Annotated in this window: 35 protein-coding genes and 1 tRNA gene (1 of these 36 running past the window's edge); 15 read left to right on the plus strand and 21 right to left on the minus strand. The window is 68.5% G+C overall.

The genetic code is table 11. The features are described from left to right. Positions 1 to 491 (minus strand): photosynthetic reaction center family protein (locus H6G99_RS10385; RefSeq protein WP_502707681.1); only part of this gene is annotated, 491 nt, incomplete at its 3' end. A gap of 263 nt (positions 492 to 754) precedes the next feature. On the opposite strand from H6G99_RS10385, the gene H6G99_RS10390 reads away from it, so the two are divergent. Continuing rightward, positions 755 to 2,326, plus strand: coding sequence for a photosystem II high light acclimation radical SAM protein (locus tag H6G99_RS10390; protein ID WP_190611477.1), 1,572 nt, complete (start codon positions 755 to 757; stop codon positions 2,324 to 2,326). A gap of 164 nt (positions 2,327 to 2,490) precedes the next feature. After that, positions 2,491 to 4,452: a beta strand repeat-containing protein gene (locus H6G99_RS10395; RefSeq protein WP_190611478.1), complete on the plus strand. Its 1,962-nt coding sequence runs from the start codon at positions 2,491 to 2,493 to the stop codon at positions 4,450 to 4,452. A gap of 44 nt (positions 4,453 to 4,496) precedes the next feature. Here the strand turns inward: H6G99_RS10395 and H6G99_RS10400 are convergent, their stop codons facing one another. Genes H6G99_RS10400 through H6G99_RS10410 form a run of 3 tightly spaced genes read right to left on the minus strand, consistent with a single transcriptional unit; the run spans position 4,497 to position 6,952 of the window. Next, on the minus strand, positions 4,497 to 5,336 hold the full coding sequence (locus H6G99_RS10400; RefSeq protein ID WP_190611480.1) for a CPBP family intramembrane glutamic endopeptidase: 840 nt from the start codon (positions 5,334 to 5,336) through the stop codon (positions 4,497 to 4,499). Beyond that, a complete protein-coding gene (gene clpS / locus H6G99_RS10405; RefSeq protein WP_190611481.1) occupies positions 5,337 to 5,696 on the minus strand; it encodes an ATP-dependent Clp protease adapter ClpS in 360 nt (119 codons plus the stop codon). Positions 5,697 to 5,725: 29 nt separating this feature from the next. Then, positions 5,726 to 6,952, minus strand: a complete 1,227-nt coding sequence (locus H6G99_RS10410; RefSeq protein WP_190611483.1) for an LL-diaminopimelate aminotransferase — start codon at positions 6,950 to 6,952, stop codon at positions 5,726 to 5,728. Positions 6,953 to 7,051: 99 nt separating this feature from the next. Here H6G99_RS10410 and H6G99_RS10415 point away from each other — a divergent pair, with 99 nt between their 5' ends. The 3 genes from H6G99_RS10415 (at position 7,052) to H6G99_RS10425 (ending at position 12,880) form a co-directional block, all read left to right on the plus strand. Continuing rightward, positions 7,052 to 9,739, plus strand: a complete 2,688-nt coding sequence (locus H6G99_RS10415) for a TIGR03960 family B12-binding radical SAM protein (RefSeq protein ID WP_190611484.1) — start codon at positions 7,052 to 7,054, stop codon at positions 9,737 to 9,739. Between the two features lie 377 nt (positions 9,740 to 10,116). Further along, positions 10,117 to 12,183 (plus strand): Rne/Rng family ribonuclease, encoded by a 2,067-nt coding sequence (locus H6G99_RS10420; protein ID WP_190611486.1) that lies wholly within the window; start codon positions 10,117 to 10,119, stop codon positions 12,181 to 12,183. Then, complete coding sequence (locus tag H6G99_RS10425) at positions 12,119 to 12,880, plus strand: ribonuclease HII (RefSeq protein ID WP_199297134.1); 762 nt, start codon at positions 12,119 to 12,121, stop codon at positions 12,878 to 12,880. Before H6G99_RS10420 ends, H6G99_RS10425 begins: the two co-directional genes overlap by 65 nt. On the opposite strand, the gene H6G99_RS10430 is transcribed toward H6G99_RS10425, so the two are convergent. Beyond that, complete coding sequence (locus H6G99_RS10430; protein WP_094585981.1) at positions 12,819 to 13,331, minus strand: DUF1997 domain-containing protein; 513 nt, start codon at positions 13,329 to 13,331, stop codon at positions 12,819 to 12,821. The genes H6G99_RS10425 and H6G99_RS10430 overlap by 62 nt on opposite strands. A gap of 56 nt (positions 13,332 to 13,387) precedes the next feature. Here H6G99_RS10430 and pheA point away from each other — a divergent pair, with 56 nt between their 5' ends. Beyond that, positions 13,388 to 14,233 (plus strand): prephenate dehydratase, encoded by an 846-nt coding sequence (gene pheA / locus H6G99_RS10435; RefSeq protein WP_094585982.1) that lies wholly within the window; start codon positions 13,388 to 13,390, stop codon positions 14,231 to 14,233. Between the two features lies 1 nt (position 14,234). On the opposite strand, the gene H6G99_RS10440 is transcribed toward pheA, so the two are convergent. From H6G99_RS10440 to H6G99_RS10480, 9 genes are all read right to left on the minus strand, one after another. Continuing rightward, the gene (locus H6G99_RS10440) at positions 14,235 to 15,221 is read right to left on the minus strand and encodes a methyltransferase domain-containing protein (protein WP_190611487.1); all 987 of its coding nucleotides are present in this window, start codon (positions 15,219 to 15,221) and stop codon (positions 14,235 to 14,237) included. A 3-nt stretch (positions 15,222 to 15,224) separates the two neighbouring features. Then, positions 15,225 to 15,893, minus strand: a complete 669-nt coding sequence (locus H6G99_RS10445) for an LON peptidase substrate-binding domain-containing protein (protein WP_094585984.1) — start codon at positions 15,891 to 15,893, stop codon at positions 15,225 to 15,227. 140 nt (positions 15,894 to 16,033) lie between these two features. Beyond that, a complete protein-coding gene (rpsJ, locus tag H6G99_RS10450; RefSeq protein WP_015109452.1) occupies positions 16,034 to 16,354 on the minus strand; it encodes a 30S ribosomal protein S10 in 321 nt (106 codons plus the stop codon). Positions 16,355 to 16,484: 130 nt separating this feature from the next. Beyond that, the gene (gene tuf / locus H6G99_RS10455) at positions 16,485 to 17,714 is read right to left on the minus strand and encodes an elongation factor Tu (RefSeq protein ID WP_094585985.1); all 1,230 of its coding nucleotides are present in this window, start codon (positions 17,712 to 17,714) and stop codon (positions 16,485 to 16,487) included. Between the two features lie 42 nt (positions 17,715 to 17,756). After that, entirely contained in the window at positions 17,757 to 19,832 is a 2,076-nt protein-coding gene (gene fusA / locus H6G99_RS10460) for an elongation factor G (protein WP_094585986.1), read from the minus strand. A gap of 112 nt (positions 19,833 to 19,944) precedes the next feature. After that, on the minus strand, positions 19,945 to 20,415 hold the full coding sequence (rpsG, locus tag H6G99_RS10465; RefSeq protein ID WP_015109449.1) for a 30S ribosomal protein S7: 471 nt from the start codon (positions 20,413 to 20,415) through the stop codon (positions 19,945 to 19,947). Positions 20,416 to 20,477: 62 nt separating this feature from the next. Further along, on the minus strand, positions 20,478 to 20,852 hold the full coding sequence (rpsL, locus tag H6G99_RS10470; protein ID WP_015109448.1) for a 30S ribosomal protein S12: 375 nt from the start codon (positions 20,850 to 20,852) through the stop codon (positions 20,478 to 20,480). Positions 20,853 to 20,948: 96 nt separating this feature from the next. Continuing rightward, positions 20,949 to 21,284 (minus strand): AIR synthase, encoded by a 336-nt coding sequence (locus tag H6G99_RS10475; protein ID WP_094585987.1) that lies wholly within the window; start codon positions 21,282 to 21,284, stop codon positions 20,949 to 20,951. A 70-nt stretch (positions 21,285 to 21,354) separates the two neighbouring features. Then, positions 21,355 to 23,211, minus strand: a complete 1,857-nt coding sequence (locus H6G99_RS10480) for a phosphodiester glycosidase family protein (RefSeq protein ID WP_190611488.1) — start codon at positions 23,209 to 23,211, stop codon at positions 21,355 to 21,357. Between the two features lie 231 nt (positions 23,212 to 23,442). Here H6G99_RS10480 and gltB point away from each other — a divergent pair, with 231 nt between their 5' ends. Continuing rightward, the gene (gltB, locus tag H6G99_RS10485) at positions 23,443 to 28,047 is read left to right on the plus strand and encodes a glutamate synthase large subunit (protein WP_190611489.1); all 4,605 of its coding nucleotides are present in this window, start codon (positions 23,443 to 23,445) and stop codon (positions 28,045 to 28,047) included. A gap of 19 nt (positions 28,048 to 28,066) precedes the next feature. Here gltB and H6G99_RS10490 read toward each other — a convergent pair whose 3' ends face one another. Both H6G99_RS10490 and lipA read right to left on the minus strand, forming a co-directional pair. Further along, positions 28,067 to 28,408 (minus strand): hypothetical protein, encoded by a 342-nt coding sequence (locus H6G99_RS10490; protein ID WP_094585989.1) that lies wholly within the window; start codon positions 28,406 to 28,408, stop codon positions 28,067 to 28,069. Positions 28,409 to 28,461: 53 nt separating this feature from the next. Further along, positions 28,462 to 29,358 carry a lipoyl synthase gene (lipA, locus tag H6G99_RS10495; RefSeq protein WP_353617222.1) on the minus strand — a complete coding sequence of 299 codons (897 nt, stop codon included), beginning with the start codon at positions 29,356 to 29,358 and terminating at the stop codon, positions 28,462 to 28,464. Between the two features lie 82 nt (positions 29,359 to 29,440). Here lipA and H6G99_RS10500 point away from each other — a divergent pair. Continuing rightward, a tRNA-Pro gene (locus tag H6G99_RS10500) sits at positions 29,441 to 29,514 on the plus strand. A gap of 17 nt (positions 29,515 to 29,531) precedes the next feature. Here the strand turns inward: H6G99_RS10500 and cobJ are convergent. Both cobJ and H6G99_RS10510 read right to left on the minus strand, forming a co-directional pair. Then, positions 29,532 to 31,319 (minus strand): precorrin-3B C(17)-methyltransferase, encoded by a 1,788-nt coding sequence (cobJ, locus tag H6G99_RS10505; RefSeq protein ID WP_502707685.1) that lies wholly within the window; start codon positions 31,317 to 31,319, stop codon positions 29,532 to 29,534. 53 nt (positions 31,320 to 31,372) lie between these two features. Then, the gene (locus H6G99_RS10510; protein ID WP_353617223.1) at positions 31,373 to 32,659 is read right to left on the minus strand and encodes a hypothetical protein; all 1,287 of its coding nucleotides are present in this window, start codon (positions 32,657 to 32,659) and stop codon (positions 31,373 to 31,375) included. Positions 32,660 to 33,083: 424 nt separating this feature from the next. Here H6G99_RS10510 and psaA point away from each other — a divergent pair, with 424 nt between their 5' ends. The 7 genes from psaA to H6G99_RS10545 all read left to right on the plus strand — a co-directional run bounded on the left by psaA (position 33,084) and on the right by H6G99_RS10545 (position 56,211). Beyond that, positions 33,084 to 35,387 (plus strand): photosystem I core protein PsaA, encoded by a 2,304-nt coding sequence (gene psaA / locus H6G99_RS10515; RefSeq protein WP_094585993.1) that lies wholly within the window; start codon positions 33,084 to 33,086, stop codon positions 35,385 to 35,387. Between the two features lie 20 nt (positions 35,388 to 35,407). After that, complete coding sequence (gene psaB, locus H6G99_RS10520; protein WP_190611494.1) at positions 35,408 to 37,630, plus strand: photosystem I core protein PsaB; 2,223 nt, start codon at positions 35,408 to 35,410, stop codon at positions 37,628 to 37,630. A gap of 249 nt (positions 37,631 to 37,879) precedes the next feature. Beyond that, positions 37,880 to 44,059 (plus strand): choice-of-anchor I domain-containing protein, encoded by a 6,180-nt coding sequence (locus H6G99_RS10525; protein WP_502707682.1) that lies wholly within the window; start codon positions 37,880 to 37,882, stop codon positions 44,057 to 44,059. 55 nt (positions 44,060 to 44,114) lie between these two features. Further along, on the plus strand, positions 44,115 to 44,360 hold the full coding sequence (locus tag H6G99_RS10530; RefSeq protein WP_190611497.1) for a hypothetical protein: 246 nt from the start codon (positions 44,115 to 44,117) through the stop codon (positions 44,358 to 44,360). Between the two features lie 138 nt (positions 44,361 to 44,498). After that, complete coding sequence (locus tag H6G99_RS10535; RefSeq protein ID WP_190611498.1) at positions 44,499 to 47,888, plus strand: alkaline phosphatase; 3,390 nt, start codon at positions 44,499 to 44,501, stop codon at positions 47,886 to 47,888. 75 nt (positions 47,889 to 47,963) lie between these two features. Further along, entirely contained in the window at positions 47,964 to 54,890 is a 6,927-nt protein-coding gene (locus tag H6G99_RS10540; RefSeq protein ID WP_190611499.1) for an ExeM/NucH family extracellular endonuclease, read from the plus strand. Positions 54,891 to 54,987: 97 nt separating this feature from the next. After that, complete coding sequence (locus tag H6G99_RS10545) at positions 54,988 to 56,211, plus strand: hypothetical protein (RefSeq protein ID WP_190611500.1); 1,224 nt, start codon at positions 54,988 to 54,990, stop codon at positions 56,209 to 56,211. Between the two features lie 158 nt (positions 56,212 to 56,369). Here H6G99_RS10545 and H6G99_RS10550 read toward each other — a convergent pair whose 3' ends face one another. The 3 genes from H6G99_RS10550 to H6G99_RS10560 form a co-directional block, all read right to left on the minus strand. Then, positions 56,370 to 56,861, minus strand: a complete 492-nt coding sequence (locus tag H6G99_RS10550) for a photosystem I reaction center subunit XI (RefSeq protein ID WP_094585999.1) — start codon at positions 56,859 to 56,861, stop codon at positions 56,370 to 56,372. Positions 56,862 to 56,937: 76 nt separating this feature from the next. Then, entirely contained in the window at positions 56,938 to 57,054 is a 117-nt protein-coding gene (locus H6G99_RS10555) for a photosystem I reaction center subunit VIII (RefSeq protein WP_015109434.1), read from the minus strand. 108 nt (positions 57,055 to 57,162) lie between these two features. After that, positions 57,163 to 57,671, minus strand: the 3' portion of a protein-coding gene (locus H6G99_RS10560; RefSeq protein WP_190611501.1) for a glycosyltransferase family 2 protein. 496 nt of this gene lie beyond the right edge of the window; the window shows 509 of its 1,005 coding nt (coding positions 497–1,005); its start codon lies off the right edge, out of view; its stop codon occupies positions 57,163 to 57,165.

Below are 57,671 nucleotides of genomic sequence, written 5' to 3' on the forward strand. Positions count from 1 at the left end.
CCGAAGGGGTAGATCAGGAACACGGCGCTGGCGGCCGCCACGGGGGCGGAGTAGGCGACGCAGATCCAGGGGCGCATGCCGAGGCGGTAGGAAAGTTCCCATTCGCGGCCCATGTAGGCGAAGACGCCGATCAGGAAGTGGAAGACCACCAGCTGGTAGGGGCCACCGTTGTACAGCCACTCGTCGAGGCTGGCGGCTTCCCAGATGGGGTAGAGGTGCAGACCGATGGCGTTGCTGGAGGGAACAACGGCGCCGGAGATGATGTTGTTGCCCTGGATCAGGGAGCCGGCGACGGGCTCACGGATGCCATCGATGTCGACGGGGGGCGCCGCGATGAAGGCGACGATGAAACAGATGGTGGCGGCCAGCAGGGTGGGGATCATCAGCACACCGAACCAACCGACGTAGAGACGGTTGTTGGTGGAGGTGACCCACTCGCAGAACTGGTTCCACACCGAAGCGCCGGAGCGCTGCTGGAGAGTGGCGGTCATGAGTGCGTTGAAGGAGAACACCGAGCACTGGCGTGGAAACGCCCGGGCCGGTGGAAGGAGATGGGGGCGGTATCCCGTCCCCGCAGCACTGTAACAGTGTGTTGCGGAGTGTGAGGGCCGCCTTCATGAAGAAAAGCTTTGCTTCCCGGCGCGCCTCCCCCGGCCCCCTCCCCTGGGACCTCCCGGGCCCGGTAAGCCCGGCGCCCACCGGCGGCCCGGGCGCGCTTGTTAGCGTCCAGACACCCCCTCGAGCTGCGTCAGCCGTGAGCGATCAACGGGTGCTGCTCGTGCGGCTGCCCTGCAATCCGATCTTCCCGATCGGCCCGATCTACCTGGCCGATCACCTGCACAAGTGCTTTCCAGGCTTGCCCCAGCGGATCCTGGATCTGGCGGCGGTGCCCCTGCTCGATGTCCAGCGCGTGCTCCTGGAAGCGGTCGACCAGTTCCGGCCCACCCTGCTGGTGTTCTCCTGGCGGGACATCCAGATCTACGCCCCGGTCGATGGCCGGGGCGGCAATCCGCTGCAGAACTCCTTCGAGGTGTTCTATTCCGCCAGCCCCCTCAAGCGCCTGCGGGGGGCGATCGGCGGGCTGCGGCTGATGGGCTCCTATTACGGCGAGCTGTGGCGCAACCTGCGGCTGGTGCGCCGGGGCCTGCGGCGCGCCCGCCGCCACAACCCCGGGGCCCGGGTGGTCATCGGCGGCGGGGCGGTGAGCGTCTTTTACGAGCAGCTGGGTCGCGGCCTGCCTACGGGTTCGGTGGTGTCGGTGGGGGAGGGGGAAGGGCTGCTGGAGAAGCTGATCCGTGGCCAGTCGCTCACTGGCGAGCGCTGCTATGTGGTGGGCGAGGCGCCCCGTCCGGGCCTGATCCATGAGCAGCCGGCGGGCCTGGAGAAGACGGCCTGCAACTACGCCTACATCGAAGCGATCTGGCCCCAGCTGAACTGGTACCTCGACGGCGGTGACTTCTACGTCGGGGTCCAGACCAAGCGCGGCTGCCCCCACAACTGCTGCTACTGCGTCTACACGGTGGTGGAGGGCAAGGCCGTGCGCGTCAACCCCATCGCCGAGGTGGTGCGCGAGATGCGCCAGCTCTACGACCGTGGCGTGCGGGGCTTCTGGTTCACCGATGCCCAGTTCATCCCGGCCAGGCGCTACATCGACGACGCCAAGGACCTGCTGCGGGCCATTCAGGCGGAGGGCCTCACGGACATCCGCTGGGCGGCCTACATCCGCGCCGACAACCTCGATGCCGAGCTGGCTGAGCTGATGGTGGCCACGGGGATGAGCTACTTCGAGATCGGCATCACCTCGGGGTCCCAGGAGCTCGTGCGCAAGATGCGCATGGGCTACAACCTGCGCACGGTGCTGGAGAACTGCCGGATGCTGGCGGCGGCCGGTTTCCGTGAGCATGTCTCCGTGAACTACTCGTTCAACGTGATCGATGAACGGCCGGAGACCATCCGCCAGACGATCGCCTATCACCGGGAACTGGAGAGCATCTTCGGCGCCGGGTCGGTGGAGCCGGCGATCTTCTTCATCGGCCTCCAGCCCCACACCCACCTTGAGCAGTACGCCTTCGACCAGGGGATGCTCAAGCCTGGCTACGACCCGATGAGCCTGATGCCCTGGACGGCCCGCAAGCTGCTGTGGAACCCGGAACCGATGGGTCGGGTGTTCGGCCGGATCTGCCTGGAGGCCTTCGAGCGCAACCCTGCCGACTTCGGCCGCACCGTGATGGACCTGCTGGAGAGGGAGTACGGCGTGGCTCCCCTGGATCAGGCGTTGCGGGCGCCGGTGGAGGGGCGCCGGGCCCTGGCCACGGCGACGCTCTGAGCAGCGAGCAGCCCGAAACCTGTCATGATTGCCGCAAATAGGCGGCTATTAGAGAATTTTAAGGTATTTAAGGTAAACTCATCACTCAAGCGGCATGGCCGCGGTCGCAGGCGCCTGCCCTGCAGGCCTCTTCCACCCAAGGCTCCCCCAAGCGCTTCCCCAGCATGGCCACCATCAACGTCACCCCCTCCGGAATCCCCACCCTCCGTGAGGTGATCAATGCGGCGGCCGCAGGGGACACCATCCTTCTGGCGGATGGCACCTACGCCTCCGTCCGGTCCCTAGCCAAGCAGACCTCTGCCCCTGGGGTCGTCCAGGCCTCCGGCTACGCCGTGACCGGCACCTCCGAGGCGGGCACCATCGTCAGGGACACCCGCATTTTTCAGCGAAACACGGATGGCCCCAACGGGCCCGGCACGGTCGCGAACCTGACCCTGGACTACAGCGCCGGTGGCCTCGCCGATGGCAACGCCCTGCTGCGGGCCACCTCCGGCGCGTTCGTGGTGCAGGATGTCACCTTCCGAGGCACCCACACCGGCTGGAACGGCAACGGCAACCTCTACATGTCGTTGACCTCGTTTTCGGCCACCTCGCCGATCACGACGAGTCTGACCCTGGACGATGTCACGGTCACGATCAAGGGGCAGGGTGGGTTCAACCCCTTGACCGGGGCTGGAGGTTCAGCCTTCCTTCACAGCTGGAACAACAGCGGCAGCCTTCTCATCCGCGACAGCCTCTTCGATGAAGCCGGCTTCCTGAGCAGCTTCAATATCCTCAACTTCACCGGTTCCGTTGCCACCGGTTCGGTTCAGATCTCCGGCAACACCTTCACCCGGTCAGAGAACCAGACCGTGGTGCGCCCCACGGGCAATATCCTCGGCAATGTCACCGCGACGCTGAGCGGAAATATCTTTGAGAACGGCTCCTATCTTGATCTCTATGACGTCAGCAAGCTCATCACGCTGACATCGAACACGTTTTCGACCATTGCCAATGGCTTCGGCCTTCGCATCAATGGCCCCACCGTCGGGGTGCTGCCAGTCCTTGCCGGCACGAACGTCTTCAGCGGACCGGGCCTTGCCCTGAAATACGTCGACCCTGGGACCAACAAGTCCATCAGCCTGACCGGGACCAGCATTGTCAACGGTGCGTCCTTCACCAAGCTCACCGCCGGTGGGCAGGGCAACGACACCCTCACCCTTGCCGCCGGCTTCACCGACTGGGTGAGCGGGGATGACGGCAATGATTCGATTTCCACCGGTGACCTGGCCGACGTCCTGCTCGGCGGCGCCGGGAACGACACCCTGACCGGTGGCACCGGTAACGACACCATCCGCGGTGGCGCTGGTAATGACACCATCAATCACACCGTCGATTCCGATGGTGTCGACGCGGTGGATGGCGGCGCTGACACCGATGCCCTTGTGCTCACCTCAGGTTCAGGTAATCAGACTCTCACAGTCGTTTTTGACGGGGTCTCCATTACAGGCTTTGAAGGTGGTTCCGTGACGAATGTGGAGTCGGTGACGGCCAACCTTGGCAGAGGCCCGGCTGACCTGCTGGCTTACGATTCAACAACGGCTGCTGTGACCGTCAATCTTGCCCTCGGAAGTGCAAGTGGGTTTACCTCAATCGCAGACATTGAGTATGTTCGCTCGGGCGCGGGCACTGATTCTCTAACGGGTAGCAATGCTGCCAATATTCTGGATGGTAGTACCAATAACGATACGATTGATGGTGGCGGTGGAGACGACACGTTGATTGGTGGCCTCGGGGTCGATCTCTTGACAGGTGGTTCGGGGAATGACTCTTTCCGTTACTTCTCGACCGATGAATCGGGCACAACGGCTGCAACCCGTGACGTCATCACGGCCTTTGAAGGAGCTGGAGTTGTCGGGGGCGATCTGATCAATGTCAATGACGTTGACGCGAACACCGGTGCGGGTGGCAACCAGAACTTCACCTTCATCGGCAATGCAGCTTTCACCGCTGTGGGCCAGTTGCGATTCTTCCAGGACGGCACCAACACCTTCGTTGAGGCCAACACCACTGGACCCAGCGGAGCGGAATTCACCATCCAGGTGAATGGGTTGCATACCTTCATCGCCACCGACTTCGTCCTCTAGGCCCACCGCGGCTTTGGTGGGCGGCAATCAGCGCTGAGGGGGCTTCAACCCTCGGATGTCGGCATCCCATCCCCTCGAGACCGCTGCTTGAGGTACCCCCGCAGCACCAGCAGACCCCCGAGGCCGATCCACCCCACCAGGCCCCCGATCGGGTTGGGCTGGCTGCCCCCCGGGCCCGCCAGCCATGGGGGGGCGCCGGGCAGCAGTTCCAGCAGGCCCGCCTGCAGGGCGAACCAGCCCCCCACCAGTCCGCCGTGCAGGCCGACCGCCCCCCAGAGCACCCCGCCATCGTCCCTGCGCACCAGGGCCAGGTTCAGTCCCAGCAGCAGCAGCCCGCCCAGCAGGCCCACAGCCCCCAGTCCGCCGGGCTGACTCCAGGGGTGGACGAGGGCGAAGACGGCCGCCTGCAGCAGCAGCGCCCCCCTGGGGGCCATCTGATGCTGCAGTTCACCCCACAGCCAGCCGCGGAACACCAGTTCCTCGGCGAAGCCCACGCCCACCATCAGGGCCAGGGCGTTCAGCACCTCGCCCCCGTCCAGGCCACCCGGCCCGATCCAGCGGGCGCCTCCCGAGGCCAGCAGGGCACCCACCACCAGGGCCAGCAGCGCCAGGGTCCGCAGCAGCCCCCGCCCGAAGGCCCCCAGCACCACGGGCAGCGGGGCCAGCACCCCGAGAGCGCGCCACGGCTGGGATTCGCCCCAGGCCCGGCGCAACCGCAGCGGCAGGGTCAGCAGCAGCAGCACCAGGGCCACCACCGCGCCGGCCAGATCCACCTGATCGGGGCGCAGGCCCGGGGCGAGGCCGGCCAGGGGGCGCACCAGCAGCCAGCCGAGGCCGTAGAGCAGCGGCACGTAGAGCAGGGTGCCGCTCCAGCGGGGGCCCACTCAGTTCTCCGGCTCGATCGTGCTCGTCAGGCCCTTGGCCTTGAGGGTTTCGCAGTAGAACTCCGCCGGCTCCAGATCGCAGACGATCACCAGTCCCACCCCCGTGTTGTGGGCCTCCAGCATCACGGCGATGGCATCCTGCTCACTCAGGGAGGGCACCACCTGGCGCAGGGTGTTCACCACGTACTCCATGCTGTTCACGGGGTCGTTGTGAAGCAGCACCTTGTAGCGGGGTGAGGTCTTGCGCACCCGCTCCGGCGCCTTCTCGATCACGGCAGCCCCCCCCGGCGAACGGGAGGGGGTTTCGGTGGCCGCCGGGGTGGTGGAGGCGGTGGCAAAGGGCGGGATGGTCATGGGCATGGCCGCTCCGGTCCTGACAGTGGCCAACTCTAAAGAGCCCGGATCCGGCGCATCGCCTCGTCCACGTTGGCGCGGGAGTTGAAGGCGGAGAGGCGGAAATAGCCCTCGCCCGCCGCGCCGAAGCCGCTGCCGGGGGTGCCCACCACATGGGCCTGGTTCAGCAGGTGGTCGAAGAAGCCCCAGGAATCCAGCCCGTCGGGGGTCTTGATCCACACGTAGGGGGCCTGCTGGCCCCCGTACACCTGCAGGCCGGCGGCCTCCAGTTCACGGCGGATGATGGCCGCGTTCTCCATGTAGAAGCCGATCAGGGCCCGCACCTGCTCCTGGCCTTCCGGCGAGTACACGGCCTCGGCGCCCCGCTGCACGATGTAGCTCACCCCGTTGAACTTGGTGCTCTGGCGCCGGTTCCAGAGGCCCCACAGCTCCACCGGCTCACCGGCGGCCGTGGTGCCGGTGAGTCCCCGGGGCACCACGGTGAGGGCGCAGCGGGTGCCGGTGAAGCCGGCGTTCTTGGAGAAGGAGCGGAACTCGATCGCGCAGCGCCGTGCCCCTTCGATCTCGTAGATGGAGTGGGGCAGCTCCGGATCGGAGATGAACGCCTCGTAGGCGGCGTCGAACAGGATCAGGGCGTCGTTGGCCAGGGCGTAGTCGACCCACTGCTTCAGCTGCTCCCGGGTGGCGACCGCGCCGGTGGGGTTGTTGGGGAAGCAGAGGTAGATGAGGTCGACCGGCTGCTCCGGCAGCGGGGCCACGAAGCCGTTGGCCGCCGTGATCGGCAGGTAGGTGAGGCCCCCGTAGCGGCCCCCCCCGTCGGCGTCGCCGGTGCGGCCCGCCATGACGTTGCTGTCGACGTACACCGGATAGACCGGATCGGTGACGGCGATGCGGTTGCCGGCCCCGAGGATGTCGAGGATGTTGCTGCTGTCGCACTTGGAGCCGTCGGAGATGAAGATCTCCTCGGCGCTCACCTCGCAGCCGCGGGCCTGGAAGTCGTGGCGGGCGATCGCCTCCCGCAGCCAGCCGTAACCCTGCTCGGGCCCGTAGCCGTGGAAGCCCTCCCGGGTGCCCATGGCCTCGATCGCCCGCTGCATCGCCTCCCGGCAGGCCGCCGGCAGGGGTTCGGTGACGTCGCCGATGCCCAGCCGGATCACGGCCGCCTCGGGATGGGCCTCCGTGAACGCCTTGACGCGTCGGGCGATCTCGGGGAACAGGTAGCCCGCCTTGAGCCGGAGGTAGCTGTCGTTGACCTGAACCATGGGTGGGAAGCGGAAGGCGGGGCGGCGGGGCCAGGCGGCATCTTCCTATGGCGCGGGCCGGCCTGCCTACGCTCGGGTCGCAGCCCGCCGGTCGCCGCCTTGTCCTTCGCCACCGTCGCCACCGCCACGCCCGCTGCGACGGCCGACGCCCCCGTCGCCTTCGCTGAGCTGGTCGACGGCGGCATCGCCCGGCCCGCCCGCTACCTCGGCAATGAGCGGGGGGTGGAGCCCCGCGACTGGTCGGCGGCCCGGGTGCGCTGGGCGCTCACCTACCCGGAGGTCTACGAGGTCGGCGCCAGCAACCTCGGCCACGTGCTGCTTTATTCCATCCTCAATGCCGTTCCAGGTCAGCTGTGCGACCGGGCCTACCTGCCGGCGCCCGATCTGGCGGCCCGGCTGCGGGAGCGGGGGGCGCCCCTTTTCGCGGTGGAAAGCCACCGGCCCCTGACGGCCTTCGACATCCTCGGCTTCAGCCTCAGCTACGAGCTCGGCGGCACCAACATCCTGGAGATGCTGGATCTGGCGGGCATCCCGATCCGCGCTGCCGACCGGGGCGACCTGCCCCTCGACGATCCGGCGGCGCCGCCGCTGATCTTCGCCGGTGGCCCCACCGCCACCGGCAATCCCGAGCCGTTCGCGCCCTTCTTCGATTTCCTTGCCCTAGGCGATGGGGAGGAGCTGCTGCCCGAGATCGGCCTGGTGGTGGCCGAGGGGCGGGCCGCCGGCCTGGGCCGCCGGGCCCTGCTGCGGGACCTGGCCGAGGTGCCCGGGGTCTATGTGCCCTCCCTGTACGCCCCCGGGCCCGACGGGGTGAGCCTGCTGCCGCTGGAGCCGGGCCTGGCGCCCCGCATCCAGCGGCGCACCGCCACCCCCATGCCCCACTACGCCATGGGCCTGGTGCCCCACATCGAGACGGTCCACGACCGGCTCACGGTGGAGATCCGCCGCGGCTGCACCCGCGGCTGCCGCTTCTGCCAGCCGGGGATGCTGACCCGCCCGGCCCGGGACGTGGAGCCGGAGGCGGTCATCGAGGCGGTGGAGGAGGGCATGCTGCGCACCGGCTACAGCGACTTCTCGCTGCTGTCGCTCAGCTGCAGCGATTACCTCTCCCTGCCGGCGGTGGGTGTGGAGCTGCGCAACCGGCTGGCGGAGCACAACGTCAGCCTCACCCTGCCCAGCCAGCGGGTCGACCGTTTCGACACTTCCATTGCCCACATCCTCGGCGGCACCCGCCGGGCCGGGCTCACCTTCGCCCCCGAGGCCGGCACCCAGCGCCTGCGGGACATCGTCAACAAGGGCCTCACGGACGCGGAGCTGCTGCGCGGCATCCGCACCGCCATGGAGAACGGCTACAACCGCGTGAAGCTCTATTTCATGATCGGTCTGCCGGGCGAGACCGACGCCGACGTGCTCGGGATCGTCGACACCTGCCGGGGGCTGCAGCAGCAGTGCCGTGATCTGGGTCGGTTGCAGCTCAACCTGACGATCAGCAATTTCACCCCCAAGCCCCACACGCCGTTCCAGTGGCACAGCGTGTCGACGGCGGAGTTCCGGCGCCGGCAGCAGCTGCTGCGCGACGCCCTGCGGCCCCTGCGGGGCATCAAGACCAATTACACCGACGTGCGGCTGTCGGCGGTGGAGGACTTTGTCGGCCGCGGCGACCGGAGGCTGGCGCCGGTGATCGAGGCGGCCTGGCGGGCCGGGGCGGGGCTGGATGCCTGGTTCGAATCGGCCGAGCGCACCCATGCCGCCTGGACCGGCGCCATCGAGGCGGCTGGCCTGGGGGGCTCCTACCGGGCCCTGGAGATGGGCGGCTGGAGTGCGGCGGAGGCCTTCGCCACCGGCGACCTGGAGGCCTTCTGCCGCCAGCCCCTGCCCTGGGACCACATCGATTCCGGGGTCGACAAGGCCTGGCTGGCGGAGGACCTGGGTCGGGCCCTGGCGGCCGCCGTGGTGCCTGACTGCTCCTTCGAGGGCTGCAGCAGCTGCGGCGTCTGCGGTCCGGAGCTGGGGCACAACGTGGTGATCCCGCCGCCCCCCGTGCCGTCGCCGCTGCCGCCGCGGGCGCCGGCCAGCGAGCGGGTCTGCCGGCTGCGCTTCGCCTTCGCCAAGACCGGCTCCCTGGCCCTGATCAGCCATCTCGACATCCTGCGGCTGATGGAGCGGGCACTGCGCCGCAGCGGCCTGCCGGTGAGCTTCACGGGCGGCTTCCATCCCCTGCCGCGGCTGCAGGTGGCGCTCCCTTTGCCCCTGGGGGTGGAGGGCCTGCACGAGTGGCTTGACCTGGACTTCGCCGCCCCGGTCGACCCCGAGACGGCCCGGGAGCGTCTGCAGGCGGAGCTCAGCCCTGAACTGCTCCTCCTGTCGGTGCAGGCTGTGCCCCTGGCGACCCCCGGTCTGGCCCAGCAGACCCGTTCCGCCGAGTGGCGGTTCACCCTGCGGCCCGCCCCCGATCCGGCGGCACCGGCTCCGGCTTCACTGACCCAGGAGCGCTGGGCGGCGGCGGTCGCGGCGCTGCTGGCGGCCACCAGCCTGCCCTGGCAGGACCAGGACAAGAAGGGGCGCCCAAGGGAGCGGGAGTGTCGCCCCTACCTGCTCGACCTCCGCCTGGTGCCCGCTGAGGGCCCGTCCGGGGCGGACCAGGTGCTGGATCTGGAGGCCGCCGTGGATCCCCAGGGCCGCAGCCTGCGGCCGGACCATCTGCGCCACTGGCTGAGCACCGGCCTCGGCCAGCCGCTGGTGCTCGGTCCGGTCCAGCGCCGTTGCCTCCGGCTGGACGCATGCTAAGTTCGCCCTAGACGGAGACAGGAATAGCGGGGTTCCCTCCCTTCTTCCTCCCCCGCCCAGACGCTTCTGCATCAGGGACGCTTTCTAGAAGCTCCTCGGCGAAAGCGCTATCAAAGTCAACATTGCTTGGTTCGGTCTTCGTTGCTTTGCATCGGGAAGGAACGTCATTCCTTCCGTCACGCTGCCGGCCCGACGACATCCCTGCTCCCCTCCGGGCCCCTTGGCTTCTGGGGGCCAGACCAGGCAGCCAGCCGATTCCCTTGTTTCCGGGGTCCGGCCTGATCCTCTCCAGTGGCTGAGCGACCGCCACGGTCGACGCCCGATTCCTTCCCCCACCTGCCCCCCGGCAGGGCTCCACTGAGCCCACCATCTCTTCCATGCCCCAGCAGATCGTCATCGCTGAGCAGTTGCGGATCGCCGCAGTGCTCAACGACGAACGCGTCGATGAACTGATCGTCGCCCAGGGTCGTTATCAGATCGGTGACGTCTACCTCGGAACCGTCGAGAACGTGTTGCCCGGGATCGATGCCGCCTTCGTCAACATCGGTGAAAGCGAGAAGAACGGCTTCATCCACATCACCGATCTCGGTCCCCTGCGCCTGAAGAAGGGGGGAGCCGGCATCACCGAGCTGCTCGAGCCCCGCCAGAAGGTGCTCGTCCAGGTGATGAAGGAGCCCACGGGCACCAAGGGGCCGCGCCTCACCGGCAACCTCTCCCTGCCGGGACGTTTCCTGGTGCTCCAGCCCCACGGCCAGGGGGTCAGCATCTCCCGGCGCATCAACGGCGAGAACGAGCGCAACCGGCTGCGGGCCCTCGGCGTGCTGATCAAGCCCCCCGGCGCCGGCCTGCTGATCCGCACCGAGGCCGAGGACGTCAGCGAGGAGATGCTGATCGACGACCTCGAGGCCCTGCTGCGCCAGTGGGAATCGATCCAGCAGGCGGCCGAGACGGCCTCGCCGCCGGTGCTCCTCAACCGCGATGAGGACTTCATCCATCGGGTGCTGCGCGACCTCTACAGCCCTGACGTGCTGCGGGTGGTGGTCGACAGCGCCGATGCGGTGGCCCGCGTCAACGCCTTCCTCGGTGCCGACCAGGCCAACCTCCTGGTGGAGCACCACGGTGAACCCATCGAAATCCTTGAGCACTACCGGGTCAACGCCGCCATCCGCGATGCCCTCAAGCCCCGGGTGGATCTCCCCTCCGGCGGCTACGTGATCATCGAGCCCACCGAGGCGCTCACGGTGATCGATGTCAACTCCGGCTCGTTCACCCGCTCGGCCAACGCCCGCGAGACGGTGCTCTGGACCAACTGCGAGGCGGCGGTGGAGATCGCCCGCCAGCTGAAGCTGCGCAACATCGGCGGCGTCGTGATCATCGACTTCATCGACATGGAGTCCCGGCGCGACCAGCTGCAGCTGCTGGAGCACTTCACCCAGGCCTCCCGGGACGACACGGCCCGCCCCCAGATCGCCCAGCTCACCGAGCTCGGTCTGGTGGAGCTGACCCGCAAACGTCAGGGCCAGAACATCTACGAACTGTTCGGCCGGGCCTGCCCCAGCTGTGGCGGCCTCGGCCACGTGGCCGTGCTGCCCGGCAAGGACACCCTCCAGCCCCTGGCCACGGTCTCCGGCCTGGTGCGCTCGGCGGCCTCGGCCCGGGCCGAAGTGGCCAGCCCCTCCACCGGCGCCGGCGACTCCGGCGGTGGCGGCCGGCGCCGCCGTGGCGGCCGCGGTGGCCGCGGCTCCGACGGGGCCGAGCCCCCCGTTCTGGGCGGCTACGGCGAGGGCGGCGGCAATGGCAGCGCCGTCGTCCTCCCGGCGGCGGCCCAGGAGAGCCCCGCCAGCGACGCCCCGCAGCGCCGCCAGGAGCCCGAGGTGCTGGCCGTGCCGATGGATCCCGAACAGGAGCTGGTCTTCGGCTGGATGGGGCTGAGTCCGTCCTTGCTGCTGGATCCGCTCCCCACCGGCGACAGCCTGATGGTGCGTGTGGTGCGCCCCGACGCCGACCCCGAGGCCGTCCTGGAGGAAGCCCGTCAGCAGCTGGCCGCCAGCGGCTCCCGTCGCCGGCGGCGCGGCCGCGGCGGTGAGGGCCGCAACGGCATGGCCGACGCGAATGGCATGGCCGACGCGCCCGAAGCGGCCGAATCCCCCGTGGTCTCCGGATCCTTCGACTCCCCGGTGCCGGAGGCGATCCCCATCTTCGAGATCACGCCGGCCCCGTTCGAACCCCTGCCCACCCCCGTCCCGTCCGAACTGGTGACGGTGGCCGTGCCCAGCCGCCGCTCCTCCAGCCGGTCCACACCGGCGGCGGTGGCGGCCCCGGTGGCGACGGCGGCTCCGGTCCCGGTGGCAGCCTCTGCCGCCGCAATTCCCGCGGCCGATGCCGCTGCCGCCGACGCGGGTGAACCCCGCCGCCGCCGCCGCCGCTCCTCCGCCGCTGGCTGATCGCCCCGGCCGCAACGCCCTCGGGCGCCCCGGCCCCGAGGTCCTCGCTCACCCCGACGCAGATGTCTGGGGGGGGCTTGAGCCCGCGGACTGTGCCGGAGTGGACGAGGTCGGCCGGGGCAGCCTGTTCGGACCGGTGTTCGCGGCGGCGGTGGTGTTGCCGGCCACGGCCCTGGCGACCCTGGCGGCGGCGGGCCTGAACGACAGCAAGAAGCTCAGCGCCCGGCGCCGCGAGGCCCTGGTTCCCCTGCTGCGCCACCATGCCCTGGCCTGGGCCCTGGGGCAGGCGAGCGCCGGCGAGATCGATCGCTGGGGGGTGCGCCAGGCCACCGAATGGGCGATGCTTCGGGCCCTGCAACGGCTGGCCCGCCCCCCCCGGCTGCTGCTGGTGGACGGGGTCCTTCCCCTGCGGGGCTGGCCCGGCCCCCAGTCCGCCCTGGTGGGCGGGGATGGACGCTGCGCTGCAATCGCCGCCGCCAGCGTGCTCGCCAAGCAGGAGCGGGATGCCCTGCTGCGGCGCCTGGCGTTGCGCCACCCCGGCTATGGCCTGGAGCGCCACGCCGGCTACGGCACCCGCCAGCACCGGGAGGCGATCCAGCGGCTGGGACCCACACCCCTGCACCGCCGCAGCTTTCTCAGGTCGATCGGCACCAGTGCTGGAAATCCCCCAGCAGCTGCTGACTCACCCGGGTCCTGATGCCCAGCAGGATGCCGCCGAGCACCGAGCGGCCCGTGGCCTCCAGCACCTTGGGCGGGATCAGCTTCAGCAGGGTGGGGCGGCTCACGGTCACCGAGAGGCTGGCCTCACCGGTGAGGCCGCCGTCGGCCGCGGCCAGCCAGGAGCAGAGCCCGAGGCGGAAGTCCTCCACCAGCCCGAGTCCTTCGAGCTGGCAGTCGAGGGCCTCCAGCTCCAGCCGGCCATGGCGACGCACCACCTGCAGCTCCACCACCGGCTGGATCTTCAGCTGGAACACCCGCACCTGGCTCACGGTGTAGCGGTAGCGGCCGGGGCCGAGGGGTTCGAGCTGGGTGGGGTCGAGCAGGGCCTGCACGACCCGCTGCTCATCGTCGAGGTAGGCGGGCAGGCGATCCGCCTCGCTGGCCACCGGAAGGTCGAGTTGCTGGCTGGCGCTGAAGGCCAGGGACATGGCCTGCGGGCCGGCAGGCCATGATCCTACCGATCACCCCAGAGCGTCCCACCGCCATGCGTCTTGCCTTTCTCGGTCCCGTCGGCACCTACGGTGAGCAGGCGGCGCAGCGACTGGCGGCCCTCGAGGGCCTCGAGGCGGTGGACTTCGTGCCCCAGCAGGGCATCCGCGCCGTGATCCGGGCCCTGGCCGACGGCGACTGCGATCTGGCGGTGGTGCCGGTGGAGAACTCCGTCGAGGGGGGCGTCACAAGCTGCCTCGATGCCCTCTGGGAGCACCCCGACCTGGCGGTGGCCCGGGCCCTGGTGCTGCCCATCCGCCACGCCCTGGTGGGCAGCGGCCCCCTCGACGCCATCAGTGAGGTGCTCTCCCATCCCCAGGCCCTGGCCCAGTGCAGCCTGTGGCTGGGGGAACACCTGCCCCAGGCCCTGCAACTGCCCACCAGCTCCACCGCCGAGGCGGCCCGGCTGGTGCGGGGCAGCCGTTTCCGGGGCGCCATCGCCTCGCTGGAGGCGGCCGCCGAGCACGGCCTCGAGGTGCTGGCCCACCCGATCAACGATGTGCCGGGCAACTGCACCCGCTTCCTGCTGCTGCGTCGCGGCGAGCGCTCCCACCAGGGCCCCTACGCCAGCCTGGCGTTCTCGCTCCATTCCAACCAGCCCGGTGCCCTGCTGGAGTCGCTCGGCTGCTTCGCCGGCCAGGGGCTGAACATGAGCCGGATCGAATCCCGTCCCTCCAAGCGGGAGATGGGCGAATACATCTTCTTCGTCGATCTCGAGCTTCCCGAGGGGGCCGCTCCCCTGGACGGGGCGATCGCCGACCTCACCCCCCTCTGCGAGCACCTGGCCCTGTTCGGGGCCTATCCCCTCACCAACCTCGCCGCCGAGGAGAAGGCCGACTGAGTCAGCCCGGCCCGGGCACCGGTCCGCGGAAGACGCCGAACTGCATCAGCCCGTTGCGGAAGGCCCAGTCCATCAGCAGCAGCGTCGGGGTCTCCCGCAGCCCCTGGATCACGGCCCGGGGGCCCAGCCCCAGCACCGCCCCGGGGCGACGCACGCCTTCGAGGATCGAATCCACCCAGGAGGGCAGGGTGGCCACCGTCCAGTCGCCGGTGCTGATCGGCAGGCCCCGGTTCCAGGGGCTGGTTTCCAGATTCCGCTTCAGGGAGGGGATGCTGGCGAACTCCGGGTGCGCCCACTGGTCGAGCAGCTGGCGCATCACCCAGCGCTCCAGCCGGTTCATCGGGGCGACGCCCGGGTCGCGGCGGTTCCAGTCGGCCACCGCCAGAGCGCCACCGGGCCGGAGCACGCGCAGCATCTCATCGGCGTAGCGCTGCTTGTCGGGCATGTGGGGGCCGGCTTCGACGCTCCAGACCGCATCGAAGCCCGTGTCGGTGCCCCCGTCGGGCAGCTCCAGGGCCAGGGCATCCATCACGGCGAAGCGGCAGTTCGGCAGGTCGGCCGGTGTGAGCTCCCGGGCCCGGGCGATCTGGGCCGGGCTGATGCTGATGCCCAGCACCTCGAAGCCGTAGTCGCGGGCCAGGATGCGGGCGCTGCCGCCGATGCCGCAGCCCACATCCAGCACCCGGCTGCCGGGGGGCAGACGGTCGAGGCCGCTCCAGCGCACCAGCTCGTGGACGAAGGCGGCCTTGGCGGCGCGGAAATCCCGGCTACCCGGCGGATCGCCGTAGTGGCCCAGGTGCACGTGCTCGCCCCAGAGCCGCTCCAGCAGACGGTCGTCCGTCCAGCGGTCGTAGGCGGCGGCGACGCTGGCCGGCGACAGGTAGGCCCGGGAGCGGCGCTGCCACAGCAGGGCAGCCAGGAGGGTCGCCAGGGCACCCCCCGTCAGGAGGAGGGGCAGCAGGGCGCCGCCCGGAAGAAGACTCGGCATGGCTCAGGTCTCGCTGCTGCCGTCGCCGAGGGTGGAGAAGGTGTCCTTCAGGACCGTGCGGGCCGCCAGCTGGCGCCGGGTCTGGTCGAGCAGTTCGAATTCCTGGCGCAGCCGCTCACCGGTGTCGGTGATCTCGAGCAGGGCCTGCTGGTGGTCGGCCACCGGCCCGCCGAGATGGGCACCGATCCAGAAGGAGAGCTCCCGCGGCAGATCGGGCAGATCGGCGGGCAGCGAGGAAGGCTTGCCGATCAGCTTGCCGGTGAGATCGACCACGTCGCGCAGGGCCCGGGTCACGTCGCTGGTGAGGGTCTCGAGCTCCTCGTGGCTTTCGCTCACCGTGTCCTCGATCCAGCTGACCATGCCGACCCGGAACGGGGTGTCGCGCACGATGTCGAGCACCCGGAAGCGCTGCTGGCCCATGGTGACGATGTTGCTGCGGTCGTCGTCCTGAACCTGGCAGTGCAGGATCTCGGCACAGCAGCCCACTTCCGCCATCTTCTTGCTCTGGGGATCCCAGCGCACCACTCCGAAGCGCCTGTCCTCCGACATCGCCGTGCGCAGCATCATGCGGTAGCGCGGCTCGAAGATGTGGAGCGGCAGCACTTCCTGGGGGAAGAGCACCACATCGGGGAGGGGGAACAGGGGCAGCTCCCTGACGGCCAGATCAGTCACGGGAGCAGGATGCCGCTGGCGGCAGGGGGGAAGGGGCGATCGGAGGTCGGCAGCGAAAGGATCAACCAGGGCAACTCGGGATGTGTCGCGATCCTAGAGAGAGCGACCAGCCCGGCGAAGCCCCGTTGAGCCCATCGGCATCAGAGCTTGACTTCGATGTCCACACCGCTCGGCAGGTCGAGCTTCATCAGGGCGTCGATGGTCTTGGAACTGGGGCTGTAGATATCGATGATGCGGCGATGGGTGCGGGTCTCGAAGTGCTCACGGGAATCCTTGTCGACGTGAGGCGAGCGCAGCACGCAGTAGATCTTGCGCTTGGTGGGCAGGGGGATGGGACCGATGGCCGTGGCAGCGGTGTGATCGGCGGTTTCGATGATCTTTTCGCAGGACAGATCCAGCATGCGGCGATCGAAGGCCTTCAGGCGGATGCGGATCTTCTGCTGGGGGATGGAGGCGGTCATCGGAGGGAAAACGCGGGCGAAGGGCGGCCGTAGGCCGTGGAAACGGGTTGTCGAGGTGCGGACGGAACCGACGGTTCCGGAAGGGGGAGTCCCACCGTGGTGAGACTCCCCCGAAAAGGCTAGATCAGCCTCACAGAACGATCTTGGACACCACGCCGGCACCGATGGTGCGGCCGCCTTCGCGGATGGCGAAGCGCATGCCCTGCTCGATGGCGACCGGGCAGATCAGCTCGGCGGACATCTTGATGCGGTCGCCGGGCATCACCATTTCCACGTTGGTGCCGTCGTCAGCGGTGAAGGCCGTGATCTGGCCGGTCACGTCGGTGGTGCGGATGTAGAACTGCGGGCGGTAGCCGGCGAAGAAGGGGGTGTGGCGGCCGCCTTCTTCCTTCTTGAGCACGTAGACCTCACCCTCGAACTTGGTGTGGGGCTTGATGGAGTTGGGCTTCACCAGCACCATGCCGCGCTCGATGTCCTCCTTCTGGATGCCGCGCAGCAGCAGGCCGACGTTGTCGCCCGCCATGCCCTCGTCGAGCAGCTTGCGGAACATCTCCACGCCGGTGACGGTGGTTTCCCGGGTGTCGCGGATGCCGACGATCTGGACGGTCTCGCCCACCTTCACCTTGCCGCGCTCGATACGACCGGTGGCGACAGTGCCCCGACCGGTGATCGAGAAGACGTCTTCGACGGCCATCAGGAAGGGCTTGTCGATCTCACGCTCGGGCTCGGGGATGGACTCGTCGACCGCATCCATGAGGTCGAGGATCTTGTCGACCCACTCATCCTCACCGCGCACGGCCTTCTTGCCACCCTGGATGTACTCGAGGGCCTTGAGGGCGGAGCCGGCGATCACGGGGATGTCGTCGCCGGGGAAGTCGTAGCTGCTCAGCAGCTCACGCATCTCCAGTTCGACGAGCTCGAGGATCTCCTCGTCGTCGACCATGTCCTTCTTGTTGAGGAACACCACCAGGGCGGGCACGCCCACCTGCTTGGCCAGCAGGATGTGCTCCTTGGTCTGGGCCATGGGGCCGTCGGTGGCGGCCACCACCAGGATGGCGCCGTCCATCTGGGCGGCACCGGTGATCATGTTCTTGACGTAGTCCGCGTGGCCGGGGCAGTCCACGTGGGCGTAGTGACGGTTCTCGGTCTCGTACTCGACGTGGGCCGTGTTGATGGTGATCCCCCGCTCCTTCTCTTCAGGGGCGCCATCGATCTCGTCGTAGGCCTGGGCCTTGGCCATGCCCTGGGACGCCAGCACGTTGGTGATGGCGGCGGTGAGGGTGGTCTTGCCGTGGTCAACGTGACCGATGGTGCCGATGTTGACGTGAGGCTTGTTCCTCTCAAACTTCTCGCGTGCCATGGAAGGAAAGAATCGGGGGGGTGGGTTGGATGGAAAGAAAGATCAGGAATTGCCCTGATTCTTGGAAATGATGGCTTCCGCCACATTGCGAGGAACTTCCTCGTAATGGCTGAACTCCATCGAGAAAATACCCCGACCCTGGGTCATGGATCGGAGCTGGGTGGCGTAGCCGAACATCTCGGCCAGAGGCACCTTGGACTGGACTTTGGACTGTCCGTTGTCGACGGACTGTCCTTCGACCTGGCCGCGGCGAGAGGAAAGGTCGCCGATGACCGAACCGAGGTAATCCTCGGGGACCTCGACCTCAACCTTCATCATCGGCTCAAGAAGTACGGGATTGCACTTCTTGACGCCGTCCTTGAAGGCCAAGGAACCGGCGATCTTGAACGCCATCTCCGAAGAGTCGACGTCGTGATAGGAGCCGTCCACCATGGTGACCCGGACATCGATCATGGGGAAACCGGCAATCACACCGGACTGGCAGGTTTCCTTCATGCCGGCTTCCGCCGGACCGATGTACTCCTTGGGAACGATGCCGCCAACAATCTTGTTGACGAACTCGAACCCTGAACCCGGCTCGCCGGGCTGCATTTCGATCACCACGTGGCCGTACTGGCCCTTGCCTCCCGTCTGGCGGGCGAACTTGCCCTCACCCTTGGCGCTGCCGCGGATGGTTTCCCGGTAGGACACCTGGGGGGCACCGATGTTGGCCTCGACCTTGAACTCCCGCAGCATGCGGTCGACCAGGATCTCCAGGTGCAGTTCGCCCATGCCGGCGATCACGGTCTGGTTGGTTTCCGGATCGGTGGAGACCCGGAAGGTGGGGTCTTCCTCGGAGAGGGACTGCAGCGCCTTGCCGAGTTTCTCCATGTCGCCCTTGGTCTTGGGCTCCACGGCCACGGAGATCACCGGTTCGGGGATGAACAGGGATTCCAGAATGATCGGATCGGAGTCGACGCAGAGGGTGTCGCCCGTGGTGGTGTCCTTGAGGCCAAGAACGGCGCCCAGGTCACCGGCCCGGAGCTCGTCGACTTCTTCGCGCTCGTCGGCCTTGAGCAGGATCAGGCGGGAGATGCGCTCTTTCTTGTCCTTGGTGGAGTTGAGCACGTAGCTGCCCTTCTGCAGCACGCCGCTGTACATGCGGACGAAGGTGAGCTTGCCGTAGGGGTCGGCCATCACCTTGAAGGCCAGGGCACTGAAGGGAGCGCTGTCGTCGCAGGCACGGGTGGCTTCGCTGCCGTCGGCCAGCAGGCCATGGATCGGCGGCACATCGACGGGGGCGGGCAGGTAGTCGACAACCGCATCGAGCACCAGCTGGACGCCCTTGTTCTTGAAGGCGGAGCCGCAGAGGATCGGGACCATGCCGTGATGCAGCACCCCGAGGCGGATGCCACGCATCAGCTGCTCCTGGGTGAGCTCTCCGTTCTCAAGGAAGGATTCGATCAGCTCTTCGTCGGTTTCGGCCACCGACTCCATCAGCTTCTGGCGCCACTCCGCAGCCTCGTCCTGCATGTCGGCGGGGATCTCCTCTTCGAGGATGTCGGTGCCGAGGTCATTGGTGTAGATGATCGCCTTGTTGCGCACCAGGTCGATGATGCCCTTGAGGTCGCCCTCGGCACCGATCGGCAGCTGGATCGGCACGGCGTTGGCCTTGAGGCGATCCTTGATCTGGTCGTAGACCTTCAGGAAGTTGGCGCCGGTCCGGTCCATCTTGTTGACGAACACGATCCGGGGCACGTTGTAGCGATCGGCCTGGCGCCAGACGGTCTCCGACTGGGGCTGGACGCCGCCCACGGCACAGAACACGGCGACCACACCATCGAGGACGCGCATCGAGCGCTCCACCTCGATCGTGAAATCGACGTGGCCAGGGGTGTCGATGATGTTGATCCGGTTGTCCTTCCAGCTGGTGGAGATGGCGGCGGCGGTGATGGTGATCCCCCGCTCGCGTTCCTGCTCCATCCAGTCGGTGACGGCGGCGCCATCGTGCACCTCGCCCATCTTGTGGACCACGCCGGAATAAAACAGAATCCGTTCGGTCGTGGTGGTCTTGCCCGCGTCAATGTGAGCGGCGATACCGATATTTCTGACGCGTTCCAGGGGGTAGGCGCGGGCCACGGGAAAGTTCTCCGGGGGTGGGTCGACGAAAAGCGGGCGTAACTCTACAGACCGGTGATGGCTCAGGTCTGGGGGAACCGGATCAGCCCAGGCATCCGGTTCCCGGGGTCGCTCAGTAGCGGTAGTGGGCGAAAGCCTTGTTGGCCTCGGCCATCTTGTGGGTTTCCTCCCGCTTGCGGACGGCACTGCCGGCCTCGTTGGCCGCGTCCATCAGCTCGCCGGCCAGTTTCTGGGCCATGCTCCGGCCGTTGCGGGCGCGGGAGAAGTTGACCAGCCAGCGCAGCGCCATGGCGGTGCCCCGCTCCTGACGCACTTCCATCGGCACCTGATAGGTGGCGCCGCCGACCCGACGGGCCCGGACCTCCACCAGGGGGGTGGCATTGCGGACCGCCGTCTCGAAAAGGTCGAGGGGATCGGCGCCGGTGCGCTCGTTGATCAGGGTGAAGGCATCGGAAAGGATGCGCTGGGCCGTGGACTTCTTGCCGTGCTTCATCAGCCGGGCCACGATCATCGAGGCCAGACGGCTGTTGAACTGGGGATCCGGGAGAACCGGGCGCTTCTCGGCGGCGTTGCGGCGGGACATGGAACGGAGGGAGAAAAAGCAGGAGGAGGGAGTCGGCCGCGGAGAGCCGGTGGCGCGAAGGCTCAGGCCTTCGGTGTCTTGGCGCCGTACTTGGAGCGGGACTGACGCCGGTCCTTGACCCCGGAGGTGTCGAGGGTGCCGCGGATGATGTGATACCGGACACCGGGCAGATCCTTGACGCGGCCGCCGCGGATCAGAACCACCGAGTGCTCCTGAAGGTTGTGGCCGATGCCGGGGATGTAGGCCGTCACCTCGAAGCCGGAGGTGAGGCGCACGCGGGCCACCTTCCTCAGCGCCGAGTTGGGCTTCTTCGGGGTGGAGGTGTACACCCGGGTGCAGACGCCACGCCGTTCGGGGCAGGCGCGCAGGGCGGGCGACTTCGTCTTGCGGGTGAGACGCTGCCGCTCGGTGCGGATCAGCTGCTGAATAGTGGGCATCGAGGGCCGGGTGCTGCTCGGTGGGGACTTCTGGGTGGACAGGTCGGACGTCCGACCGTATCGACAATCCGACACCTTACTTCGTCGTCGTCCCGCTCAGTTCTCACGGCTGAAGGCGGCGCCGCAGGCGCAGCTGCGCACCCCCGGTCCGGAGCGCACCAGGAACCCGCCGCCGCTGAGGTCGCCCCGGTAGTCGAGCTGGAGGCCCTGAAGCAGGGGCAGCTGGTCGCCGGGGGAATAGAGGGTGATGCCGTCGGCCCGGGCCACGGGGGTGCCGGACAGGTGGCCGGGGCGCAGGCGGATGGCCCAGGCCTCACAGGCGCCCTCCAGCAGCTCCAGGTGCATCAGCCCGGGGGTGCCCGCCACGGCCGCCTGCCGGCAGAGCTCGGCGGCGGCGGCGGCGGTGAGACGGAGGCTGTGGCCCCTGGGCACGGCGAGGCGGCGAATGGGGTGAGTCTGCCAGTGGGGGAGATCTGCCCAGGCCATCAGTCCGTCAAGGCCATCAGTCGGCCAGCGGCCGGCCGGCCGGCCCCAGGCTCGTGGCCGCTCCCCCGCCCCCGATGGGCACCAGGCCCAGGCCGTTGTGCACGGAGCCGGCCACGCCGCGCCCCTTGACCCGGTGGCTGCCGCCCATCACCAGGCCCGTGGAACTGCCCCCGTCGAGGTTGAGGGCATCCACCAGCCCCAACTGCTGCAGCAGCCAGGCGGTTTCGGAGAGGGTGGGCCCGGCGCCCCCCCCGGCGCCCTCCAGGGTCACCAGCCACAGCAGGGTGCCGTCGCTGCCCACCACGGTGCGGGGCGCCCCCTGGCGCAGGAAGGCGGCCCCGAATCCCTCGGCGCCGCCGTTGAGCACGATGCGGCCGTTCTGGAGCAGCAGCGGTCCGCCCCCCATCACGGAGGAGGCATTGCCCACCGGATCGCTCGGCCGGCTCTCGATCCGCAGCCGATCCCCCTCGCCCCAGGGCAGGTCGGCCCCGCCGCGGGCCACCACCAGGGTGTCCTCCGTCCGCAGCGGCACCCCGGCCGCCAGCTCGGCGCTTCCGATCCGGCGCTGCACCGAGCCGCCGCTCAGCAGCAGGCCCGTCTCCGAGCCGGTCAGGGCCTGGTAGAGCCGGCCCCACTCGCCCGTGTAGCGGCTCAGGCCCCGCTGGGCCAGGCCGCTGTTCACGGTCAGCAGTGGCAGGCGCTGGCCGCGGTCATCGCTGATCCATTCCTCCAGCCGCAGGCGGCCGAAGCGGGGCAGGCTGCGGGGTTCCCAGCCCACCACGCCGCGGTTGAGGATCGGCCCGGACAGCCAGCGGCCCTGGTCCCGCAGGGCGCCGAGGGGAAGCCGGCGCACCCGGTTGAAGAAGCCGCCGTTGATCGCCACCAGGGCGTCCTGGCGCTGGGCCAGGGCCGTCAGGGAGCTGAGCCCCGCCATGCCGTCGGGGCGGCTGAGGGTGCGCAGCTCCAGGGGACCGCTGCGCGGATCGATCCGGACGGCGTTGACCAGGAACCGGCTGCCGCCCACGTTGCGCACCTGCTGGTCCCAGCGCAGCTGGGACCCCAGCATCGCCAGCAGCCGCGGATCGATCGGCGCCGGTGCCTCCGGCGCCGTGCCGACGCTGCCGGCGCCCTGGGGCAGGTCGATCACCACCCGGGCCGGATCCCCCAGGGTGAACGTGCGCAGGGGCGCGGCAGCACCGGGCACCGCCAGGGTCAGGTCCGTCCCGTCGCTGCCGCTGCGCAGGCCCCGGGCGGTGAGCAGGGCCAGCTGGTCGGGCCGGCTCAGCAGGGACAGCTGCAGGCCGCCCTCGCTGCTGCGCACCAGGGTGGGGCCATCGAGGTCGAGCACCACCCGCCGGACACCGGCCTGCTCCGAGCTGCGCACCTGGAGCAGCCGGGGCGCCGGCAGGCGCAGATCCAGCCGCTCGCCGCGGCGCTCCACCGTCACGCCCACGTCCAGCAGGAGGGCGGCCACGTCGACGGCCACCTCGTCCGCCAGCGAGCGCTGCTGCGCCGGTGGCACCAGCAGCTCCCGGCCGAACCATTCCAGGGCCAGGGCGCCATCGGGCCGGGAACGGCTGCTGAAGCCCAGCTGGCCTTCGAGCACCTCCAGTGGCAGCCACAGGGCCACCGGCCGGCGCGGGTCATCGCCGCTCCAGCGCCAGGCAGCCTGCTGGCTGCGGCCGTTGAGCGTCAGCCCGGTGCCGCCGACCTCCGCGGCGGAGCCCGCGCGCATCGGCACGGGCCGGCTTGGACGCGGGGCCGCCGGTTCCGGCAGGGGCGGCGGCATGGGCGGCGGCGGTGCCGCCCTGGTGACCGGGTGAGCTCCGATCAGGGCCAGCAGGGCCAGGGTGATCGGGAGAGTCCTGGCCATCGACGACGTCCTGCCTCTTGAGGCATAAATCCTGCCCCTTGAGGCAAAAAGTTAGTCCCATCGCTCCGGGGAAGGGCGGCTGCCTAGGATCGATGGCTCGCCCTGTCGTCGCGGACACGGCTGCTGCACGGGTGACACGGCAGCTCCTCGGCAGACCCTTCCTGCCGGCTTCTTTAGGCTTGTTGTTTTCAAGCCATCTCCAGCTCCGTTTCAGCAGCACCAACCCGGCCTATGTCCTCCTCCGTTCCGCTCTGGCCCCATCGCGACAGCTCGTCCCCAGGCCCTGGAGAAACGGACGCGTGCGGCGTGGGCTTCCTGGCCCACCTCGATGGGGTGGCCAACCACTGGGTTCTCCAGCAGGCCCTGCGGGGCCTCCGCTGCATGGAGCACCGGGGCGGCTGCGGCGGCGATGGTGATTCCGGCGACGGCGCCGGCCTGCTGACCGCCATCCCCTGGAGCTACCTGGAGGCTGTCTGGCCGGCGGCGGCCGCCTCCACGGCGATCGTGCGGGGACTGGGGATGCTGTTCCTGCCGGCGGATCCCGACCGCCGCGACCAGGCCCGCCGGATCTGCGACGAGGAGGCCGAACGCCTCGGTCTCCTCAGCCTCGGCTGGCGGCAGGTCCCCGTGGTTCCCGAGGTGCTCGGTCCCCTGGCGCGGGAGAACGCCCCGGCCATCGAGCAGTGGCTGCTGGCCGCCCCCGATGCGGTGCCCGGCGTCATGGCCGATGTCGACGCCCTCGAATCCCTGCTGTTCCGGCTGCGGCGCCGCGCCGTCGACCGGGTGCGGGAGGTGTGGGGGGCCGACACCACCGACCTCTATTTCGCCTCGATCAGCGCCCGCACCGTCGTCTACAAGGGCATGGTGCGCTCGGAGGTGCTCGACGCCTTCTACACCGACCTCCGGGACGAGCGCTTCAGCGTCGCCTTTGCGGTGTACCACCGCCGCTTCAGCACCAACACCCTGCCCCGCTGGCCCCTGGCCCAGCCGATGCGGCTGCTGGGCCACAACGGTGAGATCAACACCCTGCTGGGCAACATCAACTGGGCCCGGGCCGCCGAATCCCACCTCGAGGCCGTCTGGGGCGATGCCGCCCGGGATCTGCGGCCCCTGGTCAACGCCGCCTTCAGCGATTCGGCCAACCTCGACGCCACCCTCGAGCTGATGGTGCGCAGCGGCCGGCCGATCACCGACAGCCTGCTGACCCTGGTGCCGGAGGCCTTCCGCGACCAGCCCGAACTCGACGAACGGCCGGCGATCAAGGCCTTCTACGAATACAGCGCCTGCCTGCAGGAGCCCTGGGACGGTCCGGCCCTGCTGGTCTTCAGCGACGGCCGCATGGTGGGGGCCACCCTCGACCGCAATGGCCTGCGGCCGGCCCGCTACTGCATCACCAGCGACGGCTACGTGGTGATGGGCTCGGAAACGGGCGTGGTCGAACTGGAGGAATCCCGGATCATCGAAAAGGGGCGCCTCGGCCCCGGCCAGATGCTGGCCGTCGACCTGGAGCAGCACCGGCTGCTGCGCAACTGGGATGTGAAGGAGGAGACGGCGGCGCGCCTCCCCTACGCCGGCTGGCTGCTCGACCATCGCCGCAGCCTGTCGCCCGGCGTCTGGGAGCAGGAACGCACCCGGGGCGAACTGGAGCTTCTCCAGCAGCAGACCGCCTTCGGCTTCACCGCCGAGGACCTGGATCTGGTGATCGAGGACATGGCCGGCCAGGGCAAGGAGCCCACCTACTGCATGGGGGACGACATCCCCCTGGCGGTGCTCTCCGCCAAGCCCCACCTTCTTTACGACTACTTCAAGCAGCGCTTCGCCCAGGTCACCAACCCCCCCATCGACCCGCTGCGCGAGAAGCTGGTCATGAGCCTGGAGATGCACCTGGGTCGGCGCGGTTCCGCCCTGCGGCCCGATGCCTCCGGCGCCGCCGTGCTGCACCTCACCACCCCGGTGCTCAACGAGGCTGAACTGGAGGATCTCGGCTCCCACGGCCTCGGTCTCACCACCCTCTCCACGCTCCTGACGGTGTCCAGCGGACCCGACGGGCTGGAGCAGGCGCTGCATCGGCTCTGCTTCGAGGCGGAGGCCGCCGTGCGCAGCGGCTCCCAGATCCTGGTCCTTTCCGACCGGGCCGATGGCGGCATCAGCGCGGGCACCACGGCCATCCCTCCCCTGCTGGGGGTGGGGGCCGTGCACCACCATCTGCTGCGGCTCGGCCTGCGCCTGCAGTGCTCCCTGGTGGTGGACACCGCCCAGTGCTGGAGCACCCACCACCTCGCCTGCCTGATCGGCTACGGCGCCAGCGCGGTCTGCCCGTGGCTCACCTGGGAGACCACCCGCCACTGGCTGGCCCATCCCCGCACCCAGTCGATGATCGAGCGGGGCAAGCTCCCCCGCCTCGATGCCGACACGGCCCAGGCCAACGTGCGCAAGGCCATGGAGGAGGGGCTGCGCAAGATCCTCTCCAAGATCGGCATCTCGCTGCTGGCCAGCTACCACGGCGCCCAGATCTTCGAGGCCATCGGCATCGGCGCCGATCTGATCGATCTGGCCTTCACCGGCACCACCAGCCGCGTCTCCGGCCTCAGCCTGCAGGATCTGGCCAGCGAAACCCTGGCCTTCCACGCCAAGGCCTACCCGGAGCTGAACCGCACCAAGCTGGAGTTCATGGGCTTCGTGCAGTACCGCACCGGCGGGGAGTTCCACCTCAACAACCCGGACATGTCCAAGGCCCTGCACGCCGCCGTGGCGGCGGGCCCCGGCTACGACCACTTCACCACCTACCGCACCCTGCTGGAGAACCGCCCGGTCACGGCGCTGCGGGATCTGCTTGAGCTGCGCCCGGCCCCGACGCCCCTGCCGATCGAGCAGGTGGAGAGCGTCGAAAGCATCTGCAGCCGCTTCTGCACCGGCGGCATGAGCCTGGGGGCCCTCTCCAGGGAGGCCCACGAGGTGCTGGCGGTGGCGATGAACCGCATCGGCGGCAAGAGCAACTGCGGCGAGGGCGGCGAGGACCCGGCCCGCTACCACCCCCTCCACGACGTCGACGGTGAGGGCCATTCGCCCACCCTCCCCACCCTGCGCGGTCTCCGCAACGGTGACAGCGCCTGTTCCGCCATCAAGCAGATCGCTTCGGGTCGCTTCGGCGTCACCCCGGCCTACCTGCGCAGCGGCCAGCAGCTGGAGATCAAGGTGGCCCAGGGCGCCAAGCCCGGCGAGGGCGGCCAGCTGCCCGGCCCCAAGGTGGACACCTACATCGCCTGGCTGCGCAACAGCAAGCCCGGCGTGGCGCTGATCTCACCGCCGCCGCACCACGACATCTATTCGATCGAGGACCTGGCCCAGCTGATCCATGACCTGCACCAGGTGAACCCCGCCGCCCGGGTCTCGGTGAAGCTGGTGGCCGAGATCGGCATCGGCACGATCGCCGCCGGTGTGGCCAAGGCCAATGCCGACGTGATCCAGATCTCCGGCCATGACGGCGGCACCGGAGCCTCGCCGCTGAGTTCGATCAAGCATGCCGGCAGCCCCTGGGAGCTGGGGCTCACGGAGGTGCACCGCAGCCTGCTGGAGAACGGCCTGCGGGACCGGGTGCTGCTGCGGGCCGACGGCGGCCTCAAGAGCGGCTGGGACGTGCTGATCGCCGCCCTGCTGGGGGCCGAGGAATTCGGCTTCGGCTCGGTGGCCATGATCGCCGAGGGCTGCATCATGGCCCGCGTCTGCCACACCAACAACTGCCCGGTGGGAGTCGCCACCCAGAAGGAGGCCCTGCGCAAGCGCTTCACCGGCCTGCCCGAGCACGTCGTCAACTTCTTCGTCTTCGTGGCCGAGGAGGTGCGCCAGCTGCTGAGCGTGCTGGGCGTGGCCAGGCTCGAGGATCTGATCGGCCGCACCGATCTGCTGGCGCCCCGCGCCATCGGTCTCACCAAGACCAGCGCCCTGGATCTCTCCTGCCTGCTGGATCCGATCCCCGCCGCCGCCGACCGCGCCTGGCTGCGCCACGACGACGAGGCCCACGGCAATGGTCCGGTGCTCGAGGACGGGCTGCTTGCCGACCCGGAGGTGCGCGCGGCGATCGAGAGCCACGGGCAGGTGGCGCGCCAGCTGGCGATCGTCAACACCGACCGCAGCGTGGGGGCCCGACTCTCCGGAGAGATCGCTGCTTTGCACGGCAACACCGGCTTCCAGGGGGGCCTCGCCCTCACCTTCCACGGCGCCGCCGGCCAGAGCTTCGGCGCCTTCGTGCTCCAGGGCATGGACCTGCGCCTGGTGGGCGAGGCCAACGACTACGTCGGCAAGGGCCTCAACGGCGGTCGCATCACCGTGGTGCCCCCGGCCGCGGTCCGTGACCCCGGTGACCAGGTGATCCTCGGCAACACCTGCCTCTACGGCGCCACGGGCGGGGAGCTGTTCGCCCTCGGTCGGGCCGGTGAGCGCTTTGCCGTGCGCAACAGCGGCGCCCGCACCGTGGTGGAGGGCGTCGGTGACCACTGCTGCGAGTACATGACCGGCGGCGTGGTGGTGGTGCTGGGCAGCACTGGCCGCAACGTGGCCGCCGGCATGACCGGCGGTGTGGCCTTCCTGCTCGACGAAACCGGAGGCCTGGCGGCCCGGCTCAATCCCGAGTCGGTGGCGCTGGTGCCCCTCACCACCCCCGAGCAGGAGGGGCTGCTGCTGCCGTTGCTGGAGGCCCATCTCCAGGCCACCGGCAGCGCCAGGGCGGCGGCGATCCTGGCCGACTGGCCCACCTGGAAGACTCGCTTCCGGGTGCTGGTGCCCCCCAGCGAGACGGCCACGGTGGGTCTGGCCCAGCGGGAGGCCGTGGCGGCCTGAGCGGGTCTGGCGCTCAGGCTCAGAAGTCGTCGTAGACCTTCTGGAAGGCCGCGAAGGTGTCGTCGTTGTTCATGCCGGCCACGGCGATCGACGCGGCACCCAGGTGGGTGCTGCAGCTGATCGACAGGGCCATCGGCAGGCTGGCGTGGTCGGCGTACACCGAGCGGCTCTTGCCGGTGCCGACCACCTGGACGTCCTCGCTGAAGCCGTTCTTGCTCGCCACCTTCTTGGCGGTGTCCACGCAGGCCATCAGGTCGTTCACGCCCAGCACCACGTCCGAGTAGACGTGCGGCACCGCCAGGGCCGGCTCAGCCGGTGCAAGCAGGGCCAGCAGCAGGCCGAAGGAGGCGAGTTTGCTCATGACCGGACCGTGGGGCTGCGGGATTCTCATCCTGCCCCGGAGTCCGGTTCGGCTCAGCGCGGATGCTCCTGCATCAGGCGGCGCACCTCGCCGGCGTGGTAGCTGCTGCGGGTGAGCGGACTGCTCACCACCTGGAGGAAGCCGAGGTCGCCTTCCCCGTGACGGCGGAAGCTCTCGAACACCTCCGGCGACGCGAAGCGCTGGACCGGCAGATGTTTCGGGCCGGGGGAGAGGTACTGGCCGATGGTGACGATGTCGACGGCGTGGGCACGCAGATCGGTCATCACGGCGCGGACCTCGTCGTCGCTTTCGCCCAGGCCCACCATCAGCCCTGACTTGGTGTAAGTGCGCGGCCAGCCCTCCCGTACCCGGCGCAGCAGTTCCAGCGAGCGCTCGTAGACCCCCTGGGGCCGCACCTGCCGGTAGAGCCGGGGCACGGTCTCGATGTTGTGGTTGAGCACCTCCGGCGCCGCCGCCATCACCGACGCCAGGGCCTCCCAGGCGCCGCACAGATCGGGCAGCAGGATCTCGATCGTGGTGAAGGGGGACGTGCGGCGCACGGCCTCGATGCAGGCCACGAACTGGCTGGCGCCGCCGTCGGCCAGGTCGTCCCGGTTGACCGAGGTGATCACCACATGGCTCAGGCCCATGCGTCGCACCGCCTCCCCGAGGCGCTCGGGCTCGGTGGGGTCCAGCGCCCGCACGCTGCGGTCGAAGTCGATGTCGCAGTAGGGGCAGGCCCGGGTGCAGCCCGGCCCCATGATCAGGAAGGTGGCGGTGCCGCCGGCGAAACACTCGCCGATGTTCGGGCAGCTGGCCTCCTGGCAGACCGTGTTGAGCTTGAGGTCGACCAGCAGATCAGCCACCGCCCCGATCCGCTCCCGCTGCGGCGCCTTGACCCTCAGCCAGGGCGGCTTGGCGGGGGCGGGCCGGGGGTCGCTGACGGTCACGGGCATCGCTGGGCTGTGCGGACTGTAGGGACGCCGGTCACGGTGGCCGGTCGCCGCGGGCCATCCCCTAAAGTCTGGCCATCGGGATGTGGCGCAGCTTGGTAGCGCACTTCGTTCGGGACGAAGGGGCCGCAGGTTCGAATCCTGTCATCCCGATTTTTTTCTTCTGACTCTCAGGCCAGAGCGGCTCCCGGATAGCCCCGCGGGGTGACCATGCGGCCGTCCTGGACACGGGTGGAGCTGTTGCCCACCAGCACTAGGGTGAGCATGTCCACCTGGTCCTCGGGCAGGGTGCCCAGGGTGTGGAGGCTGAGCGCCTCTTCGGCGCGCCCCAGCTGGCGGGCCAGAAGCACCGGCGTGCTGGCCGGCCGGCCCTCCCCCAGCAGTTCGATGGCGCGCCCAAGCTGCCACGGCCTGCCGAGGGAGCGGGGGTTGTAGAGGGCCACGACGAAATCGCCGCTGGCGGCACCCTTCAGCCGCCGTTCGATCACCTCCCAGGGGGTGAGGCGGTCGCTGAGGCTGATGGTGCAGAAGTCGTGCATCAGCGGGGCACCGGCCCGGGCGGCGGCCAGCTGCAGGGCCGAGAGCCCCGGATGCACCGTGAAGGCAGGACGGTCGAGGACCGGCAGCTGCAGCCAGAGCTCCAGGGCCAGGCCCGCCATGCCGTAGATGCCGCTGTCCCCGGAGGAGATCAGGGCCACGTCGAGGCCCTGGCGGGCCAGGTCGAGGGCCTCGGCGCAGCGGGCCCGCTCCTCCGTCAGACGGCCTTCGCGGCGCAGCTGGTCGGGGCGCCGCAGGGGTTCCAGCAGATCGAGGTAGAGCCCGTAGCCCACCCACACCGTCGTGGAGGCCAGGGCCCGGCGGGCATCGCCGCTGAGCAGATCGATCGGGCCCGGACCGCTGCCCACCAGATGCAGGCTGCCCCGCTGCGGGGCCCACTGGCGATCGGCCAGGGCCACCGCCAGGGTGGCGGCACCCCGCTCCCCGCTGGCGGCCCGCCCGATCCGCTTCTCCACCAGCAGCCGGGGCGCGGTTCCGTCCTGGTCCGTCCCGGCCAGCTCCGTCAGCGGCCGGCCCGCCTCCCCTGCCGCCTGCAGGGCGGCGGCTTCGGCCACGCTGGGCGTGCCCATCTCCCGCGCCACCGCCTCCGAGGGATGGGGCACGGCGACCGCCGCCAGGGTGGCGGCGTCATAAAGGCGCAGGGGCCAGCCGTGCTGCGCCGCCAGGGCCAGCAGGGCGGGCTCATCCCCCTTGCGATCGATGCTTCCCAGGCCCGCCACGGCCTCCCGGGCCAGTCCCTGCTGCTCCAGGCCTTCCGCCACCAGCCGTTCCAGCACGGGCAGGCTCGTGTCCCGCTCGCAGCCGATGCCCAGCCAGAGGCTGGGGGGATGCCAGCGGCAGCCCGCGCCGCTGCGGGGCCCGATCACCAGGGCCGCCCTGCCTTGCTGGCTGCTCTCGTCCTGGCTGCCGTCGTCGTCGCCGCTGACGTTGGCCTCCAGCTCCTGCCACAGCGTGCTGCCCCCCTCCTGGCGCAGGAAGGGGCGGCGACCGCCGGCCGCCTCCACCATCAGCTCTCTCCAGTCGCCGGTGCCGAGGCGCCAGCCCCAGGCCTGGCCGAAGGCATCCAGGGGCAGCCGGCCCAGGCCGGCGCCGGCACCGGTGAGCACGGCCTGGCCACCGACCAGGGCGGCGATCTCCTCGGCGAGGCGGTCGCCGCCGGCGCCATGGCCCCCCAGCAGGGGCACCACGAAGCGGCCCCTGGGGTCCACCACCAGTACGGCCGGATCGCTCTGCTTGTCACCGATCAGGGGGGCGATCAGCCGGGTCACCAGTCCGCAGGCCCCGACGGCCACCACCGCGTCAGCGCTCCCCCAGTGCCGCGCCAGCCAGGGGGCGGAGGCCTCCTCCTCCGGGCCCCGCACCACGGCCAGCAGACCGGCCTGGCGCAGCCGCTGCAGCATCGCTGCGGCCGTCGGGCCGAAGCCGAGGCCGATGTGTCGCCGCGTCGTGTCGCTCAAGGCGTCACCCCCCCGTCGAGGGCGGCCAGGTCCTGGCTGTCCGGGGAGTCCTCTGGGCCGGTCTCCACGCTGCCATCCGCTGCCCTGTCAGCTGCTGGGATGCCGTCCGCCATCGGGCTTCCCTGCGGGGCCGGCACCTCCGCCTGGCCCGGGAGTCCCGGGTCGCTGTCCGGGCCCCCAGCCTCACCGGCCATGGCCAGCGGCGGCAGCGGCTCGGGCTGCGGCTCCTGCGGCGGCGCCGGTTCCGGCATCGCCGTGGCCTCCGGCTCCAGGGTCCCTTCGGATTCCGCCGCCTGCTCCGGCTCTGGCTCCGCCTCCGGCTCAGGGGCGGCCGGCGGCGGGGCCTCGCCCAGCAGGATGGCCAGCTCCGAGGCGGTGAGCCGCCCCTTCTGCCAGCGGGGCGGTTCGGCGCCGGGCTCCAGGATCACCTCACCCACCAGGCTGTTGAAGGGAGGGTTGAGGGGCTCGCCCAGGCCATCGAGCAGGTCGAGCTGGACCGCATTGCTGCCGGTGCGCCAGCCCTCCAGCCACAGGGGCGTCTGGCGATCCACCAGGAAGCTGTCCCCGTTGATGCTGACCCGCAGCCGCCAGCTGGCATCGCCGCTGCGCAGGTTCTGCAGCGGGGCCTCCAGCAGCAGCCAGTCGAGCAGCAGCGGTGTGCCGGCCGCCGTGCCGCGGGGGCTGACGGCGATCAGCTGGGGGCTGCCCGGGGCGGGTTGGCCGAGGGTATTGGCCGCGACCCTGTGCAGCCGGATCTGGCGCTGGGCACCGGGGTCCTTCACCGCTTCACCCCAGGGCCTGGCGGCGTAGACCGTGAGCCGATGGCTGCCGGGTTCCAGCGGCCGCATCGTGGTGGAGGTGGCGGTCAGCGGCAGGGGGTCATCCCCATCCAGCTGCACCACCAGGTGGGGGCCGAGGCCGAGGGGGCCGGCATCCACCAGGGGCCAGTCCTCCACCCGCAGCTTCAGGGTCCAGGGACCGGCCGGCAGCAGGGCGCCATCGGCGGGCGAGACAATCTCCACCCGGGGGCGCCGCGTCTCCAGGGCCTCCTGCAGCTGCTGCACCGCCAGGGGCGGGGCCACCTCCTGCTGGCTGGAACGTCCCATGGCGGGTGTGGCCGGGGCCGCGGCGCTCGGGCGGCGGCCCGGCAGGGAGAAGGCGAGGGCGGCCGGGGGGGCCAGGGTGAACACCAGCAGCAGGGCGGCCGCCAGCAGGCCGGCTCGGCAGACGTACCTACGGACCGACCGTCCCGCGGCTCCACGCCCCTCTCCCCTGTCGCCCACGCGCGCTCCGTCATTCGTGGAGCCATTCTGCTTCGGGGGCCGAAGAGGGGTAATCGGCTGTTGAAATCGCTGCAAAATGCAGCAAGGGGTTATAGAAACCCCGCAGTTTTCCTGATTGTTACGTTGTTGACAACATGTCGCCAGACCGCAGTCGCAGCCTTGGAACCGCCGGGATTAAACCTTTGTAACTGGCGGCCGATTCGCCTTGTTTTCGACCCCTATACTTCCGCCAGCGGTCCCCTTTCGGGGCCCAAAGCCCCAGTCGTGGCAAGGGATTTCTCCCCCATCTCGACTGGTGCCCATGGTCGGGGCTTCCCGGCCATGGGGCCCACCGATGGGGCCGGGACGGTCGCATGACCTGTCCCCGGCGTCCGTCGAAGGGGTGGACCCTCCACCTCGACCCCGTCCCTCGAGGAACGTCTCGATGACCATCAGCCCACCAGAGCGTGGGAAAACGGCGAAGGACATGGTTGACCGGAACCCCGTTCCCGTCGACTTCGATGTTCTCGGCAAGCCCGGGCACTTCGATCGCTCCCTCGCCAAAGGTCCCAAAACCACCACCTGGATTTGGAACCTCCACGCCAACGCTCACGATTTCGACAGCCACACGAGCGATCTTGAAGAGGTCTCCCGGAAGATCTTCAGCGCTCACTTCGGCCATCTGGCCGTCATCTTCATCTGGCTGAGCGGCGCCTTCTACCACGGAGCCCGCTTCTCCAACTACACCGGCTGGCTGGCCGACCCCCTGCACGTCAAACCCAGTGCCCAGGTGGTCTGGCCGATCTTCGGCCAGGAAATTCTCAATGGCGATGTGGGTGCCGGCTTCCACGGCATTCAGATCACCTCCGGCCTCTTCCATGTGTGGAGAGCCTGGGGGTTCACCAACGAGTTCCAGCTCCTCTGCACCGCCATCGGTGCCCTGGTGATGGCCGGCCTCATGCTCAACGCAGGGGTCTTCCACTACCACAAGGCAGCTCCGAAGCTGGAGTGGTTCCAGAACGTTGAGTCCATGCTCAACCACCACCTGGCCGGTCTGCTCGGGCTCGGGTCCCTGTCCTGGACAGGCCACCTGCTGCACGTGTCGCTGCCCACCACCCAGCTGATGGACGCCATCGACGCCGGCAACCCGCTGGTGCTCAACGGCAAGACCATCGCTTCGGTGGCCGACATCCCGCTCCCCCACGAGTTCCTCAACCAGGATCTGCTGACCCAGTTGTTCCCTGGCTTCGGCGCGGGGATCTCCGCCTTCTTCACCGGCAACTGGGCCGCCTACAGCGATTTCCTCACCTTCAAGGGTGGTCTGAATCCTGTGACCGGCAGCCTCTGGATGACCGACATCGCGCATCACCACCTGGCGATCGCGGTGCTGTTCATCGTGGCTGGCCACATGTACCGCACCAACTGGGGCATCGGCCACAGCATCAAGGAAATTCTCGAGGGTCAGAAGGGCGATCCCCTGCTGTTCCCCGCGCCCAAAGGACACGATGGGCTCTATGAATTCCTGACCACCTCCTGGCACGCCCAGCTGGGTCTCAACCTGGCGCTGTTCGGTTCGCTCACGATCATCGTGGCGCACCACATGTATGCGATGCCTCCGTATCCCTACATCGGTATCGACTACCCGACCCAGCTGTCGCTGTTCACCCACCACATGTGGATCGGCGGCTTCCTGATCGTCGGAGCCGGTGCCCATGCGGCCATCGCACTCATCCGCGACTACGACCCGGCCAAGAACATCGACAACGTGCTGGATCGGGTGCTGAAAGCCCGTGACGCCCTGATCAGCCACCTCAACTGGGTGTGCATTTTCCTGGGCTTCCACAGCTTCGGCCTCTACATCCACAACGACACCATGAGTGCCCTGGGTCGTCCCCAGGACATGTTCAGCGACACCGCGATCCAGCTGAAGCCCGTCTTCGCGCAATGGATCCAGGGCCTGCACGCCGCTGCCGCCGGCACCACCGCACCCAATGCGCTGGCCGGTGTGAGTGAAGTGTTCAACGGCGCTGTCGTCGCCGTCGGCGGCAAGGTTGCCGCTGCGCCGATCCCCCTGGGAACGGCGGACTTCATGGTCCACCACATCCACGCCTTCACGATCCACGTCACCGTGCTGATCCTGCTGAAGGGTGTGCTCTACGCGCGCAGCTCCCGCCTCGTCCCCGACAAGGCGAACCTGGGCTTCCGCTTCCCCTGCGACGGCCCCGGCCGTGGCGGTACCTGTCAGGTGTCGGCCTGGGACCACGTGTTCCTCGGCCTGTTCTGGATGTACAACTCCCTGTCGATCGTCATTTTCCACTTCAGCTGGAAGATGCAGAGCGACGTGTGGGGCACCGTCAATGCCGACGGCAGCGTCCAGCACATCACCAACGGCAACTTCGCCCAGGGCGCCATCACCATCAATGGTTGGCTCCGGGACTTCCTCTGGGCTCAGGCCGCCCAGGTGCTGAACAGCTACGGCTCGTCCTCCAGTGCCTACGGTCTGATGTTCCTGGGTGCCCACTTCGTCTGGGCCTTCAGCCTCATGTTCCTCTTCAGCGGCCGCGGCTACTGGCAGGAACTGATCGAGTCCATCGTCTGGGCTCACAACAAGCTGAAGGTGGCTCCCGCCATCCAACCGCGGGCGCTTTCCATCACCCAAGGCCGTGCCGTCGGTGTCGCCCATTACCTGCTGGGCGGTATCGCGACCACCTGGGCCTTCTTCCTGTCCCGACTCATCGCGGTCGGCTGACCTCCACCTGACCTTTCCCAATGGCAACGAAATTTCCTTCGTTCAGCCAGGGTCTGGCACAGGACCCGACAACCCGCCGTATCTGGTACGGCATCGCCACGGCTCACGACTTCGAGAGCCATGACGGAATGACGGAGGAGCGGCTTTACCAAAAGCTGTTCTCCACCCACTTCGGTCACCTGGCGATCATCGGCCTCTGGGTTTCGGGCAACCTGTTCCATATCGCCTGGCAGGGCAACTTCGAGCAGTGGGTCGCCGATCCGCTGCACGTCCGTCCCATCGCTCACGCGATCTGGGATCCCCACTTCGGCCAGGGCGCCATCGACGCCTTCACCCAGGCGGGCGCCTCCTCTCCGGTGAACATCGCCTACTCCGGTCTGTACCACTGGTGGTACACGATCGGTATGACGACCAACATGGAGCTCTACCAGGGTTCCATCTTCATGCTGATCCTCTCGGCATGGGCCCTGTTCGCCGGCTGGCTCCATCTCCAGCCCAAGTTCCTGCCTTCCCTGGCCTGGTTCAAGAACGCTGAATCGCGGCTCAACCATCACCTGGCTGTGCTGTTTGGCTTCAGCTCCATCGCCTGGACCGGTCACCTGGTCCACGTCGCCATCCCTGAGTCCCGGGGACAGCACGTCGGGTGGGACAACTTCCTCTCGGTCGCTCCCCATCCCGCCGGTCTGGCTCCGTTCTTCACCGGCAACTGGGGCGTCTATGCCCAGAACCCCGACACCGCCAACCAGGTGTTCGGGACCTCTGAGGGAGCAGGCACCGCGATCCTCACCTTCCTGGGTGGTTTCCACCCCCAGACCGAAGCGCTGTGGCTCACGGACATCGCCCACCACCACCTGGCCATCGGCTGCATCTTCGTGATCGCCGGCCACATGTACCGGACGAACTTCGGTATCGGCCACTCGATCCGCGAGATCCTCGACGCCCACAACCCCCCCAAGGGCACCCCTGGTGACCTGGGCGCCGGCCACAAGGGCCTCTACGACACCGTCAACAACTCCCTCCACTTCCAGCTGGGCCTCGCCCTGGCTGCCCTGGGAGTCGTGACCAGCCTGGTGGCGCAGCACATGTACGCGCTGCCGTCCTATGCGTTCATCGCCAAGGACTACACCACCCAGGCGGCCCTCTACACGCACCACCAGTACATCGCCATCTTCCTGATGTGCGGTGCCTTCGCCCACGGTGCGATCTTCTTCATCCGTGACTACGACCCGGAAGCCAACAAGGACAACGTCCTTGCCCGGATGCTTGAGCACAAGGAAGCCCTCATCAGCCACCTGAGCTGGGTCTCCCTGTTCCTCGGCTTCCACACCCTGGGTCTCTACGTCCACAACGACGTGGTGGTCGCCTTCGGTACCCCCGAGAAGCAGATCCTCATCGAGCCGGTGTTCGCCCAGTTCGTCCAGGCCTCCAGTGGCAAAGCCCTCTACGGCATGGATGTGCTGCTCGCCAATGCCGACAGCATCGCCTCCACGGCGTGGCCCAACAACGGCGCCGTCTGGCTGCCGGGCTGGCTGGATGCCATCAACTCGGGAAGCAATTCCCTGTTCCTGCAGATCGGTCCTGGCGACTTTCTCGTGCACCACGCCATCGCGCTGGGTCTGCACACCACCACCCTGATCCTGGTGAAGGGTGCCCTGGATGCCCGGGGTTCCAAGCTGATGCCCGATAAAAAGGACTTCGGCTACTCCTTCCCCTGCGACGGCCCCGGCCGTGGCGGCACCTGCGACATCTCGGCCTGGGACGCCTTCTATCTGGCTGTCTTCTGGGCCCTGAACACCGTGGGTTGGGTCACCTTCTACTGGCACTGGAAGCACCTCGCCATCTGGCAGGGCAACGTGGCCCAGTTCAACGAATCCAGCACCTATCTTATGGGCTGGTTCCGTGACTACCTGTGGCTCAACAGCTCCCAGCTGATCAACGGGTACAACCCGATGGGGTCCAACAACCTGGCCGTCTGGGCCTGGATGTTCCTCTTCGGTCACCTGGTGTGGGCCACTGGCTTCATGTTCCTGATCTCCTGGCGGGGTTACTGGCAGGAGCTGATCGAGACCATCGTCTGGGCGCATCAGCGCACGCCTCTCGCCAACCTGGTGGGCTGGCGCGACAAGCCCGTCGCTCTCTCGATCGTTCAGGCCCGTGTGGTGGGTCTCGCCCACTTCACGATCGGCTACATCCTCACGTACGCGGCCTTCCTGATCGCGTCCACGTCAGGCAAGTTCGGCTGAGCCTCCGGCTCCCGAATCCCGTCAACGCCCCTTCTCGAATCTTCGAGGGACACCCAGACCCCCGGTTACCACCGGGGGTCTTTTCTGTGCCGCCGTGTTGTGGCGTGATGTTCTCGATCGACGTCTCCCCGAACACCTTGAGACGTGCCGGGGCCGCCGATCCCCCCATCCCTTCAACACACATTTGTCTGGGCTTAACCTTGCGTGAGGGTGCTGCTGCCAAGTTGAAAAAGACTGCAGCAGCTCTCAATGGGACTCACCTTCTCCGCACTGGATCCTTTCATTCCAGCGACAGGCGGAGTGATCTCCCTGGCCAATCTCGGGGCCAATGCTGAAATCTCTGCCTACAACCCTGCCAGTGGATATCTCTATACCGTAGGCGGAGGATCCGGGGCCATCGTTGTCTCCGATCTCCGTGATCCAGGCAGCCCCCTTGCCGTTGCGCGCGCCACGTCCACCGGCAACGGCGAAACCCTGCAGAGCGCGGCCGTGTTCGGCAATCTGCTCGCCGTTGCGGTGCAGAATGCCGTCAAGACGGATCCAGGCTTCGTTCAGTTCTACGACCTCAGTAATCCCGCCCTCCCCGTTCATCTCAGCACCGTGACCGTGGGCGCCCTGCCCGACATGGTGAAGTTCAGCAGCGACGGCCGCAGGCTGCTGGTGACCAACGAAGGGGAGCCGAATTCCCTCTACACCCTTGATCCCGTCGGTTCGATCTCCCTGATCAACACCAGCGGCTATCTGGCGAGCACGCCCGTGGCTCCCGCCGCCGCCGATGTGCAGACCGTGGGCTTCGAAGCCTGGGAAAGCCGCCGTGCCGAGTTGATCAACCGCGGCGTCCGGATCGGCACCCGTCTGGGTGTCACCACCACGGTCGCCCAGGACATCGAGCCGGAGGCGATCGCCATCAGTGCCGATGGCAACACCGCCTGGATCTCCCTCCAGGAGAACAACGCCATCGCCGTGCTTGATCTGAGCGGCTCCGCGCCGGTGATCAGCACCATCTTCTCCGCTGGGATCAAGGACTGGTCCCGCGGCGTTGCCAGCGCCGAGAACTTCACTTACGAGCTGGAGTATGCCGCTGGCGCCGCCAATCAGCCCGCTGGCGTGCTGGCCGGCGGCCTTTCCGGCCTGTTCTTCGCGGGGAAGGAGATGCTGAACGGCACGGAGATGGATGTCTACTACTCCATCACTGATCGGGGCCCCAACGGCGCTCTGATCGCCGGTCAGCGTCAGTTCCTGGATCCCGACTTTCAGCCCAGCATCTACAAGCTGGGCATGAATCGCGCCACCGGCGCCGTCACCGAGCTGGGCCGCCTCGGCCTCAACCGCCCCGATGGCACCCCACTCACCGGCCTGCCCCAGCTGGCGATCAAGGATGACGTGCCGATCAATGCCGCCAATGCGCCGCTGGCCTACGACCCCTTCGGCATCGACTCGGAAACCGTCTCGCTGTTCAGCCTCACCATCGGCGGCAGCACGCGCCAGGTGTTCGCGGTCGGCGATGAATACCGCGGCCAGATCTCGATCTTCGACGCGCTCAGCGGCAACCTGATCCAGCGCTACATCCCCGCCGGCCAGAAGGCCCAGCTCGCGGCCCAGCACAACGTGGGCGGTGCGACTCCGATCGGGGCGGAAACGATCGATAGCCTGCCGGCCATCTACGGCAACCGCTGGAGCAACCGCGGCATCGAGGGCATGGCCTTCAACCCCACCGACGGCCTGCTCTATGCCTTCCTGCAGAGCCCCCTGGATGTGGATGCCAACGGCGACGGGGTCACCGAAGGCCGCAGCCGCTCCGAACTCACCCGCATCCTGGCCATCAACCCGGCCACAGGCGCCCCGGTGAAGGAGCACCTCTACCTGCTCAGTGGCCGCGCCGGCCAGGACAAGATCGGCGATGTCGCTTTCGACGCCGCCCGGGGCGTGTTCCTGGTGATGGAACGGGACAGCAGCCGCAGCCTCACCGGCTTCAAGCACGTCTACGAGGTGGATCTGCGCGGTGCCACCAACACCCTGCCGCTCACCACCGCCGCCAACCAGGCCACCGATGGCTGGCTTGGGGCCATCGGCGTGGTCAGCCCCGAGCTGCTCGACAACCGCCGCACCCTCGTCGACCACGACAGCAACGCCGCCACGGCCCCGATCTTCACCACCTCCAGCGCCGACGTGCTGGCGGCCGCCGGCATCCGCCTGGCCCACAAGATCGAACTGTTCAACCTGCCCTCCATCGGCGGCAGCCTGGCCTACGACAAGCCGGAAGGACTCACCATCCGCGATGACGGCGCGCTGGTGATCAACTACGACAACGACTTCGGCACCGAGGGTGCCCGTGGCAACGCCTTCACCGTGGTGAGCTTCGATGGAGCCGGCTTCGACAGCTCCGACCGGGACGTGGACGGCAGCAGCGGCGGCGGCAACCAGTACCGGCCGATCTCCGGTCTGCCGCTCTACGGCCTCACCATGCCGGACGGCATTGCCGCGTTCACCGATGCCCAGGGCCGCAGCTTCCTGCTGGCGGTGGGTGAGGGTGATTCCCGTGAATACGAACCGGACCGGGGCAACATCTTCACCGACCTCACCCGGGCTGATGCCAGCACCGCGGTCAACGGCACCCCCTTCCGTAACCACCCGGGCGTCAGCGCCCTCAACACCGCCTTCGCCGCCGCCACCGGCATCAGCCGCACCCGCCTCAACCTGCTCAACGACACCGGCGACATCAACGGCGATGGCCTGATCGACAAGCCCTTCAGCATCGGCTCCCGCTCGCTGCGCATCTACGACGTTCAGGGCAACGTGGTGTTCGATTCCAGCGACGCCCTCGAGGACCTGGCCGCCAGCCTCGGCCTGATGGCCAGCAACCGTGACGACGACAAGGGCACCGAGCCCGAGATGGTGGAGATCGCCACCGTGGCCGGCCGCACCTACGCCTTCGTGGCCCTGGAGCGCACCACCACCAGCGTGGCCGCCGTGTTCGACGTCACCGACCCCTACAACGTGGCGGCGGTGGATCCGGTGGTGTTCCCCGGCGCCGAGCGGATCGAGGGCATCACCTTCCTGCGCAGCCCCGCCGGGCAGCCGGCCGGCCTGATCGCCAGCAGCGAGGGCAACGACACGGTGAGTGTCACCGGCGCCGCGCCCCTGGCCTCCAGCAGCGCCTTCCGCCTGCAGCTCTTCCACCTGGCCGACCAGGAGGGCGGCATCGCTGCCCTGGACGACGCCCCCCGCCTGTCCGGCGTGCTCAATGCCCTGCGGGCCCAGGACATCGATCTCGATGGCATCCCCGGCTTCGTCAACACCCTCACCCTGTCCAGCGGAGACGCCTGGATTCCGGGCCTGTTCTACGGGGCCTCGGCCCAGGCCTACGGCGCCGTGGGCCGCGGTGATGTGCTGATCCAGAACGCCCTCGGGGTGCAGGCGATCGCCTTCGGCAACCACGAGTTCGACCAGGGCACCGCCGTGGTGCGGGACCTGATCCGGCCCAATGCGGCCGCCGGTTACCCAGGCACGGCCTACCCCTACCTGAGCGGCAACCTCAACTTCGCCACGGACGCCAACCTGGCGGGGCTGGTGGTGCCCGCCGGCCAGGCGCCGCGCCCCAACAGCATCACCAGCAGCGTGGTGTTCGATGTCAACGGCGCCTCAGTGGGCGTTGTGGGCGCCACCACACCCACCCTGCGCACCATCTCCAGCCCGGGCGGCGTGGGCGTGGCCCCCGTGCCCTTCGGTGGCACTCCCACGGCAGCTGAGCTCGATGCCCTCGCTGCGGAGATCCAGGCCGATGTGGACGCCCTGCTGGCGGCGAACCCCGGCCTGAACAAGGTGATCCTGCTGGCCCACATGCAGCAGATCAGCATCGAACAGGCCCTGGCTGAGCGCCTCCGCCACGTCGACATCATCGTGGCCGGCGGCTCCAACACCCGCCTGTTCGACAGCAATGACGTGACCCGCCCCGGCGACAGCGTCCAGGGCCCCTACCCGATCGTCAAGACCGACGCCGACGGCCGGCCCGTGGCGGTGGTCAACACCGATGGAAATTACAAGTACCTGGGCCGCCTGGTGCTCGACTTCGATGCCTCCGGTGTGATCATCCCGGCCAGCTACGACCCCACCATCAGCGGAGCGTTCCGCACCGATGCCGCGGGTGTGGCGGCCCTGAACGCCGAGGCCTTCATCGATGCGCGGGTGCAGGAGGTGGTCGACAACCTGCGGTCGGTGATCGTCGCCCAGGAGTCGGAATGGTTCGGCGTCAGCGAAGTCTTCCTCAATGGCAACCGCAACCCGGGCGTGCGCAGCGAGGAGACCAACCTCGGCAACCTCACGGCCGACGCCAACCTGGCCTATGCCCGCCAGATTGACTCCAGCGTGGTCGTCTCGCTGAAGAACGGCGGCGGCATCCGCAACTCGATTGGCCAGTCGATCGTTCCCACCGGCTCGGTGAACGGTGTCCCCGAGCTGCTGCCCACGGCGGCGGTGTTCGACGCCCAGGGCAACGTGGTGAAGCCGGAGGGCGGCATCTCCCGCAACGACATCGCCAACGCCCTCAGCTTCAACAACGGCCTGACCCTGGTCAGCGTCACCCCCGGCGAGTTGAAGGCGCTGATCGAGCACGGCGTCGCCGCCGGCATCAACCAGGGACGCTTCCCCCAGGTGGGCGGCATGGCCTTCAGCTACGACCTCAGCCGACCGGCCGGCTCCCGGGTGGTCAGCCTGGCGATCCAGGACGACGCCGGCAACGATCTCGACGTCGTGGTGCGAAACGGCGAGGTGGTGGGCAATCCGGCCCGCAGCATCCGCATGGTCACCCTGGACTTCATGGCCAGCGGCGGTGACGGTTACCCCTTCACCAGCCTGTCCAACCCCGACCGGGTGAACATCACCCAGCCGGGTGGCGCCCCCCGCACCGGCGTCGCCACCTTCGCCGCCAATGGCTCCGAACAGGATGCCCTGGCCGAATTCCTGGCGGCCAACCATTCCCCCGCCAACCCGTTCACGGCGGCCGACACCCCGGCCGCCCTCGATCGGCGCCTGCAGAACCTGGCGGTCCGCAGCGACGGGGTGATCGACCCCGTGATCACCCTTACGGGTGCCGCGGTTCTGGAGAACCTGCCCGCCGACACCCTCGTCGGCCTGCTGTCGGCGACCGATCCGAATCCGGGCCGGACCTTCAGCTTCTCCTTCGCACCGAACGGCAACCCAGGCGGCCTGTTCCGCCTCGACGGCAACCGGCTGCTGACCACGGCGTCGCTGGATTTCGAGGCGTCGGCGACGCGCAGCCTCATGCTGCGGGCCACCGACAGCGCCGGCAACAGCTTCGACAAGCCGTTCACCATCACGGTGGGCGATCTGGCGGAAGGGGCCGCCGTGCAGCCGGCGGTGATCAATGCCCCCGGTTTCGCCATCAGCCAGCGGCCGGGCGGCAGACCTCGGGGATCCCAGCCTGGAGGGCCCGCCCTGTCCACCGGCGCGCTGGGAGCTGTGGCAACCACCCCGATCACCCTTCCCGGTGAAAGCGTCCCTCGGGCACGGATCGAGAACACCGGCTCCTGGAACGACCTCAAGAACCTCACCCTCGGCGCGGACTACTGGACACCGGCCCTGGGCACCAACCTGCTGGTGGCCAATTTCGTCGACGTGCGCTGGGATCTCTCCGCGGCGCCGCCCCTGGACTTCGATCTCCAGGTGGTGGGGGCCAAGCGCGGCGTCGTCGACTTCGGCGCCGGCGACGACACCCTCACCTGGCTGTTCCACAGCGATGCCCCCAGCCTTGTCAACACGGCCACGGTCACGGCCGGAGCCGGCAATGACACGCTGACCTTCGCGGCCGTGGGCAGTTCGTCGGTTGACGAGGCGCTGCTCGCCGACAACCCCGGGGGCCCCGGGAACGGCCCCCGCTGGGATCCCGCCTACGATGGTCGCTTCAGCACCGCCATCGCCTTCGGCGGCGCCGGTGCCGATCGAATCGAAAGCCAGGGGAGCGTGCGGCTCCAGGCCGATGGCGGCGAGGGGCACGACACCCTGATCGGCTCGCTGCGCAACGACACCCTCATCGGTGGGCTGGGCGAGGACACCCTCACCGGAGGCGGTGACGGGGGCAGTTTCCGCTTCTCCGGCAGGAGGGTCGCGCGCAGTGTTGTGGTGAACGGTGGCGACCTGATCGACCTGCGCGCCCCTGGCGGCGGCGGGGACGGGGCCGCCGACACGGTCGTCTACGACGTTCAGGGCGGCGGCGTCGACCGCGTCGTCGGCTTTGAAGCCGGCCGCGACAAGCTCACCCTGCTCGGCGGAGCCGGCGTGACCGAGCTGAGGGAGTACCGCAACGGCACGTTCCTGACCTTCTCCGGACGGCCGCTGCAGGGAGTACTGCTTGAGGGAGTCACCGGCCTCAGCCTCGGCGGCCCGGCCGCCGACATCCAGTTGCTGGCCTGACACAAGACGGCCCCGAGTGATGCTGTCAGCGTGGATCCGCCGTAGGCGTTGGCTGTTGCCCGTGCCCGGCAGGTTTCCCCTGGTGGGGGCGGAAACCCAGCTGAACATGTCGGGTGTGGCCGTAGCTCACTTCACGACGTTCAGCATTTCGACTCTCAACATCCAGGCCAGCTTCTGCCTGGTTAAGAACATCTTTCCACAAGGCATTCCAGGCTACAGAGATAGTGTCGGCCGCATCACTCCACGGCCGATCCGGTGGTTTGAGAATACAGGTGTCCGGCTGAGTGAACGGCCGGTCTGAGCATTCCAAGTCAGAGCGATTCTCGTCTGATTCATTTCTGTCTGAGTCATTCCTGTCTGAGTCATTCCCGCCCAGGCGATTCCCGACATCGTCCCCAGGTACGGGTACACCGCTTCTCACTCCCTCTCTCTTAGAGCCATGACGACCTCTGGAAATCACGTCATCTTCATCCATCCGGATGGTGCAAGTCCGTCGCACTTCGGATTTGCCCGCTTCATCGACCATGGTCCCGATGGTCGCCTGAACTGGGACAAGATGGAAGCCGCCGGTGTCTATCTCGGGCACATGGAGGACCAGCTGGGTGGCACCTCCAATGGGGGTGCGATCACCCATGCGACCGGGGCCAAGGTCTATGCCGAATCCTTCGGGTATGAGCAGGGGAATCTCCCTATCACCTCCCTGGATGGCAGCAACAACACGATCGTTGAGGCGGCCATCCAGGCCGGCAAGGTGACGGCGCTGGTGCAGTCCGGAGCCATCTTCGAGCCGGGAACGGCCGCCTTCGTCGCCAAGACCGAGGAGGTCGTCAATCCCAATGGAACGCGCGTCGTTCCCAGGGCCCAATCGGCTGAGATCGCCAAACAGGTCATCGAGTCAGGCGTCAACTTCATCTTCAGTGGCGGCGAGCTCAATCTGCTGCCGGTCGGCGTGGCCGGATTCCATGGCACCGCCGCCCAGTACGACGCCCTGAGCACCAGTTCAAGTCTTCGGCCGAGCCAGAATCTGATCGAGCTGGCCCAGAGCCTTGGCTACACCGTTGTCTATACCAAGGATCAGCTCAACAGCCTCATCAATGGCGCCGTCCTGCCCCAGAAGGTTCTTGGCGTCTTCGCCCCCGTTCATACGTTCAACGATCGCGCCGAAGAGCAGCTCGCCGCCGCAGGTCTGCCGTTCTATTCCCCCACGGCTCCTGCGATCGCCGAGATGCTGGCGGCGGCGCAGCGCCTCATGGAGGCCCACCCCAACTTTGACAAGGGGTCGATCACGATCGTGGAAGAAGAAGGTACGGATAATTTCGGCAACAACAACAACGCCGCCGGCAGCCTTGAGGCCCTGCGGCGGGCCGATGCGGCCATCGGTGTCGCCCTGAATTTTGTTGAGCGCCATCCCAACACGCTGGTGATCACGGCGGCCGACAGTGATGCCGGCGGCCTGCAGGTTCGGGACCCGCTGGCCTCTGATCGGCCGGTGGGCTCCATCACGAACAATCCGATCGATGGCACGTCGGGACGCAATCTCCCCACTGATGGCGTCACCGGTGTCGGCAGCCTGCCGTTCCTGTCGGCTCCTGATCAGAATGGCGATCGCTTCAGCCTCAGCATCGCCTGGGCGGGCCTGCCGGATTTCAGTGGTTCGATCGTCTCCAAGGCCCACGGCCTCAATGCCGATCGGCTGCCGGCCACCCTGGACAACACGAAGATCTACGAACTGATGTACGAGACTCTGTTTGACACAGAGATCGCGTCTCGCCTCCCGGATCAGGTCAAGACGGCTCCGGCGGCGAATCAGAACACGGGCAATGTGATCTTCATCCATCCCGATGGCTCGACGCCCTCGAGCTTCATGGCCTTGCGGAACATCGACAAGGGCCCGGATGGTCGGCTGAACTGGGACAAGATGACCAAGGCCGGTGTCTACCTCGGCCACATGGAGAACCAGCTGACCGGCACCTCCAACGCCGGCGCCGTCACCCATGCGACGGGGACCAAGGTCTTCAATGAATCCTTCGGCCTCGAGGAGGACAACACGCCCATCCGCTCGGCCTCCGGGAAGCTGGGCTACACCATCCTCGAAGAGGCCATTGAGTCAGGGAAGGCCACGGCCCTGATCCAGTCGGGCCACATCGGCGAGCCGGGCACGGCGGCCTTCGCCGCCGCCACCACCAACCGGGATGGCAACGCCATTCGTGCCCGCGAGAAAACGGCAGAAATCGCCGAGCAGGTGATCCGCTCGGGAACCCAGGTGATCCTGGCCGGTGGCGAGGTCTACCTGCTGCCGAAGGGCACCCTCGGCTTCCACGTCACCGCCGAGATCGACGCCCGGTTCTCGGACGCCGAAGACCGCCCGACCCAGAACCTGATCGAACTGGCCAGGTCTCTCGGTTACCAGGTCGTCTACACCAAGGAGCAACTGCTCGAGGCGGCCCAGAACTCGACACCCGCGACCAAGCTGCTCGGCATCTTTGCCGCCAACCACACCTTTGACGATCGCCGGGAGGAGAGCCTTGGCCTGAACACGGACACTCCCCTGCCCCTGTATGTCTCCACGGCCCCCACGGTCGCCGAGATGCTGGCGGCCACCCTGGAGATCGTCGGCAAGAGCGACGACGGCTTCTTCGTGGTGGTGGAGGAGGAGGGAACCGACAACTTCGCCAACAACAACAACGCCATCGGCTCGATTGAGGCGACCCGACGGGCGGACGCGGCCATCGGCGTGGCCATGAACTATGTGGATCAGAAGGATCCCAACACCCTGGTGATCACCGCGGCCGACAGCGATGCCGGCGGCATGCAGGTGTTCCAGTTCGCGCCTTACGTCAGGCCGACCGGCAACTTCGACGTCTCCAACCCCAACCTCGCCGATACCCAGCCCGAGGTGCCGTTCATCAATGTGAACCGCACCACCACCAACACCTCCAGGGCCTTTCTCGACGGCCCGGAGGGAAGCACCGCCACCCCGGGCCAGCCCTGGACCGCCTTCGGCTCGGTCAACAGCGCGGATGGCCCCATGGGCAACTTCGGCATCGCCTGGGCCGGGACGCCGGACTTCCCGGGCAGCATCGTCGCCAAGACCTACGGCATGAACGCCGGCCTGCTGCCCTCCACGGTCGACAACACGGGCATCTACGGCCTGATGTACACGACCCTGTTCGGGATCGACCCCCTGGTCCTGGCCCAGCGCGGCGAGGTTCTGGTGGGCACCGAGGCCAACGACACCACCCTGCCTGGCCAGTCCACGGTTCCCGGCTTCGACGGTCGGGTCAGCACCGTGTTCACCGGCGCCGGCAATGACGAGGTGGATGTGGCGATCACCAATGGCTTCGATAACAAGATCTTCACCGGATCCGGTGCCGACGTGGTCTACGCGGGCAGCCGCGATGTGATCACCGGCGGCAGCGGCAGCGACCAGATCTGGGCGATCGACGGTGGTCAGAACCGCCTCAGCGGCATGGCCGGCGACGACGAATTCATCCTCGGCAGCTCGGGCAACCGGGCCCTGGGAGGTGCCGGCAACGACATCTTCACTGTGCTGGCCGGGGCCGGCACCAACCACCTCAACGGTGGCGCCGGTGCCGACCAGTTCTGGCTGGTGAGCGAGCCGGGGGACCGGCCCGCGGCCAAGCAGTTCGTGATGGACTTCACCGCCGGTGTGGACAAGGTGGGCCTGCGGGGTGTGGCCTTCACCGACCTCGGCTTCTCCCAGGTGGGAGCCGACACCCTGCTGCGTGTGTCGGGGGTGGACGTGGGCCACTTCACGAACATCAGCGCCTCCGCGCTCAACAACCAGGCCAACTTCGCCCTGGTCTGAGCACGTCCTGGGGGCCCATCCCCTGGGCCCCCTTGCGTCTTCGTCTTCCTCCCTCGCCCTCCCCCCCCCCGGACCATGCCAGCCCTCTTCACAGGCCTGTACAGCCAGAGCTTCGATGCCCTGGCCGCCTCCGGATCCGGGAACGCCTGGGCGAACGACGTGACGCTGCCGGGGTGGCACCTGTTCCGCCAGCCGGTGGCCGCCCCCGTCGCCCTGGCCACCTACAACGCCGACAGCGGCACCGGCAATGCCGGAGCCGTCCTGAGCTACGGGGCGACGGGCAGCGGCGACCGCGCCCTGGGGGGCCTCGGTTCGGGCGGTGCCTTCTTCGGCTCGCCCGCCAGCGGGTCGGTGGCCGGCTGGTTCGCCCTGGCCCTCAGCAACACCACCGGGGCGGCGATCGCCAGCCTCGATCTCTCCTTCAGCGGCGAGCAGTGGCGCAACGGCGGCAACACCGCGGCCCACACGATGGAGCTGCAGTGGGGCTTCGGTGCCGGCTTCGAGCAGGTGAGCCTCTGGTCCACGCCGGGGGGCAGTTTCAACTGGACCTCGCCGGTGACCGGCAGCACGGCCGGTGCCGTCGATGGCAACGTCGCCGGCCGGGTGGCTGGCGTGGGCGGCAGCCTCGACCTTTCGGCCACTCCCTGGGCGGCCAACGCCACCCTCTGGCTGCGCTGGGCGGAGATCAATGATCCCGGCAACGACCACGGCCTGGCCATCGACGATCTGCGTCTGTCGGCGGCGACGCCGCCGGCGCTGCCCGAGGTCTCGATCGCTGCCATCGACGCGGTGGCGAGCGAATCCGGCGATGGGGCCAGCCTGCGCATCAGCCGCAGCGGCTCCACCCTGGCGGCCCTGACGGTGCCGATCAGCCTGGCTGCGGGCGCCGGGCTGGCCGAGGCCAGCGACCTCACCAGCCCCCTGCCGGCTTCGGTGCTGATCCCGGCGGGGGCGGCCAGCGTTGATCTGGCGATCGCGGTGCTCGATGACGCCCTCGATGAAGGCCCCGAGACCCTGCGCATCGAGCTGGCCGCACCGGCCGGCCACACGGTTGCCGCCGGGGCGGGCAGCGCCACCGTCACCATCGCCGACAACGACCGCATCAGCCGGATCTCGGCGGTGCAGGGCGACGGCAGCAGCAGCCCCCTCCTGGCCCAGAGCGTCACCCTCAGCGCCGTGGTGGTGGGCGATTTCCAGGCCACCGGCGAGCTCAGTGGCTTCTTCCTGCAGGAGGAGACCGCCGACTGGGACACCAGCGCCCTGACCTCCGAGGGGCTCTACGTGGCCTACCCCCTGACGGGCACCAACGTGGATGTGGTGATCGGTGACCGGGTGCGGCTCACCGGCACGGTGGCCGAGCGCTTCGGCCAGACGGCGATCACCGCCGTCAGCGCCCTGACGGTGGAAGGGCAGGGCCGCCTGGGCGAGACCCGCAGGGTCGACATTCCCGACCTGCTGGCCCAGCGCAGCAGCGCTCTGGATCTGGAGCCCTACGAGGGCATGTGGGTGCGCTTCCCGGAAACCCTCAGCGTCAACGGTCTGTTCGGCCAGTTCCGCTTCGGCGAGGTGGAGCTGAGCGCCGGAGGACTGCCGCTCCAGCCCACCAACGTGATGGAGCCGGGGCCGGCGGCCTTCGCCGCCGAGCAGGCCACGGCCCGCCGCGAGCTGGTGCTCGACGACGGCAGCAACAGCGCCTACCGGCCCGCGGCGGCGGCCACCCCGGCGGCGCCCGTGCGCGACCAGCTGCTGCGCCGCGGCGACACCATCACCGACGTGGAGGGGGTGCTCGGATTCGACTTCGGCAAGTACCGGCTGCAGCCCACGGCGCCCCTCAGCTTCGAGGCCGGCAACCCCCGTCCGCCGGCACCGGCGCCGGCCGGGGCGGGGCAGCTGCGCCTGGCCAGCTTCAACGTGCTCAACACCTTCACCACCCTCAACGCAGGCGGCGCCCTCACGGACACCGGTCTGGCCCCCCGCGGGGCCAACACGGCCGAGGAGCTGGAGCGCCAGCTCAGCAAGCTCACCGCCGCCCTCGTCGGCCTTCGGGCCGATGTGATCGGTCTGATGGAGCTGGAGAACGACGCCGACGATGCCACCCTGGCCGCGATCGTGGCGCGTCTGAACGCCGCCCAGCCCAGTGGCTCGGGGCGCCTGTACAGCTTCGTGCCCACCGGCCTGATCGGCAGCGACGCCATCAAGGTGGGCCTGATCTACGACAGCCGGGCGGTGGCCCCCACCGGCGCGGCCCGGGTCCTGGACAGCGCCGGCTTCACCGATCCCCTCGCCACCGGCAGCCCGCTCAACCGGCCGGCCCTGGCCCAGGGCTTCCGGGAACTGGCCAGCGGCGAGGTGCTGAATGTGGCCGTCAACCACCTCAAGTCGAAGGGCAGCGGCGGTGCCACCGGCCCTGATCTGGACCAGCGGGATGGCCAGTCGGCCTTCAATGCCACCCGCACCGCCGCCGCCAGCGAACTGGTGCGCTGGATCGGCACCGACCCCACCGGCACCGGTGACAGCGACTGGGTGGTGCTGGGTGACATCAATGCCTACGCCAAGGAGGACCCGATCCGGGTGCTGGAAGCGGCGGGCTTCCGCAACGCCCTGCCCACCTTTACCGCCGAGCCCCCCTCCAGCTACGCCTTCTTCAACCCGGTCGACATGAGCGGGGCCCTCGATCACATGCTGATCTCCCCCTCCCTGGTCAGCCAGGCGGTGGCCGCGACTGACTGGAGCATCAACGCCGCCGAGGGTGCCTTCCGCGATTACAACCTCGACACCAACAGCAACGGCAATGCGGCCTCCCGCGATTTCTTCGCGCCTGATCCGTACCGCACCTCCGACCACGACCCCCTGCTGCTGGACCTGGATCTGGGCCGGGCGCTGCCGGCCGGACTCGCCTTCTCCCACGGCGTCGCCTCCGGCGACCCCTACGCCGATTCGGTGATCCTCTGGACCCGGATCACGCCGCCCGCCGGTTTCGCCGGACTGCTGGACGTGCAGTGGGAGGTGTCCCGCAGCGCCGGTTTCGAGGCCGGCTCGATCGTTGACAGCGGTGTGTTCAGCACCAGCGTCGCCCGCGACTGGACCGTGAAGGTGGAGGCCGACGGCCTCAGTGCCGACACCGTGTACCACTACCGCTTCCGCGCCGGTGCGGCGCAGTCGATGGTGGGGCAGACCAAGACCCTGCCGGTGGGCAGCGGCCCGGTGCGGCTGGCCGTGTTCTCCTGCGCCAACTTCACCGCCGCCGAGGAATTCCTCGCCTATGGCCGGGCCGCCGCCGTCCACGCGGTGAACCCCTACGACGCCCTGGTGCATGTGGGCGATTACATCTACGAGTACGGCCCCGGGGGCTTCGGTGAGGCGGAAGATGCCGCCGGCGACCGTGGCTTCCTGCCCAACCGCGAGATCGTCAGCCTCGACGACTACCGGCTCCGCTATGCCCAGTACCACACCGATGTCAATCTTCAGGCGCTGCGGGCCGCGGCGCCGTTGATCGCCATCTGGGACGACCACGAGACCGCCAACGACAGCTGGGCCGGTGGCGCCCAGAACCACCAGAGCGCCACCGAGGGCGACTGGATCGCCCGGCGGGATGCCGCCCTGAAGGCCTACCACGAGTGGCTGCCGATCCGGGAACCCGGCCTGCGCCAGAGCGGGGACGGCGCCACCGCCCTCACGCCGCTCACCCAGGGCTACCGCTCCTTCGATTTCGGCGACGTGCTGGCGCTGCACATCCTCGAAACCCGTCTCACCGCCCGCGATGAGCAGCTGGAGTACCCCGATGCCGCCGCCGTGCAGGCCCGCATCGGCGCGATCCTCGCCGACCCGGCCCTGGTGGCCGCCTATGCGAACCAGCTGGGGCTCACCCCGCCGGCCTCCCCCGCGGCGGTGCCGGCCTTTGCCGCCGCCCTGGCTCCCCGGGTCACCCAGGAACTGGTGCTGGCCACCGTGCAGCAGGCCTGGGGTGATCCGGGCCGTGATCTGCTCGGCGACGGCCAGATGGCCTGGCTGCAGCAACGGATGGCCGGCTCTTCCGCCGCCTGGCAGGTGCTGGGCCAGCAGGTGCTGATGCAGTCGATGGCCGTGCCGGCGGAGCTGCTGCTGGATGCCGGCAACCCCGCCCTGCTCGACAAGTACGCCGCCCCGCTGCAGAAACTCGCCACCGGGACCCCCTTCAACCAGCTGAGCCCGGCGGAGCAAGCCCTGTTCGCCGAGGCCGGCAAGATCCCCTACAACCTCGACGCCTGGGATGGCTACGGGGTGGAGCGGGAAACGATCCTGCAGAGCGCCCTGGCCCTGGGCAAGCGGCTGATCAGCCTGGCCGGCGATACCCACAACGCCTGGGCCGGCGTGCTCGACACGATGACGGCGGGCACCCGCCCCGCCGGCAGCCTGGCCGGCCTGGAGTTCGCCACCCCCGGGGTCACCTCGCCGGGGCTGGAGAAGTATCTCCCTGGCGCCGATGCCTACATCCGGGCGAACTACCCCGCCGTCGATGGTCTCGATGGTCTGTTCATGGGTTACATCAACGGGCTGGCCTACGCCGACGTGAACCGGCGCGGCTTCCTCGATCTCACCATCACCACTGACAAGGTCGACGGTGCCTTCCACCTGCTCTCCGGCACCGACCCGATCACCAACCAGCCGGCCTGGGCCATCGAGACGGTGACCGGTGCGGCCGACCTCAGCCTGACGCTGGCGCCCGAGCGGGGCGGCCCGATCCTCTGGCAGACCGGCTGGAAGGAACTCGACCTGGTCTTCGGCGCCGCGGTGGACAGCAGCGGCAACGTCCTGCTGCTGGACCCGGCCGCCTACGGGGCCGTGCCCGAGCAGGGCATCCAGCTCGCCAACGTGACGGTGATCGGCTCAGAGGCGCCGGACAGCGTCTATGTGGGTGTGGGCTCCCGCATCGAGGGCCGGGGCGGCAGCGACCAGTTCTTCAACACTGAAAGCCTGGGCGGCAACGTCCTGGTGGGCGGCGGCGGCGGTGATCAGTTCTTCCTGGGCCAGGCCAGGGATGTGGCCATCGGCGGCCGCCTGATCGATCCTGCCGCCACCCCTGGGCTGGCGCCCGCCACGGCCCTGGCGGACCGCGAGGCGGATCAGTTCCTGATCGACAGCTCCGCCGCCGTGGCGATGGCCGCGCCCCTGCGGATCAACGACTTCGAAGTGGGCCGGGACACGGCCTTCATCGATGGCCAGCAGCTCCAGGGCAGCTGGGGCCAGATCAGGCAGGCCCTGGCCGCGGCCGGCATCCAGGCCAATGCGGCGCCGGACCTGGCCACGCCATCGACCCCTTCGGGCCTCACCGTGATTCCCGGTGTCCAGGTCCTTCAGAACCTGGGCCCCCTCGGCATCGATGCCGATGGCGACAGCCTGCAGCTGGTGGTCCTCGAGGGCCCCGACTGGATCCGGGCCGACGGTACGACCCTCAGCCTCACGGCCCCCGCCGGCTTTGGCCCCGCCGACCTGGCCAGCCTCAACCTGCGGCTGGGCTTCTTCGATGGAACGGCGATCACGGCCTTCACGCCGGCGCTGACGATCGGTGCCGTGCCCCCGTCCGATCCGGGCAACCCGGTCGTGGTGGTCATCACGCCCGGAGGCGATGCCGAAGCGATTGCCGTCAACATCACCGGCGGGAGCTTCCAGGCCGACCGCCCCTTCCAGGTGGTTCCGACGCCGGCCCCTGCCGTTGGCCTCGGCGACAGTGCCGTTGATTTCGGCATCGATCTGGACCCGGGTCTGGAGCGGGCGACGGTCAGCTTCGAGCTCGCCGCCCTGACCGTCGGGGCCCCGTTCGCCGACACCCCGTCCAGCCGCTGGGTCGCTGTCTCCACCGACCCAGGCACCGGCGTCACCACACCGCTGACCTACGACCCGCGCCAGGGCGGCGGTGCCCGTTTCTATGACCTCGACGCCGATGGCGCCGCGGAGTTCCTGCACCTCTCCCTGGCCGATGGCGGCCCCGGTGATCAGGGTCCAGCGGCCGATGGCGAGATCCTGCAGTCGCTGACGGTCGGGACGGTGGATCTGGCGCCCGTCTTCCGGCGCGTCGATCCACTCACCCTCACGGTGGCGGACCCGTCCAAAGGCAACGCGGCGGCCAGTCTCGTGCTGCGGGCCACCCTGTCCGGCCGGCCGGCCAGCTCCAACCAGATCGGCTACGTGGTGCTCGAGGCCAGCGAGCTGGCCAGCGCCGACACCCTTCTGGCGGATCTGGCTGCCATCCGCTCCCGCGCCCAGACCCTGTTCTCCACGCTGGAGAACAGCGATGTCACCCTGGCGGCGGGCACCAGCTTCGATCGCGAGATCCTGCTGGTCAACGGCCAGTCGGTGCGCTTCTTCGAGGTGGTCGATGCCAGTCTCGCGGACCTCACCAGTGCCGCCGACACGCGCCTGCGTTTCTTCAGCCCCGCCGCCCCGGCCGGCTCCGAGCGTTCGGTGGGTTTCGCCTCCCCCAGCGGCGTGACCATGGCCCTCGATCTGCTCGACACCGACCAGGGGCTCGATGCGCTGATCGGTCAGGAGCAGGGCCTGGCCCCGGTCCTGGATTTCACCGCCTTCTCCGCCGCCCAGGCGGTCGAGGGCACCGTGGTGCTCAGCCGGGAAGCCGACTTCGATGCCATCACCGGTTTCTACCGCGCCCTCGATGCCCAGGGCACCGTGCGCGATGCCGCCGGCAACCTGGTGCGTCCCGGAGAGGCGAACTACCGCCAAGCCGCCCTGCGCGCCGACAACCTCGTCACCGAACTCCAGGGGCTGCGGGTGGGCGATAACCAGTCCAGCGCCGCGTCGGTCACCATCTCGGAATCCACCTTCCTGGCACCCTTTGCCCAGGTGAGGGGCCGCACCTTCTTTGTCTATGCCGGAGCCAATGCCGACGGCATCAGCCACTTCCGGACTTTGGGGACCAACCTGTTCGGCCTGGAGGACACATTCGGTGGTGGTGACCGCGATTTCGACGACCACGTGATCGGCTTCAACTTCAACCAGCTGGTCTGAGTCCGTCGCCGCAGGGTGTGGATGGCCGCATTTTTGCCTGCTACGCTCTTGCGGTTGCCGGCTGGAAATGCAAATAAAGTCCCAGGATCTTCCGGGCTTGTTCAAAAAGAGTTGCCTGCCATTACTGCTTGTCATTGCCATCGTCGTCTCGTTTGCCGGGATCCTCAGTCAGAGCGGTCTGGTGTCCGAATGGCCCATGGACCAGTCCTTTGTGACGAGGGCAGATCTGCGCCTTGAACGACTGCCGACGGGCTGGGTCTTTCAATATCCCCGCTTCAAGTGGTCCGGCGGGGTGTCCGCCAGCTTGCTGATCGGCCTCTACAAGTTGGTTGTCTCTCCAGCTCCGGAGACACTCAACTGGCACGCCAAGTGCATCACCACTCTGTTGTTTCTGGGATCATCATTTTCCCTTTGTCGGCTGTTCATTCGTCACTGGATCTTCCAGGCTCTGGCCTTCTCCGTCATCGCCAGTTCCGGCCTTCAATTCGCTGAGCCTTCCAGTGACATCATCGCGGCGGCATTCTTCGCCTTTTTCATGCTGTCCGTGCGGTTGGGGTGGCCACGGCTGATTTCCTCTGGCCTCCTCGTCCTGTTTGGGCTCTCCAAGATCCAGTTGCTCCTCTGCTCCCTGGGGGTGGGTGCTGTCTGGTATTGGTGGGATTTCCGTGAGAACCGGATGCGATGGCAGGTCCCGCTGGGGATGGCCTTCTGGCTGGTGTTGCTGATGGCTCCCGGTTTCAGGCTCTATGGGATGGACATGGTCAGGACGGTCAAGGGACTGCGAACCTTTGCCTCGTCCTATGTGTTCATGTTCAGTCCCCATCAGTTTTCTTCTGGCTCCGAATCGCTGGCTGCCAACTCCGCGAATTGGCAGGATGTGATGCGTTCGGTGTTCCCGGGGGCTCGCACCGTGAGCGAGGTGATGCTTCGCTATCCCAAGAAGTATCTTGATTTTGTATTGGTGGCTGGCGGCTTCGGCGTGGTTTCCGTGTTGCAGACGATGGGATTGATGCTGATCCCCTTTTTCCGGGCGTTGCGCCTTGGGGTCTTCCCTGCAGCCACCCGGCTGAGCCTGAGGTTTCTCGGTGCGGCGGCTTTCCTTGCCCTGACGCCGCCGCTGCTGTTGAGATTCATCAGTCCTCGCTATCTCGCCGTGGTCTTCATTCCGCTGGTGGTACTGTCCGCTGCGGCTGCCGGAGCCCCCCAGGCGCCACGGTCCCTGAAGATCACGTTTCTGATCTGTTCGTTGCTGACCCTCGTGCTGAACCTGGCCGTGTTCAGCGAGCGCCTCATCGAGTCACCACTGATGCCCTTTGGTTGAGGGCACGGCACCGGGCGGCAGCCGGATCGATCGGGGGCAGCCACGGCGATCGCTGTCAGGCGCTGGACCATGAAAAAGCCCTGCCGAGGCAGGGCTTGAAGGAAAGGATTGGAGGACCCTCCCAGGGTTGACCCGGGGATGGCTGACCATCGCGGAACTCAGCCGACGCTCCAGACGCCACCGGCGATGTTGGCCAGGGGCGATTGGATGGCGGTGCTGCAGAGGAACCAGGCGAAGGCGGCGCCACCGCAGCCACCCAGCCAGAAACCGCTGGCGAATTCCGCCCAGCCGGCTTTGGTGAACAGGTCGGCCGGGGGGTTGTCGATGGTGGCGTCGGGGGGCTGAACGTTGGGACCGCTGCCGGCGGTGCCGTAGATCGACAGGCAGATGGTGAGGATCGACACCAGGCCGATGGCGGCGAGCAGGCCGGCGGTGCTGGCGAACTCAGTGGCGCGCAGGGGGCCGGTGTAGGCGAAGGGGCCGTAGAGCAGGTAGCCGTGGGCCATGCCCACCTCGAGACCGCGACGGTTGGGCGAGAGGGACGGGCGGTAGGCCGGCAGGGCGTTCAGGAAGGCCTTGGTGAAGTAGCTGCTGTTGACGGGGGTGGCCAGATTGCCGACGGTCGGGTCGGCCACGGGGGTCACGGTCATGGGAAGCGGATCGGGGGGTCGGCGGATCGGGGGTCGTCGGATCAGGAGGCGAATGACGCTGGGGCCGGAGCCGGCGTCAGTCGGTCGCCTCGATCACGTTGAACAGCAGGGCCATGGCCACCGCCGCGCCGAGGATTCCCACCAGGGGAACCATCACGGACGGCATCCAGGCAACGGCAAATTCACCAGTCATGGCTTGGGCCAATAGGAACCGCCGGTACTGTAAGGACCCCTTCCTGCCTGGCTTCTCAGGCGAGCGGGGGTGACATAAAAGTTCAGCCGCCGCCCCCAGCCGCCCTGCTCACCCGCCCCCGCGCAGGGTCGCCCGCACCCGGTAGATCGGCCGGCCCTGGCTTTCGTGATAGGTGCGCATCTGCAGTTCCGCCAGCAGCCCGAAGCTGAACAGCTGCACGCCGCTGAGGATCGCGAGTACCGCCATCAGCAGCAGAGGTCGGTTGCCGATGTCGGCCCCCAGCAGCAGCTTTTCGCCCACCAGCCAGGCGGCGATGGCCAGCCCCGACAGCAGGGCCAGGAGGCCGGCGAAGCCGAACACGTGCATCGGCCGGGTCAGGAACCGCTTCATGAACCAGACCGTCAGCAGGTCCATCAGCACCCGGAAGGTGCGGTCGATGCCGTACTTGCTGCGGCCATAGCGGCGGGCCTGGTGGGACACCCTCACCTCACCGATCCGGGCCCCTTCGATGAAGGCCAGGGCCGGCAGAAAGCGGTGCAGTTCCCCGTAGAGGTTCATGTCGCTGACCACCTCGCGCCGGTAGGCCTTCAGGGAGCAGCCGTAGTCGTGCAGGCGCA

The sequence above is a fragment of the Synechococcus sp. FACHB-909 genome (assembly GCF_014698945.1).
In the GTDB taxonomy this organism is placed as follows: Bacteria; Cyanobacteriota; Cyanobacteriia; order PCC-6307; family Cyanobiaceae; genus Cyanobium.

What these genes read in the sequence shown, in the direction of transcription:
- H6G99_RS10480 (WP_190611488.1), bottom strand. Translation starts at nt 23,211, where the DNA reads ATGGCCAGGACTCTCCCGATCACCCTGGCCCTGCTGGCCCTGATCGGA.
- rpsG (WP_015109449.1), bottom strand. Translation starts at nt 20,415, where the DNA reads ATGTCCCGCCGCAACGCCGCCGAGAAGCGCCCGGTTCTCCCGGATCCC.
- clpS (WP_190611481.1), bottom strand. Translation starts at nt 5,696, where the DNA reads ATGCCCATGACCATCCCGCCCTTTGCCACCGCCTCCACCACCCCGGCG.
- H6G99_RS10420 (WP_190611486.1), top strand. Translation starts at nt 10,117, where the DNA reads ATGCCCCAGCAGATCGTCATCGCTGAGCAGTTGCGGATCGCCGCAGTG.
- cobJ (WP_502707685.1), bottom strand. Translation starts at nt 31,319, where the DNA reads ATGCTGCAGCGGCTGCGCCAGGCCGGTCTGCTGGCCGTGGTGCGGGGC.
- H6G99_RS10550 (WP_094585999.1), bottom strand. Translation starts at nt 56,861, where the DNA reads ATGACCGTGACCCCCGTGGCCGACCCGACCGTCGGCAATCTGGCCACC.
- H6G99_RS10540 (WP_190611499.1), top strand. Translation starts at nt 47,964, where the DNA reads ATGCCAGCCCTCTTCACAGGCCTGTACAGCCAGAGCTTCGATGCCCTG.
- rpsJ (WP_015109452.1), bottom strand. Translation starts at nt 16,354, where the DNA reads ATGACCGCCTCCATCCCCCAGCAGAAGATCCGCATCCGCCTGAAGGCC.
- H6G99_RS10430 (WP_094585981.1), bottom strand. Translation starts at nt 13,331, where the DNA reads ATGTCCCTGGCCTTCAGCGCCAGCCAGCAACTCGACCTTCCGGTGGCC.
- H6G99_RS10410 (WP_190611483.1), bottom strand. Translation starts at nt 6,952, where the DNA reads ATGGTTCAGGTCAACGACAGCTACCTCCGGCTCAAGGCGGGCTACCTG.
- H6G99_RS10425 (WP_199297134.1), top strand. Translation starts at nt 12,119, where the DNA reads ATGCCGCTGCCGCCGACGCGGGTGAACCCCGCCGCCGCCGCCGCCGCT.
- pheA (WP_094585982.1), top strand. Translation starts at nt 13,388, where the DNA reads ATGCGTCTTGCCTTTCTCGGTCCCGTCGGCACCTACGGTGAGCAGGCG.
- psaB (WP_190611494.1), top strand. Translation starts at nt 35,408, where the DNA reads ATGGCAACGAAATTTCCTTCGTTCAGCCAGGGTCTGGCACAGGACCCG.
- tuf (WP_094585985.1), bottom strand. Translation starts at nt 17,714, where the DNA reads ATGGCACGCGAGAAGTTTGAGAGGAACAAGCCTCACGTCAACATCGGC.
- rpsL (WP_015109448.1), bottom strand. Translation starts at nt 20,852, where the DNA reads ATGCCCACTATTCAGCAGCTGATCCGCACCGAGCGGCAGCGTCTCACC.
- gltB (WP_190611489.1), top strand. Translation starts at nt 23,443, where the DNA reads ATGTCCTCCTCCGTTCCGCTCTGGCCCCATCGCGACAGCTCGTCCCCA.
- H6G99_RS10440 (WP_190611487.1), bottom strand. Translation starts at nt 15,221, where the DNA reads ATGCCGAGTCTTCTTCCGGGCGGCGCCCTGCTGCCCCTCCTCCTGACG.
- H6G99_RS10555 (WP_015109434.1), bottom strand. Translation starts at nt 57,054, where the DNA reads ATGACTGGTGAATTTGCCGTTGCCTGGATGCCGTCCGTGATGGTTCCC.
- psaA (WP_094585993.1), top strand. Translation starts at nt 33,084, where the DNA reads ATGACCATCAGCCCACCAGAGCGTGGGAAAACGGCGAAGGACATGGTT.
- H6G99_RS10535 (WP_190611498.1), top strand. Translation starts at nt 44,499, where the DNA reads ATGACGACCTCTGGAAATCACGTCATCTTCATCCATCCGGATGGTGCA.
- H6G99_RS10525 (WP_502707682.1), top strand. Translation starts at nt 37,880, where the DNA reads ATGGGACTCACCTTCTCCGCACTGGATCCTTTCATTCCAGCGACAGGC.
- H6G99_RS10395 (WP_190611478.1), top strand. Translation starts at nt 2,491, where the DNA reads ATGGCCACCATCAACGTCACCCCCTCCGGAATCCCCACCCTCCGTGAG.
- H6G99_RS10490 (WP_094585989.1), bottom strand. Translation starts at nt 28,408, where the DNA reads ATGAGCAAACTCGCCTCCTTCGGCCTGCTGCTGGCCCTGCTTGCACCG.